Raw genomic sequence first — 56,503 nt, 5'->3', positions numbered from 1 at the left:
CCGGGCGGCGCTGGCTTCGAGGATGGCCCGTTCCCGGTCGGTGACGTCGACCATCAGGCCGCCGACGCCGCGCCGGGTGTCGCCTGCTCCGCTCAGCGGGAAGAAGCTGACCGAGCGGACCTGGTCGAGGTCCGGGCGGCCCGGGGTGCGCAGTCCGACGAGGGCGCCGACGACGGTGAGGCCGCCGCGGGCGACGGCCCGCAGCATCCGCTGGTACTCGCCGCCGTCCGACGTGAGCATGATGTCCTCGACGGGGCGCCCGAGGTGGTCGGTGAGGGGGATGCCGTCCATGTCGGCGAGGGCCTGGTTGAGGTGGACGTAGCGCAGGTCCTCGTCGAGCATGACCAGGCCGATCGGGCAGGTCTTGAAGAGGGTGTCGAGGAAGACGAGGTTGGTCTTGACCCGGTCGAGGTCCGCGCCGCGGGCCGCCAGTCCCAGGACGACGCCGTCGCCCGTCGGTCCGGTCAGCGGGAAGCCCCGGAGCCCGCAGTCGAAGACGTCGCCGTTCTCGTGCAGCGCGGGCATCCGCACCCGCCAGTACCCGAGGGTGCGGGCACGCTCGACGAACCGGGACGCACCGCCCGCCTCCCCCGGGGACGGCGGCGGGAAGAGGTCCGCGGCGGGCCGGGACAGCACGGCCCCGGCCGGGTGCCCGAAGAGGGCCTGCGCTCCCGGGCCCCAGTAGCAGACCCGCTCCTCCGCATCGATGCCGAAGACGGCCACGGCCACGTCCTCCAGCAGCGCCCCCGGTTCGGAGCGGAGCGGGCTGGGCTCCTGCTCGCCCCCCGGCCGGGACGCTGGCATCGCCTGTCCCCCTTCCGCGCGCGGCCCGCCCGGTGCACGCACGGCCCGCGCGGGTGGCTGTCCGGGCCCGCACGGCAGGTCGCGGGCCGCCTCCTCAATTCTGCGCGCCCTGCTGGCCGAGGACACCACCGGCGGCGGACCGTGGCCGCCGCACGACGGACGGTGACCACGGCAGGCCGTCGACGCTGCCGTGCTGTTTTCCGCCTCGCCGGACGCGACGCACGCCGGACGGTCCGGGCCCCGCTGTAGCCTGGGGCTGCCATCTCACGACCTGGGCGCACACTGCCATGGGGGATGCCGTGGGGGACCCGGCCCCGGACCGCGGACGGAACACCGCTGACCAGCCCGACCCGTCTGCAGCAGCGCGGACACCCGTACCGGCGGCGGCCGGCGAGGAAGGCGGCGCGGCGGCGGCGTTCCCGGCGCAGTTGCGCCGGCTGCGGGTGGAACGGGGTCTGTCGCTGGCGGGCCTGGCCCGCCAGACGCACTACAGCAAGGGCTACCTGAGCAAGATCGAGACCGGTGCCAAGCGGGTCACCGTGGACGTGGCGCTGCGCTGCGACCGGGTGCTGGAGGCCGACGGCGCCCTGCTGCGGCTGGCCCGGGAGGCGGAGGCGGCCGCGGCCCGGGCCGCCTCCCCCGCCCCCGCGCGCGCTCCTGCCCCGGGCACCCCGGCCGCCGCCGGCGGCACCGCGTCCGCGGGCGGTTCGCCGTCCGTCCCGCAGGCGGACGGGGAGTGCCCCTACCGGGGCCTGGCGGCCTTCACCGACCGGGACGCGGACCGGTTCTTCGGCCGGGAGCGTGCGACGGCCGCGCTCGTCGAGCGGGTCTTCGAGCGGATCGGCTGCGGCCCGCTGCTGCTGGTGGGCCGGTCCGGCGCGGGCAAGTCCTCGCTGCTGAGCGCCGGTCTGGTGCCGGCGCTGCGGCGCCGCGGCGGATTCCCGGCGGCGGGCGCCGAGTCGTGGCCGGTCGTGCGGTTCACCCCGACCGCGCACCCCCTGCAGGAGCTGCTGGACTGCACCGCGAAGGTCCTGGGCGGCGGTCTCGGCATCACCCCGCAGGAGCTGGCCGAGCGGCCCGAGCGGCTCCTGGAGGCGGTGGGGCAGCGGGGGTGTGCGGTACGGCCGGTACTGCTCGTCGACCAGTTCGAGGAGGTTTTCACCCTCTGCGGTGACGGGGAGGAGCGGCACGCCTTCGTCCGGGTGCTCTGTGCCCTGGCCGCGGCCGGCCCGGAACCGGAGCCCGTACCGGAGGCCGAGGCATCGGCGGCAGGGCCCGCACCGGGGGCGGGGCCCGCGTCGGGGGCGGGGGCGGCGCGGCCCGGTGCCGCCGTCGTGGTCCTCGGCCTGCGCGCCGACTTCTCCGGCAGCTGCCTCGACCTGCCCGAGCTCGCCGCGGTCTTCACCGACGGCCTGTTCGTCCTGCCGCCCATGTCCGTGGCCGAGCTCAAGGAGGCCGTCGTCGGCCCGGCGGTGCGCGCCGGGCTCGCCCTCGAACCCGGCCTGGTGCCCCTGCTGCTGCGGGACGCCGGCGTACGCGACGGTCTCGCCGGCGCGGACGGGGCCGGGCGGGCCGCGGCCCCGTCCGGCGCGCTGCCGCTGGTGTCGCACGCGCTGCTGGCGACCTGGCAGCGGCGCGAGGGGGCGGTGCTGACCGTCGCGGGGTACGAGCACACCGGCGGAATCCAGGGGGCCGTCGCGCAGACCGCCGAGAGCGTCTTCGCCCGGCTGTACCCGGCGGAGCAGCGGATGGTGCGCCGGATCCTGGTGGCCCTGGTGCACGTCGCCGAGGGCACCGGTCCGGCCCGCCGCCGGATGGGCCGGGCCGCGCTGCTGGGGCAGTTCGCGGACGGGGCGGCGCCGGCCGCGCGGGCGCTGGACGCCTTCGTCCGGGCCCGGCTCGTCACGGCGGACCGCGATACCGTGGAGATCACCCACGAGGCCCTGCTGCACGCCTGGCCGCGGCTGCACGGCTGGATCCGCGCGGACCGGGACGGGCTGCTGGTCCACCGCCGGCTGGCGGAGGCGGCCGCCGAGTGGGAGCGCGAGGGCCGCGACCCGTCGGTCCTGCACCGCGGGACCCGGCTGGAGAGCGCCCGGTCCTGGGCCGAGGAGCTCGACGGCGGGAGCCGGCTCACCCCGCCGGAGGCGGAGTTCCTGGCTGCGAGCACGGCTGCCGAGGACGCCCGGCGGACGCAGGCCGGGCGCCGGGTCCGGCGCCGGCAGCGGATGCTGGCGCTGCTGCTGGTGCTGCTGGTGCTGGCCGTGAGCGCGGGCGGGGTCGCGTACCGGCAGCGGGGGCAGGCCCTCGGGCAGGAGCGCGTCGCCCGGTCGCACGCGCTCGCCGCGGAGTCGGCCTCGCTGGCGGCCGGCCGGCCCGAGGCGTCGATGCGGCTCGCCGAGGAGGCGTACCGGACGATGGCGACCCCGCAGGCGCGCGGGGCGCTGCTGAGCACCCAGTCGCAGCCCTTCCTGGCCCGGCTCGCCGGGCACAGCGGCCCGGTCAACGCGGTGGCCTTCGCTCCGGGCGGCCGGCTGCTGGCGACGGCCGGTTCGGACGGGAAGGTGCTGCTGCGCCGGGTCTCCGACCGGCGGACGGCCGCGACGCTGACCATGCCCGGGCGGGTCCGGTCGGTCGCCTTCAGCCCTGACGGCCGTACCCTCGCGGCGACGTCCACCGAGGGCCCCGTACGGCTGTGGGACACCGCGGGGCGGGTCACGGCCGAGCTCCCGGCGGAGACGGCGGGTGCCCGGGCCGTGGCGTTCTCCCCCGACGGGCGCGCCCTCGCCGTGGCGGCCGCCGACGGCACGGTGCAGCTGCGGGTTCCGGCGGGCGGGGCGGGTCCGGCGCGGATCCTGACCGGGCACACGGGAAGGGTCGAGGCGCTGGCGTACGCGCCGGACGGCCGGACCCTGGCCTCGGCGGGCGCCGACCGGACGGTGCGGCTGTGGGACGTGGCCGGGGACCGTCCGCCGGCCGTCCTGCAGGGGCACACCGGCGGGGTGCTGGGCGTGGCGTTCGCGCCGGACGGGCGGGGCGTGGCCAGCGGCGGCAGCGACCGCACGGTCCGGCTGTGGGACGTGGCCGGGCGGCGGGCGGCCGCGACGCTGACCGGGCACAGCGACGACGTCAACGCGGTCGCCTACCTCCCGGACGGCACGACGGTCGTCGGGGCCGGCGGCGACGGGACGACCCGGCTGTGGGACGTGCCCAGCGGCCGGCCGACGGCCACGCTGTCGGGGCACACCGACTACGTGCTCGCGCTCGCCGTGGACCCGGCGGGGGCGACGCTGGCCACGGCCTCCTTCGACCAGTCCGTGGTGCTGTGGGACCTGCGGGGCCCGGTGCTGGCCTCCCGGCCGTTCGCCGAGGTCTGGCACGCCGCGCACAGCCCGGACGGGAAGCTGCTGGCCACCGCCGGCGGCGACCACGCGGTGCGACTGTGGGACGTGCCCGGGCGGCGGCCGGCCGCGGTGTTCGAGGGGCACACGGAGGCGGTGTACGGGGTGGCGTTCTCCCCGGACGGGCGGACCCTGGCGTCGGCCGGCTCCGACGGCACGGTCCGGCTGTGGGACGTGCCCGGGCGGGCGCCCCTGGCCACCCTCACCGGCCACGGCGGCATCGTGTACGCGGTCGCGTTCGCCCCGGACGGGCGGACGCTCGCCTCGGCGTCCGCCGACCGCACCGTACGCCTGTGGGACGTGCCCGGGCGGGCACCCCTGGCCACCCTCACCGGCCACACCGACTTCGCCAACGACGTCGTGTTCAGCCCCGACGGGCGCACCCTCGCGAGCGCGGGGGACGATCTGACGGTCCGCCTGTGGGACGTCGCCGGCCGGGCCCCGCTGGCCACCCTCACCGGGCACGCGGGCGCGGTGCGGGCCGTGGCCTTCGCCCCGGACGGGCGGACGCTGGCGAGCAGCGGCAACGACGGCACCGTGCGCCTGTGGGACGTGCGGCGGTACGCGGTCACGGCGGTGCTGGCCGGGCACGTCGGCGCCGCCCGGGGCATCGGCTTCTCCCCCGACGGGCGGACCCTGGCCAGCAGCGGCACCGACCGCACGGTCCGGCTGTGGGACGTGCCCGGGCGGCGGCTGTGGGCCGCCCTGACGGGTCATGTGAACGCGGTGTGGGGCGTGGTCTTCTCGCCCGACGGGCGGACGGTGGCCAGCAGCAGCACCGACGGCACGGTCCGGCTGTGGAACCCGGACCCGGCGGCCCGGCTGGCCGCCCTCTGCCGGCTCGGCACGGCCCACGGGCCGCACGGCGGGCCGTCCGGCAACCCGTCCGGCGACCTGTCCGGCGACCTGTCCGACAGCGCGCCCGACAACCTGTCCGACCATCCGTCAGGCGGATCATCCGACCATCCGTCAGGCGGGCTGTCCGGCGACCTGTCCGACAGCGCGCCCGACAACCTGTCCGACCATCCGTCAGGCGGGCTGTCCGGCAGCCCCGCGGACCCGCGGGAGACGGCGGCGCGCTGCGCCGGAAACCCCTGACCGGCAGGGGTTTCCCGGGGGTTTCCCGTTGCCCGTACGGGTGGGGTGACGTCCGGATCTCGACGCCGCGGCCGCGCGGCCAGCAGGCTCGTGCCGTACCCGCCGCCGCATCAGAAACGGGGTCCCCCATGCTTCGCCGGTCCGCTCCCCTCGCCGTGCTCATCGCGCTCCTGGCCTTCCTCCTGGGGGCTCCCGGCCCGGCCCCGGCCGCCGCCGACGCCTCGTGCCGGGTCCTCGCCCCGGGGGCCTCCCCGGAGGCCGAACGGGCGGTGGCCGCCGCCTGCGAGCAGGTCGCCGCCGGCGTCTGGTACAGCTGGGGCGGTGGCCACGGCCCGGAGCCGGGTGCCACGTACGGCCGGGTGGACCCCACCGACCCGGCCAGCGAGCACGATCCCGAACGGCTCGGCTTCGACTGCTCGGGCCTGGTCCGGTACGCGTATGCGCGGGCCACCGGCTCGGACGTCCTGAACGGCACCGCGTCCTCCCAGTACTACACGCACCGCGCGGCCGAGCGCTTCACGGCCGGCCAGGGCCTCGCGCCGCTCCTCCCCGGCGACCTGCTCGTGTGGGGGACCCCTCAGGACCTGCACCACATCGCCGTCTACCTGGGGGCGGGCAGGATGGCGGAGGCCCGGCAGTCCGGCACGAAGCTGATGGTCAGTGACGTCCGGCTGTCCGGCGACTACCACGGGGCGGTGCGCGTCAACCCCGGTCCCGTGACGGGGTCCCTCTTCCGGACGTGGGGCACCGGTGTCTGGACCAAGGCCCTCCCGTCCGTCTCGGCCGCCCGCGTGTACGCCTTCCCGGGGCCGACGACGGTCCGCGTCCAGTGCCAGAAGCACGCGGAGAAGGTGACCTCGGAGGGCTACACCAACGACGCCTGGTCCTATCTGCCCGACTACAAGGCGTGGATGACGAACATCTACATCCAGGGGCCCGCATGGCTGGACGGCGTGCCCACCTGCATCTTCTGACGCGTTGCGGTGCACGGCCCGCCCCCGGCCAGGCCGTACGATCCCCCCTTCTCCCCTCCCCCTCTTCCCTCCTCTCCCCCCTCCTGTCTCCGCACCAGCCGAGGAGCACCGTGCGCCTGCCCGCCCACCGCCGCCTGACCATCGGCGCCGCCCTGCTGGCCGCAGCGGCCGCCGTGGCACCGGCCGCCACCGCCCACGCCGCCGCCGTGACCCGGCCGGCCGCCACACCCGCCGGCATCTCCACCGCCCCGGCGCCGAGGCCCGACCTCGACGCGCTCGTACGGGCGTTGCGCAGTACGACCGCGGCCGGCGCGCCCGGGGCCATGGCCCGCTTCACCGGAGCGGGCAGGCCCGTGGCCAAGGCCGTCGGGGTACGGGACCGGGCCGGCGGAGCGGCCATGGATCCGCGGGCCCGCTTCCGGATCGGCAGCGTCACCAAGACGTTCTCCGCGGTCGTCCTGCTGCAGCTGGCGGCCGAGGGGCGGCTGGGCCTGGACGACCCGGTCGAGCGGCACCTGCCCGGGCTGCTGCCCGACGGCGACCGGATCACGGTGCGCCACCTGCTGTCCCACCACAGCGGGCTGCCCGACTACACGGACGCCATGTTCGAGCGCACCGTGCCCGGCTTCGAGGCCGTCCGGAACACGGTGTTCAGCCCGCGGGAGCTCGTCGGCCTCGCGCTGCGCGCGCCGCGCACCACGCAGCCGGGGGCGGCGTACGCGTACTCGAACACCAACTTCGTGATCGTCGGCATGCTCATCGAGAAGGCCGGCGGGCACGGTGTGGCGCAGGAGTACGAGCGGCGCATCATCAAGCCGCTGGGCCTGGACCACACGGCGTACGTGCACCCGGCGACGGCGGTCCCGGGGCGGCACGTGCGCGGCTACCTCCACCCCGACGAGGCGGGGGCGCCGCTGGTGGACTCCACCGAGCAGACGGCGTCCTGGGCGCAGGCCGCCGGGGCGATGATCTCCAGCCCGGCCGACCTGAACACCTTCGTGTCCGCGCTGCTCGGGGGCCGGCTGCTGCCGCCGCGGATGCTGGACGCGATGCTCGTGATGAGCCCGACCGATGCCGCGCGGACCCGGTTCTACGGGCTCGGGCTGCGGCGCTACGACCTGACGTGCGGGGTGCGGGTGTACGGCCACACGGGCACGGTGCAGGGCTACTACACGTACGCCTTCGCCACCCGCGACGGGCGGCGCGCGCTGGCCGCCATGGCGAACACCTCGAACCGGGGCCAGGCCAACACCGCGCTGGGCGGCACGCTGGAGGCCGTCTTCTGCGGCGGGAAGTCCGCCTCCGGGCCGGCGGGCCGCGGCCTCGCGACGACGCCGGGGCACGCTCCGGCAGACGCGGACGCGGACGCGGACCTGCCGGAGCGCGGCTGACGCGGCGGCGCTCCGGCGGACTCCCCGGCCGGCGCTCCCACGGGGGTGGGGCGCCGGCCGGGGGCGCTCAGACGAGGCGGTGGCGGCGGCGCAGCAGGACGGCCGTCAGCGCGACGAGCGCGAGGGCGAGGACCAGGTAGACGGCCGTGTCGATGGCCTGGAAGGTCCAGAAGTCGGAGCTCGGGTAGACCTTGTGGACCCGGCCGACGAAATTGTGCTCCGCCATGCAGGCGCGCAGCTCGTCACCGGAGAACAGGCAGTTCTCCAGGGGGTGCTGGGCGCCGTCGGGCGTCAGGTAGCGGTAGCCTGCGGACCAGGCGCTGCCGATGGGCTGCTTGGGCGTCATCCCCGGGGTGATCCGGTCCACGGGGGTGACGAAGTCGCGGCGGAAGTACGTCAGGGCTGCGGCCAGTCCCAGGACCGCGCTGCCGGTGATGACCATGGCCGGGATGGCACGGCGTACCAGCAGGCCGATCGCGGTGCCGGCGGCCAGCGCGCACAGGGCGCCGGCGACGGCGGAGGGGCCGGAGGCGTTGAGGACGTACGGGTCGTACCAGTAGATGCCGGCCAGGATGTTCGGGATCGGCTCCCACCACCAGGCGATCAGCGCGGCGATGACGGTGGAGAAGGCGACGGTGCAGAGCGCGGCGAGGCCGAACCGGGCGGCGAACCAGGTGCGGGCGCCGACGCCCTGGGTGAGGGCGAGCGTGACGGTGCCGCGCTCGATCTCCCGGCCGATGAGGGGGGCGCCCCAGAACATGCCGATGGCGGCGGGGACGAGCAGGCCGATGGTGCCGAGCACCCGGATCTCCGGGCTCTGTTCGAACACGGCCAGTTGGACCTGGGGCGGGCACTCGCCGTTCCAGCCCTTGCACTCGGTGAGGTCGTAGCCGGCGACGGCGTCCAGCAGGTCCGCGCGCCGCAGGGCGGCCCAGACCGTGCAGGCGGCGACGAGCAGGAGCCCGGCGAGGACGAGGAGGCGCTGCTGGCGCCAGGCGAGCCACAGGGAGCCGGTCATGCCGCGGCCTCCGTTTCCTGGTTCCCGGCGGCGGCGGACGGCGAGGCCGGCGACGCCACCGGTGCGGTCGTCCGCGGGGCCGAGCGCAGATGGGCGAGGAGGAGCTCCTCGAGGGACGGGGTCGCGGTGATCCAGCGCTCGTCGGCGCCGGCCGGGAGGGCGGCACCGGGGGCGTTGCGGACGACGGCGGTCAGGTGCCGGCCGGTGTTGGTGGCGTGGACGACGGCGTCGCGGTCGGCGTCCCGGGGCAGGCCGTCCGCGGTGGTGGGGTCGGCGAGGCCGGTGAGCCGCGTGTAGGCCTCCCGGAGGTCCTGGGTGTCGCCCGCGAGCCGGATCCGGCCCTGCTGCAGGAGGAGGACGTGGTCGCAGACGTTCTCCAGCTCGGGCAGCACGTGCGAGGAGATCACGACGGTGAGGCCGCGGTCGGCGACCTCGGCCATGAGCAGGCCCATCGCCTCGTGCCGGACCAGCGGGTCGAGGTCGGCGAGCGGCTCGTCCAGCAGGAGGAGGTCGGCCTGCTTGCCCAGGGCGACCGCGAGGGCGACCCGGGTGCGCTGGCCGCCGGAGAGGCTGCCGATCCGGGCGCTCGGGGGGATGTCGCCGGCGCGGACGATGCGTTCGGCCTTCGCCAGGTCGAAGCGGCGGCTGAGCCGGCGGCCCAGGGCCAGCGTGTCCGCGACCGTGAACTGCGGGTAGAGCGGCTTGTTCTGGGCGAGGTACGCCGTACGGTGGCGGGCCTCGCGGCTGCCGGGGGCCGCGCCGAAGACGCGTATGGATCCGGCGTCGGGGCGCATGAGGCCGGTCATCAGGTGGAACAGGGTGGTCTTGCCGGCCCCGTTGGGGCCGACCAGCGCGGCGATGCGGCCCGGCGGGAGTTCGAACTCGCAGCCGTTCAGGGCCTTCTTCCCCCGGAAGGCGTGCTCGATCGCCGTTGCCCGGAGCGCCGCGGGGGCGGTCGGGTCGTTCACGTGGTGTCCTCTCGTCACGGTGCGTCCGGGCCGGGTCGGGGCGCGGGCGCGGGATCCGTCGTCTCGGTGAGTGCCGCCTCGACGAGCGCGAGAATGTCGGCGCGCCCCAGTCCTGCTTCCTGCGCCCTCGCCATCCAGGCGATGAGGTCCGCGCGCAGGGGCGAGTCGGCGGCCGCTTCCGGGCGCGACAGCGAGCGGGTGACGAACGTGCCCCGTCCGGGGCGGGGTTCGACGAGCCCTTCGCGCTCCAGCTCGCGGTAGGCCTTCAGCACGGTGTTGGGGTTGATCGCGGTGGCCTCGACGACGGCCCTGGCGGTCGGCAGCCGGTCCCCCGGTTCCAGGACGCCCAGCCTGAGCGCCTGTTTGACCTGGTTGACGAGCTGTAGGTACGTCGCGACACCGCTGTGCCGGTCCACCTGGAACTCGATCATCTCTGCTTCACCACCATTCCACTAATGTGTTAGTGGAATGGTGCAGCGGAAGATCGCGGATCGTCAAGCCGACGGGCCGCCGGCAGCCGTGATGGCCCGGATCCGCTCACTGAAGTCCGGTGCGGGCAGGGGGAGTTCGAGATCGTCGTCGACATAGCGGACCGCGGCGGAGACGTACTCCATGACGGCGTCGACCGTCGCCGTGTGCTCGGCCTGCGGTGTCCGCAGGGCCGCGGGCAGGCCGGCGTCCCCGGCCGGGGCGGTCTGGCGGCGCCACCACACCGCCTGCCGGTTCTCGCCCAGGGCCAGGTGGTGGAGGTACAGGCAGTGGGTGGCGATCGAGTCCCCGGCACCCGCCGCGTACTGCCACCAGAAGCGGGCGGAGTCCTCGGCGTCGGTCAGCAGCAGGATGCAGCCCAGGACGCGCGCCCCGGACGGCTGGGGCAGCGCCTGGGTGAGGAAGCCGCCGCCCAGCGCGCTGACGGCGGCGCTGGTGACGGCGGTCTCGCACAGCGCCTGGAGGTCGTCCGCGGCGCCCCGCATGGCCCGCTGCGCCGCGCCGGTGCCGTCGGCGATGGGCCCGAGCCGCCGCCCCCGCTTGCCCCGCCTGTCCTGGGGCACGTCCCGGGGTGCCGAGGGAATGGTCATCCCTGCGCCTCCTCTTCCCGCTCGGGCTGCGGGGAGGGCCGCCGCTCGCGTCGGCCCTCGGCCGCTCCCGTGCCGGCCTGCACGATCTGCTGCACGCCGAGGGCGGCCGACGGGATCAGCGCGGTGACCGCGGCGACGGGCTGTCCCGCCACCACCATCACCACACTGAAGGCGAAGATCGCTAAGAGCGCCACCACCGTGACGATCATCCGGTTGTTCTTCATCGAGCCGTCCTCCGGCTGCTTGGGCCATGGGCGAATTCCGTACGGGACACGGCCCTTGGCGGTGTCGCACACCCCCCTTCAAGAGCCGAGGCAAGCATGGAGTGAACACAGATGGACAGGCGCGAAAAAAGCAGAACGGGGAACAATCAGATTCGCCCGGGGAGCCCGCCCGGCCGCGCGGATGTGCCAGGGCCGCAGGTCAGCCGCGGTCCGGGAGCCGGGGCCCGGGGACGGCGTGCCGAGTCGCGCAGTCCCCCGGCGCGCGCGATCCCCCCGGCGCGCAGGGTCCTGCGCCGTCCTACTCCGCCGTGTCCAGGGGGAGGGTGGCCACCAGGCGGGCGCCGGCCGGGGCGTCCAGGGCGGCGAGGGTGCCGCCGAGACGGGTGGCGATGTCCCGCGCTATGGCCAGGCCCAGGCCGGTGCCCCCCTCGTCGCGGCTGCGGGCGTCGTCGAGGCGGGTGAACCGCTCGAAGACCCGCTCGCGGTCGGCGGCCGGGATGCCCGGGCCGTCGTCCCGTACCTCCACGACCGCCGTGCCGCGGTCCCGGTCGACGCGCAGCGACAGCAGGACCTGCCGCTCGGCATGGCGCTGCGCGTTGTCCAGGAGGTTGGCGACCAGGCGGGAGAGCCAGAGCGTGCTGCCGCGCACGGCGGCCTCGTCGGCGATCTCCAGGTCGACGGGGATGCGGTCGCGGCGGCGCGCGCGGGCCGCCGCCCGGGCCACCTCGGCGAGGTCGACCGCGGAGTCCGGGGGCGGCTCCGAGGTGTCGAGGCGGGCCAGCAGGAGCAGGTCGGAGGCGAGGTCCTGGAGCCGTACGGTGTCCTCCAGCGCACCGCCTACCAGTTCACCCCAGAGCGCCGGGTCGGGATGGGCCTGGGCGACCTCCAGCTGGGTGCGGAGCACCGTGATGGGGCTGCGCAGTTCGTGCGAGGCGTCGGCGATGAACCGGCGCTGGCGGATCCCGGCGGCCTCCAGCCGGTCCAGGGTGGCGTTCATCGTGACGGCGAGCCGGGCCACCTCGTCCTGGCTGCGCGGTACGGGCACCCTGCGGTGCAGGTCGCGTTCGCTGATCTCGGCGACCTCGGCGCGGATCGCCTCGACGGGGCGCAGCGCCCAGCCGGTCACCCTCCACGTGACCAGGGCCACGGTGAGGACGAGCAGCGGCACGGCCACGGCCAGGGCGGCGGTGATGGCCTCGTCCGCGGCATCGGCCTGCCGGAGGGAGGTCCCCGCGTAGACGGTGACCAGCCCTTCCTCGGCGACGGTGGTGACCTGGACGACGCGGAGGCGGTGTTCGCCGCGCGCCGGGGCGGGCTTCCAGGTGTTGCGGACGGTGCCCGGCTTGCCGGGGCGGGTCGGGGTCAGTGCGGGACGGCCGGCGAGGTCGGGGCTGGCGGCGAGGACACGGCCCGCGGCGTCGACGACCTGGAGGAACTCGATGCCGCGGCCCGGCACCAGCACGCTGTCGAGCCGGCCGCGCGCCGCGAGGGCGGCGGTGGCGAGGGCCTGCCGCTCGGCATCGGCCTGGGCGCCGCGCACGAGCCTGCCGTCCAGGATGCCGAGCAGGGCGAAGGAGGCCGCACCGAGGGCCAGGGCCACCACGGCGGTGGCACCGAGCGTGGCCCGCGCGCGGACCGAGCCGGGGCGCAGCCGCCGCACCACCGCACGCAGCCGGGCGGCGAAGCGGGCGCCGCTCGCGGGGGCGCGGTCGGGGTCGCTCGCGGAGGCGCGGCCAGGGGCGCTGCCACTCGCGGGCGCAGGGCCGTTGCCGCTCGCCGGGGAGGAGCCGCTGCCGGGCGCGGGGTCAGCCACCGTCGGCCGCCAGTCGGTAGCCCGCGCCGCGGACGGTCTCCACCGCGGCCCGGCCGAAGGGGGCGTCGATCTTCCGGCGCAGGGCGCTGACGTGCACCTCGACGACGTTCAGGTCGCCGTCGTAGGCGGCATCCCAGACGTTCTCCAATATGTCCCGTTTGGGGACGACTTCCCCGGCCCTCCGGGCCAGGTACTCCAGGACCGCGAACTCCCGCGACGTCAGCCGCGCCTCGGTGCCGCCGCGGGTGCAGCGCTGCCGGGCCGGGTCGATGACCAGGTCGCCGAACTCCATGACCTGCGGGCGGCGGCGCCCGGTGCGCCGGACGAGGGCGCGCAGCCGGGCGACGAGGACGACGTACGAGAAGGGCTTCGAGAGGAAGTCGTCCGCGCCGGTGTCGAGGGCCTCGGCCTCGTCGTACTCGCCGTCCTTGGCGGTGAGCATGAGGATCCCGGACTCGCAGCCGCTCGCCCGCAGCCGGGCGCAGACCCGGTAGCCGTTGAGGCCGGGCAGCATGATGTCGAGCACGACGGCGTCGTAGTCGTGCTCGCACGCCAGCCAGAGGCCCTCCAGGCCGTCGTGGGCGACGTCCACCGAGAAGCCCTCGGCCTGCAGCCCCCGCTGCAGGGCAGCGGCGAGCCGCCGTTCGTCCTCGACCACCAGTACGCGCATGGGGTCAAGGTTCTCAGGTCGCCGCGGCGGTTTGCTGAAGAGGTCTTCAGCCGGCTTCAGCGTGGCTTCAGGATGGCCGGTGCAGGATCCGGCGAGCCGGGCACGGTGCCCGGAGAACGCGAGGAGCAGTCTCATGACTCAGTCCAGCCCCCAGCCCGCCGAGTCCCCCACGGGAGCGGACGAGACGAAGGCCGGTCCGGCGGCGGCGAGCCGCGGCCGGGTGGCCCGGCTGGTCCGCGAGGGGCGTACGCGGTGGGTGGCGCTCGGCGTGGTCGCGGCGGTCGGCGGCGGTGCGGCGGCCGTGGCCGTGGCGGCCGGGCACGACCACCACCGGGAGCACGCGCGGGCGAAGTTCGCCGCGGAGGCCCGCGCGCACCACGGCCGCGGGGCGGGGCCGGCGGACGGCCCGTTCGGGCAGAAGCGGCTCATGGGCGGCGAGCCGCCCATGGTCGACGGGGAGCGCGGCTGGCCGGTACCGGGCCTGAAGCCGGGCCGGGGCGAGGGCGGCAGCGTCAAGGCCCCGGTGCCGCTGCCCGCGCTGCCGGCGGCGCAGGCCGTGGAGAAGGCGGCGGCCGCCGTGGAGGGCGGCAAGGTCGAGGCCCTGCGGGCGGTGCCCCAGGAGGGCGGCAAGAGCGCCTGGCTGGCGGTGGTCCTCGGCCCCGACGGCGTCCGCCACGCCGTGACCCTGAACGGCGAGGACGGCACGGTCACCGGAAACACGGTCCGCGGCACCCGCCCCTGACGACCCGGCACCTGCCGGGGGCGGCCGCGCCCCCCGGCAGGTCCTCGGCCGGGGCGAAGTCGGCTGCGGTTCGGCGGCGCCCCGAAGGGGCGCGGGGAACTGCGCGACCGGCCACGACGGGCCCGCAGGCGCTCGCCGGCCCCTCACCACACCCCCCGCGGAGCGCAGGCGCAGACGTAGGCGCAGGCACGGGCACGGGCGGCGCCGCCGTCAGCCGGCGAAGACGGCCTCGGCCTCGTCGGCGTACGCGCGCAGCAGCGGCCGTACGGCGGCGGGGTCCGCGGACCCGCCGGGCAGCAGGCGGTGCAGCTCGCCGGGGGTGGCGTGGCTGAGCAGCCAGCCGCGGGCCCACGCCGGGTCCGCCGCGCGGTCCGCGGAGCGGATGCCGGCCTCGGCGGCGGCGTACGCGGCTCCGGGCACCCGGCCGGTGATCAGCGGGAAGAGGTGCTCCTCCTCGGCCGCGACGTGCCGGGCGAGCAGGTCCCGCTGCCGGGCGAGGAGGCCCGCCAGTTCCCGTGCGCAGCCGTCCGGGTCGGCGGCGAAGCGGTCCGCGGCCGTGTCGCAGGCGGCCTGGAGGGCGTCGAGCGCCTCGTGGTCGTCGGCGAAGCGGACCAGGCCGGCAACCGTGTCGGCCGCGTCCGGCACGGCGTCGAGGACCAGCGGCCACAGGACCCGGTCCTCACCGTGGTGGTGCCCCCGGACGACGGCGTGGTAGCGGTGCACGTACGCGGCGATGGCGGCGGCCCGCCCGGCGGGCACCGGCCGGCCGGCCGAGGCGAGACCGGCGAGCAGCCCGGCGAGGCGGTCGATGTCGGCGAGCATCGCCCGGTGGGCGAGCCGGATGCCGGTGAGGTCGGGGCCGGTGCCGGTGCCGCGCCGCGATGCCGCGGTGGCGCAGGTGCGTTCGCTGTCCATGCCGCGACTCTGCCCGCCGCTCCTGTGTATTCGGTCAACGTTCGATGAACGCCGCCGGGCGCCGTAGTCTCGTACGCCTGTCCCGCCGTCAAGCCTGGGGAACCGCCATGCCGTACACCGGTCCCGGTACCGGTCCGCAGTCCGTCGACCGCGCCCTGGCGATCCTCGACGCCGTCGCCGACACGGGCGGCGGGCCGGTGAGCGCGAAGGCGCTGGCGCGTCGGCTGGAGTGCTCGCTGTCCACGGCCTACCACCTGCTGGCCCCGCTCACCGAGCGCGGCTACCTGGTGCGCACCGCGCAGGGGTACGTGCTGGGGCCCCGGATCCCCGGGCTGCACCGGAGCCTGCTGCGGCAGTTGGAGCCGGCCCCGCGCATGGCGGACGTGCTGGCCCGGCTGCGCCGCGCCACCGGAGCCGAGGCGTACCACACCGCGTACCGGGGCGGTCTGATCACGGTGGTCGACACGACGGCGCCGGTCACGGACACCGGCAACCCCTTCACCCCGGGGCGGGAGACCCGGGCCCACGCCACGGCGCACGGCAAGGCGCTGCTGGCCGAGCTGCCGCGGCCGGCGCTGCGGCGGTACCTGGCCGAGCACGGGATGGCCCGGCTGACCGGGGCCACCATCACCCGCGCCGACGTCCTGGAGGCGGAGCTGTCCCGGGTGCGGGGGCAGGGCTTCGCCGTGTCCGTCGGGGAGGCCGATCCCGCATACACCTGCGTGGCCGTCGCCCTGCCGCGCGGCGCCGGCAAGCCCGGCGGTGGCGCCGGTCGCGCCGGCGGCGGCGCCGGCGGTGACGCGGTGCACGCCCTGTCGGTGTCGCTGCCGACCGCGGAGTTCCGGCGGCGGACCCGGGAGATCCACACGGCCCTCGTCCGGACCGCCGAAGAGGTGCTCGCCGCGGGCCCGGGCCCCCGCTGACGCCGGACCGCGCGGAGTTTTCCGACGGTGCCGGAAAACGGGCGCGCCCGGGTGCGCCGCCCGGGCGCCGCCTGCCAGGCTGGCCGTATGATCTTCATTGCCGTCAGGTTCGACGTCCGTCCCGAGTTCAGCGACGACTGGCTCACGATCGTCGACGACTTCACCCGGGCCACCCGCAACGAGCCGGGCAACCTCTTCTACGACTGGTCGCGCAGCGTCGACGACCCCACCAAGTACACGCTGCTGGAGGGCTTCGCCGACGCCGAGGCGGGCGCCGTGCACGTCGCGTCGGACCACTTCAAGGCCGGCATGGAGACGATGGCCCGCGCCATCGCCACCCGCCCGGAGATCATCCACGTCGAGGTGCCCGGCCAGGGCTGGAACACCATGGCCGAGCTGTCGCCGCGCGACTGAGCCCCCGTCACGTCCAGGCGCCGCCGCAGGCGCGTCACGGCGCCCCCGTCACACGGGGAGGTCCAGCAGGCGGGCGGCCGTCTCGCGCATCTCGACCTTGCGGATCTTCCCGGTGACGGTCATCGGGAACTCCTCCACCACGTGGACGTAGCGCGGGATCTTGAAGCGGGCCAGCCGTCCGTCGCAGTACGCGCGGACGGCTTCCGCGGTCAGCGGCGCGGCACCGTCGCGCATCCGCACCCACGCCATCAGCTCCTCCCCGTACCTGGCGTCGGGCACGCCGATGACCTGCACGTCCAGGATGTCCGGGTGGGCGTGGAGGAACTCCTCGATCTCCCGCGGGTACACGTTCTCCCCACCGCGGATGACCATGTCCTTGATGCGGCCGGTGATGCCGAGGTAGCCGTCGTCGTCCATGACCGCCAGGTCCCCGGTGTGCATCCAGCGCGCCGCGTCGACCGCCTCGGCGGTCCGCTCCGGTTCGCCCCAGTAGCCGAGCATCACCGAGTAGCCGCGGGTGCACAGCTCCCCCGGCTCGCCGCGCGGGACGGTCCGGCCGGTCTGCGGGTCGACGACCTTGACCTCCAGGTGCGGGCCGACCCGGCCCACGGTGGAGACCCGGCGTTCGAGGGAGTCGTCGGCGCGGGTCTGCGTCGACACCGGGGAGGTCTCCGTCATGCCGTAGCAGATCGACACCTCGGTCATGCCCATGCGGTCGATGACCTCCTTCATCACCTCGACCGGGCAGGGCGAGCCGGCCATGATGCCGGTCCGCAGGCTGGACAGGTCGTACCGGGCGAAACCCGGGTCGGCCAGCTCGGCGATGAACATGGTGGGGACGCCGTACAGCGAGGTGCACCGCTCGGCCTCGACCGCGGCCAGGGTGGCCGCCGGGTCGAAGGAGGGGGCGGGGATGACCATCGCCGCCCCGCGGCTCGTACACGCCAGATTCCCCATGACCATGCCAAAGCAGTGGTAGAACGGGACCGGGATGCAGACCCGGTCCTGCTCGGTGTAGTGGCACAACTCGCCCACGAAGAAACCGTTGTTGAGGATGTTGTGGTGCGACAGGGTCGCACCCTTGGGGAAGCCGGTGGTCCCCGACGTGTACTGGATGTTGACCGGGTCGTCCGGGCTCAGTCCGGCCCCGGCGCGGGCCAGTTCGGCCGGATCGCCGCCGCGCCCCCGCTCCAGCAGGGCCGCCCAGTCGGGCCCGTCCAGCAGGACCGTGAACTCCAACTCCGGGCAGCGCGGCCGCACTTCCTGGATCATGGCGGCGTAGTCGGAGGTCTTGAAGCGGTCCGCGGCAACCAGCATCCGCATCCCCGACTGCCGCAGCACGTACTCCAACTCGTGGGCCCGGTAAGCCGGGTTCACGGTGACGAGGATCGCGCCGAGCCTGGCGGTGGCGTACTGCACGAGCGTCCACTCGGCGCGGTTGGGGGCCCAGATGCCGACCCGGTCGCCCTTGGCGATGCCGAGGCCGAGCAGGCCGAGGGCGAGGGCGTCGACATCGGCGGCGAACTCCGCGTACGTCCAGCGGCGCCCGGTAGCGGCCTCGACGAGCGCGTCACGGCCGGGGAAGCGGCGTACGGTGCGATCCAGATTCCCCCCGATCGTGTCGCCCAGCAGCGGCACTTCACAGACCCCGGACGCATAGCTCGACGCAGCGGACACACGTTCCTCCTCGATCGGTGGCGGTGCATCCTAGCCGGTCCGGCGCCCCGGGCCCGCCGCTCTTCACACCACTCCCCGACCCGCTCCCCGGTCCGCTCCCCGGCTATTCCTCGATGGCGCCCCCGATCCGCCGCAGGTGCCGACGGAAGGTGTACGACGGGTCGGCCTCCCGCAGGACCAGGTAGTCGGCGAAGGCCGTCTGCCGGCGCAGGGTGTCGCCCGAGCGGATCCTGCGGGCCTGCTCCCGCTCGGTGTCCCGGATCCGCCGGGCCGCGTCCAGTACCTCCTCCACCCGGTCTGCGGCGACGAACAGCACCCCGTCCGCGTCGCCGAAGACGACGTCGCCGCCGGTCACCAGGTGCGTCCCGAAGCGGGCGCTGGACAGCGCCTCCGGCTCCCGGTCGTCCAGCCGCACGGGACCGGCCGGCAGGGATCCGTAGCTGAAGACGGGGAGGCCGATCTCCGCCAGCTCCGGCGTGTCGCGGTGCAGCCCCCACACCGCCAGGCCCGCCAGGCCGGCCCGGTCGGCCTCCAGCGCGGCCAGGTCGCCCACGCAGGCCTCATCGGTGCGGCCGCCGTTGTCGATGACCAGGACGTCACCGTGCCGGGCGCCGCCGAACGCCTCCAGGAACACGTCGACGCTGCCGTAGTGGCGTACCGGCAGCGCGGGCCCGGCGATCCACTGCCCGATGACGACCGCTCCGATGCCGGGCGGCGCGACGCGCAGCGGCACGCCGGTGCGCACGCACGCGTCGGCGACGAGCGGGGTGGACAGGTCGGCGAAGTCCTTCAGCATCGGCTCCCCTTCTCCTCCGGGTCCTCCGGGACCTCCGGTCGGGGCGGCGGAACGGGCCGCCCGCCCCCATGGTGCCGCCCGGTGCGCCGCGGGGCGGGCAGCCGCTCAGGGGATGTCGGTGTCCGAGGGCTCCGCCTCGTAGGTGTGCGGATCGTCGGTCATCCATTCGATCAGCGGGGAGTCGCCGAGGACCATGTCGTCGGGATCGGGTACGCCGGCCCGGCGCAGGAACTCGATGACGTCGGCGTCGCTGCGGGCCAGGCCCAGGACCGAGTCCTGGCCCTCGGCCCGCAGGGAGACCCGGCGGCCGCCCGCGGGCGCGATCCGGTGGACGACGATCGGCGCATGGTGCATGCGCCCAGCCTCCGCCGGGACGGGCGGGCCCGCATCCGGACACGGGCCCGCCGTCCGCCATCGGGCTCACGGGCGGCGCGCGGACGGGCGGACGGGCGGACGGGCGGACGGGCGCGAGGAGGTGCCGGGCTACGGGCGGCAGGTGACCGGCAGGGACCGCAGGGCGTGGAAGCGGAACGTGGCGGCCCACGGGAGCGCGTCGAGCGGGCGGGCCGGGCGGAGGTCCGGGAGCCGGTCGAGCAGGGTGCCCAGCGCGGCGCCGATCTGCAGGCGGGCCAGCGGGGCGCCCAGGCAGTAGTGCAGGCCGTGGCCGAGCGCGAGGTGGGCCTTGTCCCGGCGGGTGATGTCGAAGCGGTCCGGGTCCGGGTAGCGGGCCGGGTCCCGGTGTGCGGAGGCCAGGCCGAACAGCACCGTGTCGCCGGCCGGGATCCGGACGCCGCCGATGTCCACGGGTTCGGTGGGGAAGCGGCGGATCGCCGTCTGGTGGGGGGAGGTGTGGCGCAGCAGTTCCTCGACGGCGCCGGGGAGCAGCCCGGGGTCCGCGCGGAGGGCGGCCAGCTGGTCGGGGTGGGTCATCAGGGTGAGGGTGCCGGCGCTGATGACGTGCTGGACGGTCTCGCTGGCGGCCATCAGGATCAGGAAGGCGAGGGAGACGAGTTCGTCCTCGGTGAGGCGGTCGTCCTCGTCGCGGGCGGCGATCAGGTCGGAGAGCAGGTCCTCGCCGGGGTGCGTGCGCCGCTCGGCCACGAGGTCGACGAGGAACCGGTGGACGGCGCCGACCGCGGCCACGAGGTCCTCGCGCGAGCGCGGGGCGAGCATCGTGGCGATCCAGCCGACGAACCGCTCCTGGTCGGGGCCGGGTACGCGGAGCAGCGCGCCGATGACCCGCAGCGGCAGGGGGTGGGCGAGCTCCGCGACCAGGTCGGCCTCGCCGTCGGCGGCAATCCGGTCCGCGAGCCGCGTCACCAGGTCGTCGGCGCAGGCCTGGATGCCGGCGCGCAGGCGTTCGGCGTGGCGCGGGGTGAAGGCCTGGGACACCAGGCGGCGCAGGCGCTGGTGGTCCTCGGGGTCGATGTTCAGCAGGTTGCGGTCGAGGGCGGGCGGCAGTGAGAAGCCGCTGAAACCGGTGGTGGAATGCCGCTTGTTGACCGAAAGCCGCGGGTCGGAGAGCCCGCTGCGCACATCCGCCTCGCGGGTGACGAGCCATACGGGCGAGCCGTCGGGCAGCGCGATGCGGTGCACCGGTCCGGCGGCGCGCAGCCGCGCGTAGAGCGCGTGCGGGTCGGCGGCGAAGGATGCGTCGAAGGGGCACGGGAGGTGGCCGGCGGCCGCCTGCTGGGTCATGCGGTGTCCTTACGCGTTTCGACTGAATTCCCCCATGGCGCACCGGGCTTGTGGCCGTACCGGACGGCGGGGGCGGCCGGGTGACGGAGGCGATCCGGCCAAAATCTTGGCATGCTCCTGACATTTCAAGGTCTTCGTGGGACCTTCCGTCGCGTACGCCGCACCAGCTCTCTCCCCCGGCCGGTCCGCGGACACCGCCTCCGCCCGCCGGGTGCACGCCGGCGTGGCCCACCCAGGCCCCGCTTCACACCCCACAGGACGTGGCGAAGAGGAGCGACAGCATGAAGACCTCCACCTGGCCGGGCGTGACCGCCCTGGCGGCCGCGCTGCTCGTCGGCAGCGCCGTACCGGCAAGCGCCTTCGGCCCCTCGGCCGAGCAGCGGCTCGACGGCACCATCGTGGTCGCGGGCAACACCTGCACCTGGACCAACGGGCGCACCAGCGCCAACCCCCCGAGCACCCTGACCGTCGACCGCACGACCATCAACACGCCGGGCGGCAACCTGAGCTGCGGCGGCGGGATCACCGCAGCCCTCAACAACAACCCCGTCTTCACCTTCGACGACGCCGCCGACACCGCGAAGACGGACGCCATCGACATCACCGGCAGGCAGAGCTTCATCTCCTGCCGCTACAAGGCCTCGAACATCGCCTGGAACCGCGACGGGGCCACCCGCAAGTACGTCAACCAGGCCTTCACCGCCGCCAAGGTCTCGGGCAGCTTCCTGTGCCCCGGATCGGTCACCACCGCGGCCGGCGACGCCTCCATGCTCTTCCGCTGACCCCGGCCCAGCGCCGCGCCCGGCAGTACGAACCCGTCCCCCGGCCCGGACAAGGCCGGGGGGCGGGCCCGTTCGGGCATGGGTCAGGCCTGGCAGATGCCGCGCTCGTGGTCGACCGTGGCGGTCGCGCGGGAGTACTGCCACTGCGGGGCCAGCAGCTGCTCGTTCAGCTGCCCGGCCGCGGCCGGGCTCTCCACGATGTAGCCGAAGTCCTGGAGCCACGCCGGGTAGAGGTTCTTCGAGCCGATGTAGAAGGCCGCGTTGTCCACCGAGACCAGCTTGTGGTGCTGCGCGTACGGGCGGCCGTCCGCCCACTTCGGGCTCTGCGCGCTGCGGAACGTGGCCAGCTGGAGGTTCGAGCACATCGCGGCGCGGGCCGTGCCCTGGTCGCCGGTGAGCAGGGCGAGTCGGTCGCGGAGGGTGTCGCTGATCTCGGACAGCGACTTGATCTGCGAGTAGCCGCCACTGCCCACGGCACCGCGGTTCTCGGGGTCGCTGACGACGATGCGGACCTTCACGCCGGCGGCCATCTTCGCCGCGAGGGCGTCGTAGACGCGGATGTCGTAGCGGGGCAGCGGCGGGCAGGTCGCGTTCATGTCCTGCTGGGAGATCTCGATGTTCCGGTTCGCGCTGGAGATCAGCGTCCGCAGCGCGCTCTCCTCCGGGTTGACGGTGTCGTAGTCGCGATCGGCGTTGGTGTTGTCGTGCAGGCCGACGACGCACTTGGTGTCGGGGGCGCCGGTCAGGGTGGGCCGGAAGGTGGACACCGGGTCGTTGCGCTTGATGCCGACGCCGAGGCCGCCGACGGCGATGGCGGGCACGCCGCCGCCCTGGCCCGGCGCGGGCGCGGGCGCCGGTGCCGGGTTGCCCTTGGCCAGGGCGGGCATGCAGGCGGCGCCGTTGGAAGAGGCGAACCAGACGTTGGCGATGTTGCTCTTGTTCCGGCAGGTCCAGGACCACAGTTCGTCCAGGTACCGGCTCGCCGAGGCGGCCGCCGGACCGCGCAGCGCGAGGTCGACGTCGGCGACCGGGTGGGTGGTCTCCGTGTAGTCGTCCTTCCAGCTGTTGATGCCGCCGGTGATGACGGACTGGCCGTCCACCACCAGGATCTTGGAGTGGTTCCAGGAGAACGCCGTCTTCGAGGTGGTCATCGAGGCGACGTTGAGGTCCACGCGCGCGGCGTCCGGGCCGAGCTTGGCGACCAGTTCGTCCCGGTACTTCGACGGCACCACGTTCAGGTGGTAGACGGGGGCGGCGCCGACGAGGATGCGCACCTTGAGCTGGTTCCCGCGCCCGGCCGCGGACTTCAGGCCCGCGACGATGGCGTCCTGGAACGCGCCGTTGGGGAAGGGCGCGAGGGTCGATATGTCGACGGTCTGTGTCGCCTGGGAGATGTTCTCCGTCATCTTCGCCAGCAGGCGCTCCGTGCCGGGGCGCGTCGCACACGTGTTGTCGCCCCAGCAGCCGGGGGTCTGCAGCAGCCAGTCGGCACCGCCCGCCGAGGACGCGTCCAGGACGTTGCCGCCCGTCCGCTCCCACACCGACCCCTCAAGGCCGGGGGACACCTGGCGGAGCATCTGCTCGACGGCGTCGAGGTGGGGCGCAGGGGTGGCGCCGGCGGCGGGCGCGGCGGCCGCGGGCACCGCCGGGAACAGGGCCAGGACGGCCGCGGAGACGGCTGCTCCGGCGGCAAGGGCGGAGGAGCGCAGAAGGGAATGGCGGTGCAATGTGACTTCCTTGGACGAGGGATCGCCGTCGCCGCAGACCGGGCCGCCGGCAAGATCAACTCGCGGAAGTTACCACCGGGTCGGATATCCCGGGAATCGTGCACATCGGATTCGGCCACCCGCTTTGCCCGACCGCGCACCCATCGAGAAAAATTGACCGAGAATCGCCGATTGGACAAGTGGTCGATTCAATGACAACGATGTTGGTCGCAACATCGCGGCTGCCTACGGGGGGCAAACCGGTCAAATGGCGTCGTTCCTCGGCTCGGTCCGCAACGTCCCCATTTCCGACACCGGAGAGATTTCGCCATGAGCTTCGGCGATCCGAACAACCCGTACGGCCAGCAGCCCCCGCAGGGTCAGCCCGGTTACCCGCAGCAGGCTCCCCAGGGCGTCCCCCCGCAGTACGGCTACCCGCAGCAGCCCGCGCAGGGCGTCCCGCCGCAGTACGGCTACCCGCAGCAGCCCGCGCAGGCCGCCCCGTACCCGGGCCACCCCGCCCCCGGCATGCCGGGGATGCCGGGGATGCCGGGCACCGGGATGCCCCCGCTCGCCCACTGGGGCCTGCGGGTCGGCGCGCACCTGCTCGACGTCCTGATCATCGCCGGTCCGATGTACGGCCTGGGGTTCATCGACCTCGCCATGGCCTCGGACCCGGCGACCGCCGAGCCCGGCGTGTTCTTCGCGATCGGCGTGCTGTACGCGATCGGCATGGCCGTCTTCCAGCTGTACCGCGAGGGCTCCACCGGCCAGAGCATCGGCAAGAAGATCGTCGGCATCAGCGTGCGCCGTGAGGCCGACGGCAACGTCCTCGGCTTCGGCATGGCGTTCGTCCGCAAGCTGGCCCACGCCCTCGACAGCCTGGCCTGCTACCTCGGCTGGCTGTGGCCGCTCTGGGACGACAAGTCGCAGACCTTCGCCGACAAGGTGTGCAGCACCGTCGTCATCCGCGTCCCCAAGGGCTGAGGCCGCTCCCTCCTCTTCCCCCCTCTCCGCCCGGCAGCGATCGTTCGCTGCCGGGCGGAGTCCGTTCCGGGGCCCCGTCCGGCGCGGCGTCAGACGCCCGCAGCGGCCGTGCCCGCCGCGGCGAGCGCCGTCCGCAGCCTCCTGGCCTGGGCGACCAGCTGCGACGAGCCGCTCCGCCCGGCGACTTCGGCCAGTCCCGCGGGCTCCGGTCCCGCGGCGCCGCAGGCCTCCGCGCACTCGGCGGCCACGGCCAGCACCTCCCCCGCCCCGCGCAGGCCGCCGTCGGCCAGCAGGGCCGGCAGCGCCCCGGCGAGCACCGCCCAGGTGGTCGCGTACGCGCCCGTTCCGGCGGCCGTGCGCACCGCGTCGGCGAGCCGGTTGGGCTTGACCGTGCCCAGGGCGAGCAGTTCGGCGAGGTCCTGCCCGAGCGTCGCGGTGTCCAGTTCACCCCGCGCGGCGAGCACCAGCAGCGCGTCCACGGCCGCCAGCCGGTCCTCGGCGTGCCGGGCGCCGAGGCCGGTGGCCACCGCCAGGTGCAGTACGGGGCCCGCGGGGCCTCCCGTCTCGGCCAGCCGGGACAGCCGCTGTCCCGCGCCGCGCTCCTCGACGGCGGCGCAGGCGGTCAGCTCGGGCAGCAGCATGACCGCCTGCGTCTCGCGGTCCTCGGGAAGGACGGCGAGCTGCACGAGTTCCCAGCCCTCCCAGTGGTAGCAGGGGTTGGCGCTGCCGCCGTCGAACGCGCGGCCGAGCCGGTGGAACGGGGCGGGGAACTCCCGGTTCAGCACCGGACGTTCCCCGGTGTCGACGACGATCCGCCGCACCGACTCCCGCATCCGGCCGCCCCACCAGCCGGGCCGCGGCGGTGCCGGCTCCGCGACACGGCGGACCGTGCGCGGCGGCTCGCCGGCCCCGGTCAGCCAGGCCGCGAGGCGTGCGCCCTCGGGCGTGCCGAGCGCGGCCGCCGCCGGGGCGGCCTCCGGGTCGCGCCGTACGCGCAGCAGCGCCTGGCCGAAGTCGGCGGGTTCGGGGGCGACGCCCAGGCGGGCGTAGGCGGCGAGGCGTTCGACGAGGTCCGACGGTTCCAGGGATCCGGTGTCCCAGGTCGGCGTGGCGAGCAGGAAGGGCAGCGGGTCCGCCAGGATCCGGGCGGCCGCCTCGTACAGCCGGGCACCGGTCACCGCGGCCATGGCGGTGTGGGCGCAGTCCTGTCCCGACCGGTCGTCCCGCAGGCCCCGGCCCGCGCGCAGGTCGTACACGCGGATGTGCCCCATGACGGTGGCGGCGACCAGCTCCAGGCCCTGGAGCCATTCGGGGTCCGCGTGGTATCCGCCGTCGCCGATCCACGGCCGGTCGGCCAGGGCCGGGCGCAGGGCGGTGGCGAGTCCGGCCCGGTCGCGGTGGGCGTGGCGGACGAGGGCGTCGAAGGCCGTCTCGGTCTCCTCGGCGGTCGGCCGCCGGGACTTGACCAGGGCGGCGACCAGCTCGACGGTCTCGGCGACCGACAGCTGCGCGGCGGAGTCCAGGCGGCGGCGCACCGGTGCCGGGGGCAGGGTCTCCGTGTACGGCGTCCTGCCGTCGGCGGCGTCGGCGACGGCGCCGAGCAGATCGGCGGCGGCACGCCGGTGGGCGGGGCCGATCAGTTCGGCCTGGAAGGCGAGTTCGGTGCGCAGGTCGTCGTCCTCCGGCCGCAGGTGGGCGGCGACGAGCTTCAGGGCGCGCTCCTGGAGGGCGGTGTCGGCGTGCCCGAAGGCGGCGGCGACGGCGGGCAGCAGGACGAAGCGGTCGTCCCGTTCCCGCCTCAGCGCCTTGCCGAGGAGCACCAACTGGGCGCGGACGAGCTTCTTCTCCGGGCGGAAGAGGACGGCGGCCGACATCTCGGCGAGCCGCTCCGCGGGCAGCCGGCCGGCTTCGAACAGGCCGGTGAGGACCTGCTGGGCACGGCCGGCGAGCGGGGAGTGCGCGTCGGCGGCCAGGGCGATCCAGTCCGCGGTCCGCTCCTCCTGCTCGCCCTCGGTGGGTTCGAGGACGCCCAGGAGGTCGGTGAAGAAGGTGAGTCCGGCGGGGCGGCCGCCGCGCAGCAGGCGGGCCAGGCAGCCGTCGAGCAGCATCCGCCGCTCCACGGTCCCCTGCGCGGCGAGTGCGGCGAGCTCCGCGGGCCAGCCGCCGGGGGCCCCGGGGGTGCTGTACCAGCCGAGGGCCACGGCGGTCTCGGCCGTCTCGAACAGCCGGGGCACCAGCTCGCGTACGTACGGATCCTCGCGCAGTGCGAGGCGCAGCGTGCCGGTGGACCCCCAGTGGCCTCGGTGGGTCGTCTGGCTGGCCCACGCGTGCACGAACGCGTCGCCGGTGGGGGCGGGGCAGTCGGCCGGCGCCCGCAGCAGCAGCTCCCGGATCAGCCGGTACTGGCCGTCCACGGTGGAGGTACGGGCGGCGAGGCGGTGGGCGAGGTCGCCGAGCCAGGCCGGGTCGCGGTCGGCGAGCACGTCGATCAGGATGCCGTTGACCGACTCCCTCGTCTCCCACAGGTCGCGGGCGGCGATCCAGGAGGCGGCGGCCGCCGCGCCGGTGTGGCAGCCGGCGCCGGCGACGAGCAGGCCCAGGCGTATCCGCTCGCGCTCGGACCGGCGGGTCCAGTCCCAGCCGCGGATCTCGCGGCGCAGGGCGGTGAGTTCGGGGACCAGGGCGCGGCGTTCGGCAGCCGTCAGCGGCTTGACCAGGCCGGGGAGCAGGTGGGTGCGGCCTTCGCGGACGGCGTCGAGGACGGCGGCGGCGGTGGCGGTGGCGGACGTGGCGGCAGCGGCGGACGTGGTGGTGGCGGTGGCGGTGCTCATCGGGCTTCTCCGGCAGCAGGGACGGCGGCGGTGGCAGGGGCGGGGGCGGCGGATGCCGGTTCGGCGCGCCGGGCCATGCGGACGGCGAGCGCGTGCTTGCACGGGCCGCGGCGGCCGCGGTAGTCCGCCCACCACTGGCAGGTGCAGCTCAGCACCCCGGTGGCGGCCTCGCGGACCTGGTAGCGGCGCTCCCCGGAGAGGACGGTGGCGGTGGCGTCGGCGTGCAGGAGAACCGAGCCCTCGGCGAGCAGGGTGCGGGCTGCGACCAGCCGGGGGTTGTGGCGCTCGGCGCGGCGGGCGTCGTAGGGCAGCTCCCGGTGGAAGTAGGCGGCTTCGGCGACGTCGTACCCGACCCGGCCGGCGGTGCCGAGGCGGGCGAGGGCGGCGCGGACGCGCTCCGTGCTCAGTCCGCACTGTGCGGCGAGGTCGGCGGTGTCGATGCGCGGTTCCCAGGCGAGCAGGACGGAGACGAGGTCGGCGTCGGCGGCCGCGTCGTCGGTGGCGAGCGCCTCCAGGACACCGCCCTCGCCGGAGAAGCCGCGGGCGGGCTCCGGGGAGAGGGTGAGGGTGAGGCGCATGCCGGGCAGGGCGACCTCCCAGGCGCTGGCGACGGCCGCGCCGCCGTGGGCCGCGGGCCCGTACACGCGCAGCCCGGTCGCGTACCGCAGCACGCGCTGGAGGGCGGCGAGCCGTTCCGGGCCGGGCAGGCACACGGCGCCGGGGACCGGCCGGGTGGTGGGCCGCAGCGTGGCGCCGGCGGGGACGACCCACAGGGGTCCGCGGGCGGCGCCGGCGGCCCCCGCGGCGCCGCGCGGGAGGCTGCGCAGGAACCGTACGGCCTCGGCGGCGGTCAGCTCGGCGCGCAGGTCGAAGCCGGCGGACATCACCTGGGACTCGGCGAACCCGCGCAGCCAGCGGTCGGGCAGCGGCACCTTCTTCTCCACGACCGGGCCGTCCAGGGTGGTGACGGCCAGCTCGTCGGGGCCGACGCGCAGGTGCAGCGGCTCGTCGCCGGTCAGCCGCGAGAGGGCGTCGCGCAGCGGGTTGTTGACGTCGACGTTGGTGGTTCCGTGGCCGGTGTCGGCGCCGTCGAGGCCCTCGGGGAGCACGTCGAGCCGGGCGTACACCCCGCAGCAGCCGGAGAACGACTCGAACCGCAGCCGGTCGCCGTTCGCGGTGACGACCGGGTCCAGCGAGGCCCGCAGGGTGCGCTGGTAGTAGCGCGCGGCGGCGACGTCGGCCACGGCGAGCAGCCCGCGCGCGGCCGCCTGAGGGGAGCTCAGGAACCCGGCGAAGAACTGCGGGTGCGCCTCGTGGCCGACGGGTGTCTGCCCTCCGGAGGTCTCCAGTCCGAGGAGGCGCCCTCCCCGGTCGGAGGTGAGGGCGGACGGGCGCGCGTAGGCGAGTGCCTGCATGGATCGGCTCATGGGCGCAAAGCTAGGTCCCGGCACTGACAACGCCGACGGGCCGTCACACCGCCGCCCCGGCCGGCGCCCTGCCCCTGCCCCTGCGCCTGCCCCCTGCCCTTGTCTTGTCTCACTCCTCCGGCCGACGGGGCGTGAGCCGTTCGACCACCTCCGCGAGTTCCTCGCAGACCTGCTCGATCTTGAGGCGGATGTTGTTCTGCTCGGTGACCAGCGCGGACAGCAGGAGCACGGTCAGGGCCGCGGAGCCGTTGAGCCCCTGGAGGTTGACCATGATCTCGAAGAGGGTGTGGTCGGCGAAGGGCCCGGTCTGCTCGGTCGCCGCGTGGATGGCGATGACGGACGCCAGCAGGGCGCAGGGCGCTCCCCCGGCGTGCTGGAGGCGTACGGATGCCCAGATCAGCACCGGGAAGATGAGGAAGAGCAGGGAGAGGTCGCTTTGGACGGCGACGAGGGTGGCGGCCCCGCAGACGGCGAGCAGCAGTACGGCCTCGCCCGCCCGGTAGGGGTCGGGCATCGTCAGCCGCGGCAGGACGAGCAGCAGCGGGGTCACGAGGAGGACGCCCATCGCGTCGCCGGCCCACCATGCGGACCACACCGACCAGAACTCGCCGGCCGGCAGGTCGCCGGTGAAGATGACCGTGGAGGTGCCGACGGTCGCGCTGATCAGCATGGGCAGCAGGCCGCCGAGGAACACCAGGGCCAGTCCGTCCCGCAGCCGGTCCATCTCCAGGCGGAAGCCGACCTGGCGGAGCATCAGGTAGGCGCAGACGGGGGCGAGGGTGTTGCCCAGGAGGATGGCGGTGTCGGCGGGATCGAAACGGCTGAGGTGCTGGATGGTCAGGTATGCGCCGAGCATGATCCCCGGCGCCGCCCGCAGCCCCATCCAGAGCAGCGCGGCGACGGCGATGCCGGTGGGCGGCCACAGCGGGGTGACCGTCGCGCCCTCGACGGTCACGCTGAGCAGGAGGCCGATCCGCCCGGTGGCCCAGTAGGCGACCGCGACGGCGAGGATCCGGAGAATGTCGGCGAGCAGACGTCGCCGTTCCACGGTGGGCATCACAGCATCAGACAACAGGCCCCGCCGCCGTGCGGGGCGTGACACGCCCTTGCGGGGTCGGCGGGATCAGCGGGGCGCGGGTCCGCCCGCGTTGTGGCTGATGACGAGGACCGCCGCGTCGTCCGCGTGGCCGGTGGAGTCGGCGACCTTCATCACCTCGGCGGCGAGTTCGCCGGGGTCGGCGCCCGCGCCCTCCCGGACGACCCGGAGCACGCGTTCGAGGCCCACGTCGATGGGGAAGGAGGGGCCTTCGACGACCCCGTCCGTGACCAGGACGATGGATCCGGCCCGGTCCAGCTTGCGGCGTGTGACGGCGTATCCGGCGCCGGGGAGCATGCCGAGCGGCAGGCCGCCCTCGTCCTCGGCCATCCCGTACCCGCCGTCGACGGTGGCCCACAGGGCGGGTACGTGGCCGGCCCGGGCGCTGTGCAGCTCCCACGTCTCGGGGTCGAAGCGGAGCAGGGTGCAGGTGGCGAAGAGCTCGCGCCCCATCGACAGCAGGACGTCGTTGGTGCGGGCGAGGACCTCGCCGGGGTCGTCGACGACGGCGGCGACGGCGCGCAGGCCGATGCGCACCTGCCCCATGAAGGCGGCCGCCTCCACGTCGTGGCCCTGGACGTCGCCGATGGAGAAGGCGAGGGCGCCCTGGGGCAGCCCGAACCCGTCGTACCAGTCGCCGCCGATGTCCAGGCCGTGGCGGGCGGGCGAGTAGCGGGCGGCGGTGCGCAGTCCGGGCAGGGCGGGCAGGACGGCGGGCAGCATCTCGCGCTGGAGCGCCTCGGCGAGCTCCACGCGGGGCTGCTGGTGCTCGGCGCCGGCCCGTGCGCGGGCGGTGAGCCGGCCGAGGGTGCTCAGCAGGTCGTCGGCGCTCTGTACCCGGGGGGTGCGGCGCGGCGCACGGCGCGGGTTCACGGACTGCTCCCGGGTGCATCCATACGTCGCTCGTCCCTGCTCTCGGCTCTCGCGGCGTCCTGCGCCGAAGCCCCGTGCCGCGTTCATCATATTTCCAGAGGTCGGCGGGGAGCGACAGCGGCCGCATCTCACCGGTCGGACGGGGCGTCCGCGGCCTGTCGGCCGACCACAGGGCGTGAGCTATGTTGGAGAAAGAGTGACATGAGAGGGAGGCCCACCGGTGTCATCGGGGCAGCAGGCGCGCGCACAGGCAGCTGCGATCACGCCGAGCGGGCAGGCGACCGACCGTGAGCGGGCTCCGGGCGCCCAGGTCCGCGGGCTGTTCGACGGCCATCGTCTTTCGCCTGGTCAGCGGCGCATCGCCCAGTACCTCATCGACCATCTGACCGAGGCCGCGTTCCTGTCGATCACGGAGCTGGCGGAGCGGGTGGGGGTCAGCCAGCCGTCGGTGACGCGCTTCGCCACCGCCCTCGGGTTCAGCGGCTACCCGGCCCTGCGCGACGTCCTGCAGCCGATGGCGCTGAGCGCGGTCGCGGGCTCGCCGGAGAGCCGTGAGGAGTACCGGCGCAACGAGCTGCAGGCGGCCGTGGACGCCGAGATCGAGAACCTGGAGAACGTGCGGCGGCTCCTCGCCGACACCGACCAGGTGCTGGACATCGGCCGCGAGCTGGCCCGCTCGGTGCCGCTGACCGTGCTGGGCCTGCGGATCTCGGTGTCGCTGGCGGAGTACTTCGCGTACGCGGCGCGCCGTATCCACCCCGACGTCCGGCTGGTCACGCGGGGCGGCAGCGTGGCGTACGACGCCCTGCTGCAGTCCCGGGAGGCGGGCGGGACCTGGGCGCTGGCGTTCGCCATGCCGCGGCATGCGAAGGAGACCCTGTCGGCGCTGCGGGCGGCCCGGACGGCCGGGCTGAAGATCGCGCTGATCACGGACACCACGCTGGGGCCGCTGGTCGACGAGGCGGACGTGGCGCTGACCGCCGGTACGGGGGCACGGCTGGTGTTCGACTCGTACGCGGCGCCGGGCGTGCTGTCCGCGGCGCTGCTGCAGGCGATGGCGGATGCGGATCCGGAGCGGACGCAGGCGCGGCTGGAGGGTTACGAGCAGGTGGCCGACCAGCACGGCTTCTTCCTTTAGACCTGGTTTGGCCCGTTTCGTCCGTTCATTTTCATGCCGTCGAGGCGTATGTAATTTTTCATTCTCTTGTCTACTCGACGGTATATATGTTTACTGAGCAGCGCGCCGGATCTGTCAGACGCGCCAAGGAGAGCGACCCCTAACGCTCTTCCGGAACGGATACCCGGGCGGGACGACTCCTCCTCACGCCCCGCCCGGGTGCCGGTCCCGGCAGCGGATCCACCAGAGCGCTTGTGGCGGCCCCCGGTCAACCCCTGGGCCGGGGCCGCCGCCCACTTACGTCTCGATCAGTTCGACCATTCGGAAGCGACGTATGCGCCAGACGCTCTCCCCCGCTCTCAGCCCGGACTGGCCCTGCCAGGTCAACGCCCCCGGGACGCACGACTGGGAACGCACGGCCATGCGCTGGCTGCGGGACCTGCTCCCGGCCCGCTACGGCGCCTACTCCACGCTGACCCGCAGCCCCGTCCTGCTGTGCCGGCACGCACAGCTCCAGCTGCAGCACGAGATGCGCGCCGTCCGCGTCGCCCTGGAGACCAGCCGCGCCGAACTGCCCTCGATGGGCGTCCCCGAGGTCGCCATCGAGAGCTCCATCCGCATGTACGCCGTCGAACTGCAGCAGCTGGGCCGGCTGTCCCGGGCCGTCCGCCTGGTCGGCGACGCCCTGCGCGTCACACCCAGTTGACCTGCGCGCGGCTCAGCAGCGGGTCGTCCACCATCTCCCACAGCGGGACCGCCCAGTTCCCGAAGCCGTAGCGGCCGCCGTAGTGCAGGCCCAGGACGCGGTGGTCGGCCAGGTCGAAGACCGGGGAGCCGCTGTTCCCGCCCAGGGTGGAGCAGTCGTGGCTCACGGTGAGCCGCTCCCGGACCAGCTTGGTCGTGGTGCCGGGCTGCAGCCGCTTCACGTTGTAGACGTCCATGAAGATCCGGCGCATGGCCTCCGGCTCGTTGCGCCGGCTGTCCTCCGCCGGGTAGCCGACGACGTACACCGGCCGGCCGGGGATGTCGGCGGGCGGATCGGCCGCCACGGCCAGCGGGCTGGCGGGCGCCCGGCCGCCGCCGTCGGTCTCCACGCGCAGCAGGGCCAGGTCGACATCGGGGTGGATGCCGATGACCTCGGTGACCTCGAACTCCAGCGAGGCGTCCCCGGGTGCGGCGGCCAGCTCCTCGGCCAGGTCCAGGCGGGCCGTCATCCCCGGCCGGAAGGCCCACGCGGCGCCCTCCTCGCGGGCGAACTCGTCGGCCACGTGCCGGTTCGTCATCACCACGTCGGGGCCGACGAGGAAGGCGGTCCCCACCCAGTCCAGGCGCGGGTGCCCGGCGACGTCCACCCGGCCCACCCGGGCGATCGAGTTGCGGATGCCCTCCCGGTGGCCGTCGAGCACGGCCCAGTCGCCCGGCTGCGACGGGAAGTCCTGCCCCTGGACGAGGATGGCGGGCCGGCCCTCCAGGAGGACGATCGCCTCCACCCCGAAGTACTCGTCCTCGTCCACCTCGTCGGCACGCCCGGCGGCGAGCTTCTCCAGCCCCCGGGCACCGGCCTCCAGCACCCTCGCCCGCTCCCGCAGGGCGAAGCCGCCGATCTCGGCGGCCGCCGCCCGCCCCGCGGGGAGGTCGGCGGCGGACTCCCGGATCTCCGCCTCCGCGTCCCGGGCCGCCGCCAGGCCCTGGCGGACCCGCTCGGCGACCGCGCGCAGGTCGCCGAAGACCTGCTCGGCACCGGTCGCCACCGGTGACCGTCCGCTCATCTCACACCTCCGGTCCGCTCTGCCCGCCGAGCGCCGCCTGCGCCGCCGCGATCTCGGCGTGGACCGCAGGACTGTGCTCCGCAAGGTGGCGCATGACACTGCTCAGCTGGGTTCCGGCGTTGACGAACGCCTCGTTCTTGCCCTGGTAGACGACGTTCTCGACGCGCCGCGCCCCGCGGTGCAGCGCGACGACCTTCCAGTCGTCGGTCAGGACCGGGGAGCCGGAGGAGCCGCCGCGGGTGTCGGTGAAGTAGCGCACGTCCTTGTCGTCCGTCTCGAAGACCAGGTTGTTGCGCAGGGCGACCCGCTTCGGCTGGCCCCCGGGGTGCTGGATGATGTTGACCGCGACGGGCTCCCCCGGTACGACCTCCAGCGGCTCGGTGGCCACCCGCAGGGGGGGCCGCTCCTGCTGGCCGGCGAGCCTCAGGACCGCGTAGTCCAGGTCCGGGTCCGAGGCCAGCAGGGCTTCCGCGGCCACCTCCTCGGTCTCCGTCTCGTCGGCGCCGTAGTCGAAGCGGGAGCGGGAGTTCTTCGCCTGCAGCTCCAGGTCCGCCGGGGCCACCACGCCCCGGTCGGCGGCCGTGCGGGTCCGGGCGGTCACCACGTGGTGGTTGGTGACCAGCAGGCCGGGGGCGATCAGCCAGCCCGTCCCCGCGTGCGGGAAGCCGTTCGGCTGGAGCGGGGCACCGCCCTGGAACGGGGGCACCTTGATCCGGGCCACCGAGGCGCCCGCGACGATGCCGCCCTGGAGGAACTCGTAGGGCAGGGTGTCGTCGGTGGAGACGATCTCCTCCTTGGTCTCCGCGGCCGACGGGGGCGCCGGCACGTCGGGCTCACCCGCCGAATCGCGCACCAGCTTGTCCAAGGCGCGCTGGAACACGGCCCGCGGGGCCGCCTCGGTCGTCTGGGCGACGGCGTTGCGGAGCCATGCCTCCAGCGGGACCGTGCCGTCGACCAGCCGCTCCACCTGGTTCATCTCGTCCAGGTCCGACTGCACCTGGACGCCGGGGGCTTCCCTGTTCGGCAGCAGCGCCTTGTAGCGGGGCATGATGCCTCTGAGGAGCAGAGGCCGGACCTCGTCATCGGCGAGGCCTGCGTCGAGGGCGGCCTGGTACAGCTCGAAGATCTCGTCCGAGGAGAAGTAGTCGTCGCTCATGCCGGGTCAGGCCGCTCGGGGGCCGTTCCTTTCCGGTGTGGTCGGCGGGGTGGCGGGCGGCCACGGGGCCGGTCGCACGACGGCCGCCGGACCGGGGTCCTCGCCTTCCCCGGGGCCGTCGCCGGTGGTGCCGGAGCCCATCGCGGCCGCCACGCCGGAGACGAGTTCACCGCTGGGGTCCCGCAGCACGAGCAGGCGACGGGAGAGCTCGTCGAGGTAGTCGCGCCTGCGGACCTCGCGCAGGGCCCCGGCCGTGCTCGGGTGCGCGGCGACCGCGGGGCCGGTCGCCTCCCGCAGGAGCCCCCTCAGCGCCGGGCCCAGATCGGGCTGCAGCGCGAGGGCCCTGCCGATCCCTTCCGCAAGGGCGTCCACGACCCCCTCCTCGGTCTCCGGCAGGCCCACGACGCGCAGGACACGGTCCAGGGCCGCCGGGTCCCGCCCGCCCACCCTGGCCGCGACGGCCCGGGCCAGGACCGGCTGTTCGGCCAGGGCCTCGTCGGACAGCTCCCACAGCCGCTGCGCGAGTCCGTCGCAGATCTTCGCCGTACGCTCGGCGGACGGTGCGACCCTGGCCCGGGCCAGCATCGCGCCCATCGCCTCGTCGTGCCGGCCGAGTGCGGTCGCGAGGGCCTCCGCCTCACCGAAGTCCTGTTCGGCCTCCTGCCGGTCGCCGTACGTCTCGGCCAGACGTCCGGACAGCTGCAGCAGTTCGAGCTGGGCGTCGGCGGCGCGGGCTTCCTCCGCGATGTCCGCGGCCTCCTCGGCCGCGGCCCTGGCGTCCTTGAGCTGCCCGCGGCGCTCCAGGGTGGTGACGAGGAGCGGGTACAGGGGGCTGCCCGGGGTCCAGGGGCGGCGCTCCGCGAGCCTGGCCGCGGCCTGCTCGGTCAAGTCCTGCCTGAGCAGGTCTTCGACTTCCTTGGCGGTGATCTGCTCCCAGTCCTCCTGGTCGGCGTCGAGCAGCGCCCGTTCGGGCGTGTGGCCGCCGAGGTGCCCGCTCAGGAACGCGGCCGACCGCGGGGGCATGTCATCGATCGCGGTGCCGAGGTGCCGTTCGACACCGGGCTCCCAGCGCTGGTCCACGGCGCGCGGGTTCTCGCCCAGGCGCAGCCGGTGGTAGATCTCCTCGGCCCGCGCCGCCGGCCCCTCGCGGGCCGCGTAGTAGGCCACGGCGCGCCGCCCGACCCTGCGCATGAGGCCGGTGCGTGCGGTGTCCGTCTGCCGCAGCATGATGGAGCGCAGGTCGGGTCGGTGCCGCAGGGCGCCGGGTCCGGCCGGCTCCATCAGGTCGAGCCGGGCCAGCCCGCCGAACAGGCGGCGCGCCTCCTCGCCGGAGTCCACCGTCAGCCCGCAGGGCTCGGCGAGGACCTCCCGGATCAGCTCGGGGGTGATCGTCCGCAGGGCCAGGCCCGCCTGGGCGAGGGCGCGTACGTCCGGCTTCGGGATGTGCTTGAGGATGCGGTCGTACAGGGCGCCCTGGACGACCGTCCGGTCGACGCTGTGGTAGAAGCCCCGGCGCTGGGCGGGCAGGCTGTCCAGGGTGTCCATCAGCTCGCCCAGCGAGCCGGCCCACCGCTCCGCCGCCGCCGCGTGCGCCGCCAGTTTCAGGCTGAGCGGATGTCCGCCGACCCGCTCGGCCAGCATGCCGGCCACGGCCCGGTCGTGGATGCCGCAGGACGTCAGCAGTTCCACCGCCGCGTCCGGTTCGAGCTCCCCGAGGGCGATGACGCGCGGTTCGGCGGCCTGCGCCGGGTGGTTGACCGGAGCCCGGCCCGCGACGATCCAGCGCAGCCGCGGATACGCCTCCTGCAGGGCCACCCACATGGCCCACAGCCGGCCGAGGACCGGGTTCGCCCGGTACTGGGCCGCCTCGAAGGAGTCGACGACGATCACCAGGGGCGGGCCGGCCGTGCCGGGCGCCGTGCCCACGGCCTGCCGGACCAGCTCCGCGCACCTGCGGATCAGGGTGGTCTCGCGTTCCCTCGCCAGCGTGTTGAACCGCTCGGCCGACGCGCGCCCGGCTCCCGCCCGGGTGGTGGAGAGCCGGTACAGCTCGTCGACGGTGTTCTGCTCCTCCCGCTGGGTGCGGGCCGTCTCCTCGCACTCCCCGGCCAGCGCGTCGAACGCGGCCTGGTGGTCGGGGTACTGGATGCCGAGCTGACGGGCCGCCTCCGCGATCAGGGTGGCCGGCTCGTGGACCGAGAGGGTGGGCCGCTCGAAGTCGATGTAGGCGAACGGGAAGCCGCCCGGCACGTCGTCGCGGATGTCCAGGAGGAACGTGGCGAGCAGGGTGCTCTTGCCGACGCCGGCCAGCCCGTGGATCAGGAGCGGGGGCTGCCGGACGGGGCCGCCCGTGTCGTCGAGCGCGTACGCCCGCAGTTCCTCGATCTCGGCGGCCCGGCCGCAGAAGGGGTTCCGCACCAGGTGTCGGAGGGGCTGGAGCAGGCGGGCCCTTTCCAGCCGCCGCTGCACCTGTTCGGGGTCCGGGACGCCGGTCGTGCCCGGGATCTGCGACAGCCACAGCACGGCCTGGAGGGTGTCGGCGAGCACGTCGGCGTCCTCGGCGGCAGCGGTGTGGGCGTCGGCATCCGCCGCGTCCCGGGACGGCGGGCCGTCGGAGAGGAGGGCGAGGGCGATCCGTTCCGGACCGGCCCCCTCGGGCACCAGCTCCAGATTGGTCTCCAGGGCCCGGCGGGCCGCCTCGGGCCCGGCCAGACCCTGCAGCGCAGCCTGGCGGACCTCCTCCTTCAGGGCCCATCGGGGAGCGGGGTGCGGCGCGATGACCGTGCAGTCCTGAACGAGCACCGGTCCCGCCCCGCCGGTGGCCTCCGCCTCGCCGGGCAGCCGCAGCTTCGCCGGGTCGAAGCCGGTGAGCAGGCAGGCGGCCTCCCGGTAGGCGCGGACGGTGTCCGGAACGGGCGCGGACGGCAGCGGGCCGGTCGCGGCGAGCAGTTCCTGGCGGAGGCGGGCCTCGAAGCTCTCTCCGGGGCGCAGGGAGCGGTGGGTGCGGACGGTGGTCTCGGCCGCCTCGCACAGCCTGCGCATGTAGCTGCCTTCCCCCGGCGCCCGTGCGGCGTCCAGGACCGCCGTGGCGGCCAGACCGACCAGGGCGGAGAGTTCGTCATCGTCATCCGCTGCCGGCGGGTCGGTGAAGAACTGCCGGAAGAACGCCTCGACATCGTCCGGGCCGGCGGTGCGCGCCGTGTCCTGGCACACGTTCTTGCGGACGTCGTACGGCAGCTGGGGCATGGTCGGCCCGTAGCCGAGCAGGACGAGGCGGGGCACGGCCTCGTCCGGCCCGGGGGCGGAGTCGAAGACGGCCTGGGCCAGTCGGCCGATGCAGTCCCAGACGTCGGAGTGGGCGTCGAGGCGGTCGCAGTCGTCGAGGACGAACCAGAGCCGCTCCGGCACCCTCGTGGCGCGGACGACGACCTCGTGGACGGCGTCGTCCATCCAGGACTGTGGATCGTTCAACTGTGCACCGCTCAACGGCGGTACCGGATCGCGCCGGTCCATGACGTACCCCGCCAGCCGCCGGATGACCTGGGCGGCGGTCGTGGTCTGCGTCAGGGTGATGCGCACCGGGCGGAAGCCGCAGTGCTGGCCGAGATACCGGATGAGGTTGTACGTGTACGAGCGGCCGCTGTCGGGCTCCCCGTCGACGGCCAGTACGGTCATGTCGGGGTCGGCGAGGAACTCCCTCAGCCGCTCGCGCAGGTCCTGGCGGTCGACGAACACCTCGGCGCCGCTCCTGAGCAGGCCCGCGAGGAAGGGGTCCCGGTCCGAGACGTGGACCCGCCGGTCCTCCTCCAGCCGGGCCAGGAACTCCTTGGCCTTCGCCACGTCCGGGAGGGGGGCGAGTGTGGCCCGGGTCGCCAGGACACCGAGCAGGAACACCTGCGCGTCGATGGTGGCCCGCACTGCGCGGACGAGGTTCTCCGCGTTCACCTGGGCCATCGCGGTCAGCTCCAGGGAGCCGACGAACTTCTCGGAGAACCCGCACCCGGTCAGCCGGTTGTGGGGGTCCGGGGTGTCGAGGAGGTGGTCCCGCACCCAGTCGATGACCAGGATCCATTCCGTGTCCCTGAGCGGCATACCGCACCTACCAGGCTGCCCGCACGGGGCAGCAGAGGGATCGACTGGTGATACCTGTCATGGTTTCACCCCGTCTGCTGTGCGGCAAGGCCGCCGAACAGCGCCCGGACGGGCTCCCGGACCGGGCCGGTCGCGAGGTACTCGCGGGCCCCGTGGTGGTTGCCGCTGGTGTTGAGGACCAGGTGGTCCGTGACGAGGTGCACGGGGGCGTACTCGGGGCGCAGGGTGTGGTCCAGCGCCACCAGGTCCCGCAGGTCCGAGGCGTTGCGCCACACGGCGACCCCGGCGGGGACCGCGGGCGGCCCGGCCAGCACGTCCTGGATCTCGGTGATCGCGAGCGGCGAGCCGATGGTCACGAACAGGTCGACGTCGCGCGGTTCCTCGGCCAGCACCTCGTACGCGGCGATGCTGCCGAGGCTGTGGCCGACGACGACCAGCGGGCCGCCGGCGCCGGCACCCTCCCGCGCCTGGTCGAGGGCCTGGCGGACCACGTCGCGGATGGCCGCTCCGGCGCCGCCGAAGAAGTAGGCGTGGACGTCCTTGAAGGTGTGCTTGACCAGCAGCCGGAACAGCCGGGTGCGGGCGAACGCGGGCAGCGGGAGCGCCTCCGGCCCGCCGGGGCCGCCGGAGCCGCCGATGGGCGGGCCGCCGTCCTGGGCGAGCGCCTCGGCCAGGTAGCCCATGTCCCGCAGCCAGTCGGCGAGGGGCTGGTCCGACCCGGCTGCGGTCCCGGCTCCGGTCCCGGACGCGCCCTCGTCGGTGCTCCCGGCGCCCTCGGCGCGGACCGCCGTGTCGGCGCGCGCCTCGGCGAGGGTCCGCGCCACGAACTCCTCGGTCGCCTCCACGGACACAGGCGCCGACTCCCGGGTCTCCTCGGCCGGCACCGCACCCCCGTCGAGGGGGTCGGCCTGCCCGTCGGGCAGCGGCTCCGGATGGAGCAGCGGCGCCCAGTAGGCCATGCGCGAGGCAGTGCCCATGTCGACGCCGAAGAGGGCCGTGTCCCACTGGGACGTGAGCAGCTCCTCGCGCGGCTTGTTGCCGTTGCCGTGGACGTAGACGATCCGGGGTTCCATTGCGCCTCCCGCGCGGGAGCACGGATGCCGGTCACCGCCAGTATTGGCCGGTCAACGGGAAGCCGCCAGTTGGCCGCAGGCGTTGCTCCGCTTGAATATTGACCGGTCAACTCACACGGCGGCAGGCCCGGATGCCATCGCGCGCGGTCGCGGCCCCGGCGGGTCACGCATTCGGGCGCCCGGCCGCCGCCGGCCCCCGCGGGGCCCGATCGGGGGTCGCTGCCCGCCGCGGGGTTCGGCCGCCCTCTGCCGCGGAACCCATCCCCGAGGTATCCCCATCCCCGCCCCGAGGAGGACCTCATGACCACCGGCCTGTCCATTCACGTCGGACTCAACCAGGTCGACCCCGCCAAGTACAACGGCTGGGACGGACAGCTCATGGCCTGCGAGAACGACGCCCGCGACATGGCGGAGCTGGCCCGCGCCGCCGGATTCCGGGAGACGGTGCTGCTCACCGAGCAGGGCACCGTCGACAACATCACCGGCGCGCTGCGCAAGGCCGCCAAGCAGCTCAAGGACGGCGACATCCTGCTGTTCACGTACTCCGGCCACGGCGGCCAGATGCCCGACACCGAGGGCAACGAAGCGGACGAGCTCGACGAGACCCTGGTGTTCTACGACCGCGAGTTCCTCGACGACGAGCTGAACCGCGAGTTCCACCGCTTCTCCCCCGGGGTCCGCATCTTCTCCCTCCTCGACTGCTGCCACAGCGGCACCGCGACGGAAGCCCCGGACGCCGGCAACGGGAACGGCGAGGCGCGGCCCCGGGTCATGCCCGTGCTGCGCCAGCAGCAGGTGTTCGAGCAGAACAAGGAGTTCTACCAGCGGCTCCAGCGCGAGCTGAGGCAGGAGGGCAACGGCGCGGGTCCGGGCGCCGTGCTCATCTCCGCCTGCCAGGACGACCAGTTCGCGATGGACGGCAGCGCCAACGGCGCGTTCACCGGGGCCCTGCTGCGGGTATGGGGCCAGGGCTCGTTCTCCGGCGGCTACCAGGACTTCCACCGCAGCATCAAGGAGCGGCTGCCGCGTTCGCAGGTGCCGAACTTCTACACGACGGGCAGCCCGTCGACCGAGTTCCTCGGCCAGAAGCCCTTCACCGTCTGAGCCGGGGCAGCGACACCCGAGGCGGGCGTCCTCGACCGGGTGCCCGCCGACGGCCGGCGCCCGGTGAACGTCCTGCGTGCGGCGTACGCCCTGACCCCGCAGGGCGTCGGCCGCTCACGAAACGCTCACGTGTTTCCTTCGGGATCCGTGGTGATGTGTCATTCGTCGGTTCCCTGCCGTGTGTCGGGTGCCGGTGTCGTTCGTGGGTTCGTGGATCGCATGCGTGACCCTTTCGTGGCGGTGTCGTTGATCCACGCCCATGCCGCCCCACCCAGGTGGTCAGAACCCACACCGAACCCAACGGTTCGCACGGGATCGCTTAACTGATGAGAGACACTCTCCCGTATGAGAATCCTGACCGTCGGCGCCGGCGCCGTGGGCGGCTGGTTCGGCTCCCGCCTCCACCGGGCCGGACACGACGTCACGTTCCTGGTGCGGCCCCGGCGGGCCGCGGCCCTGCGCGCCCGCGGCCTGCGCGTGTCCGGGCTCGGCGAGCAGACGGTCCTCGCACCGCAGTTGGTGACCGCCGACGAGCCGGCGCAGACGTACGACCTCGTCCTGCTGTCGGTGAAGTCCACGGCCCTCGACCGGGCGGCCAAGGACCTCGCCCCGGCGGTCGGCCCGCGGACCGCGATCCTCCCCCTGCTCAACGGCATGGCCCATCTCGACCGGCTCGCGGAGCCCTTCGGCCGCAGGGCGGTCCTCGGCGGCGTCGCCAAGGTGGTCACCACGCTCGACGAACACGGCGACATCGTGCGCCTGGCGCCGCCGTCCGCGATCCTCACCGGCGAGCTCGACGGCGCGCCCTCGGCGCGGGTGGACACCGTACGCGCCCTGCTGGCCGGGGCCGGCATCGACAGCCCCGACACCCCGGACATCACCGCCGCGATGTGGCACAAGTGGGTCTTCATCACCGCCCTCGGCGCCTCCACCTGCCTGATGCGCGGCTCCGTCGGCGAGTTCAACGCCGTCCCCGGCGGCGCCGGACTGGCCCGGGCCCTGCTCGCCGAGGCGGCGGCCGTCTCTGCGGCCGCCGGGTACCCCGTACCGGACGCCGAGCTCGACTTCACGACGCAGACGGTGACCACCGCCGGGTCGCGGCTCACCCCGTCCATGTACCGGGACGTGCTGGCCGGCCGCCCCACCGAGGTCGAGCACGTCCTCGGCGACCTGGTCGCCCGCGCCCGGGCCCTTGCGGTCCCCACCCCGCTGCTGGACCTCGCCACCCTCCACCTGCGGGTGCACCAGCACCGCACCGCGGCGCAGCCCGGGCGGGAGGACGCCGGGTGACCTTTCGCGCGGCCCGTCGTTGAACACGGCGGTCAAGCGAAGTGCACCCGTGAAGTCCCGGGCTCCCGCGGGGGTCCGGGACTTCGTGCTGTCCGGCCTGCGGGGGTGGGAGGGGGTGAGGCCGCCCGGGCCGCACGCTCGGCCACTCGGGTGACAGGGGATAACCCCGGGCCGGGTCGGCAGTTGATCAGCTCGTCCCGCCGGGGGCACCCACCATGTGACAGTGCGACAGAAGGATCCTCCCCATGCTCAAGAAGCTCATGGCCACCACCGCGGTCACCGCCTCCGTGCTGGCCGCCGGCGCCGCGGTAGCCTCCCCGGCGATGGCGATCGGCAACGACAACGGCATCAACACCGTCAACGGCAACGACTCGGCCCAGATCTACGGCAACCAGAAGACCGAGGGCGCGCAGAGCCCGCAGCTCAGCCTGGTCCAGGGCACTCTGAACAAGCCCTGCGTCGGCCTGCCGGTCAAGGTGAACGCCCAGTCGCTGCTCGCGCTCCTCGCCAACGTCGGCGTCCAGGACATCAACGTCGCGTCCAACCCGATGAACCAGCAGTGCGCCGAGAACTCCACCCAGGCCAAGGGTGACGAGACCCTCTCGCACGTCCTCAGCAACATCCCGGTCCTCTCCGGCAACCTCTCCGCCGGCAGCTGACCGGCCGGCGCGGCCGGCGGAGCCGCGCCGGATCGCACCACGGGCAGGGCCCGTACGCCGCTTCGCGTACGGGCCCTGCCCGCCGTCCGGCGTCCGGCCGTCCGGCTGTCCCCTGCCCGGCAAAGCTTCTGGTCTAGACCTTGACAGGTTCAGACCATTTTCGCTTGAGTGGCGGAACGTGCCGCCCCACCGGCAATTCCCCCCGCTCAAGGAGTAGTTGCGTGATACGTCGACTCCGCCGCCGCACCCTCGCCCTGGCCTCCGCGGCCGCGGCCGCCCTGGGCCTCGCGGCCGCCCTCCCCGCCGCCCCGGCCACCGCCTCCCCCGCCGCTGCCGCCGCGGCCTGCGCCGCACCGTGGTCCTCCTCGGCCGTCTACACCGGCGGCACGAACGCCTCCCACGCCGGGCACAACTGGCAGGCCAAGTGGTGGACCCGGGGCGAGACCCCCGGCACCACCGGCCAGTGGGGCGTCTGGTCCGACCTCGGGGCCTGCGGCACCGGCGGCGGCCAGGACCCGGACCCGGGGAACGGGAACCCGTCCGGCTTCGTGGTCTCCGAGGCGCAGTTCCGGCAGATGTTCCCGAACCGGAATCCCTTCTACACGTACGACGGGCTGGTCGCGGCGCTGTCCGCGTACCCCGGCTTCGCCGGCACCGGCGACGACACCACCCGCAGGCGCGAGGCGGCCGCCTTCCTCGCGAACGTCTCGCACGAGACGGGCGGACTCGTCCACATCGTCGAGCAGAACACCGCCAACTACCCCCACTACTGCGACGCGGGCCGGCCGTACGGCTGCCCGGCCGGGCAGGCCGCCTACTACGGCCGCGGCCCCATCCAGCTGAGCTGGAACTTCAACTACAAGGCCGCCGGCGACGCCCTCGGCATCAACCTGCTCGCCAACCCGTACCTCGTGGAGCAGGATCCGGCGGTCGCCATGAAGACGGCCCTGTGGTACTGGAACACCCAGAACGGCCCCGGCACGATGACCGCCCACGCGGCGATGGTGAACGGCGCCGGCTTCGGCGAGACGATCCGCTCCATCAACGGCGCCCTGGAGTGCAACGGCGGCAACCCCGCCCAGGTCCGGAGCCGGGTGGACGCGTACCGGAACTTCACCGCCCTGCTGGGCGTGACCCCGGGCGACCGTCTGACCTGCTGACCTGCTGACCTGCCGACCGGCTGATCTGCACGACCGGCTGATCTGCCGAGCCGCCGAGCCGCCGGGTTCAGCGGCTCCGCAGGGCGGTCGCCAGCTGGGCCCGGGAGCGGACCTCCAGCTTCTGGTAGATCCGCGTCAGCCGGGCCTCGACGGTCTTGACGCTGACGAACAGCTTGGCGGCCGCCTCCTGGTTGCTGGCGCCCTCGGCCACCAGCAGCGCCAGCCGGGCCTCGGCCTCCGTCAGCGCGGCCAGTGCCACGGCCGGGGCCGCCTCCGCGGGCACCGGCTCCCGCCGTTCACCGGCGAGCTCCGCCCACGGCTTCGCACCGGCCTGCGCGAACACCTCGGCCGCCGCGCGGAGCGCGGTGCGGGCGGGGGCCCGGCGCCGGCGCCGCCGCTCCGCCCGGGCCAGGGCGAGCAGCGTACGGCCGCGTTCCACGGGCAGCCCGAGGGCGTCGAAGCGGGCGGCGGTGTCCCGCAGCAGGTCGACCGCCGCGTCGGCGTCGCCGCGGGCGGACAGGACGAGCCCGCGGGCCCGGTCGAGGGCGGCGAGCACCGGGGTACGGCCGAGGGCGGCGGCGACCGCCCCCACCTCGTCGATGAGCTCCGCGGCCTCGTCGGGCGCGTCGGCGGCGACGAGGGCCTCGGCCAGGTCGCCGTGCCAGCGCAGGATGGAGGGGTCGACGACCTGCTGGGCGGCCTCCAGTCCGGCGACCCGGCGCAGGGTGGCGACGGCCTTCGCGGCCTCGCCCGTCGCCAGCTCGACCAGGCCGAGCGCGTACAGGCTGCGCGAGAGGAACACCTGGTCGCGTTCCTCCTGCGAGGCCTGGATGCCGCGGCGGGCGTATCCGGCGGCGCGGGCGAAGCTGCCGCCCAGGGCCTCGGCCATCGCGGCGACGTACCAGGCGGGGCCGGGCGAGAGGCCCGCCTCGATGGTGAGTTCCAGGGCGCGGCGGGCGTGTGCGGAGGCGACCCGGCAGCGGCCGCCGCGCTGTTCGGCCTCGGTGAGACTGCGCAGCACCTCGAAGACGTCCTCGGCGGAGCCGGTGCGCTGGACGGCGGGCAGCAGGACGAGGAGCTGGCGGCGGGCGTCGGCGACCCGGTCGTCGAAGAGGGCGTGCCGGACGGCCAGGTACTGCGGCGCGTTGCGCATGCCGAGCGGTACCTCGGGCGCCGGCAGGACGAGGGCCTCGGCGAGGATGTCCTCGGCGTCGGGGTCTCCGAGGATGCGGCCCATGCGGGCCCGGACGGTGAGGGCCATGGCCTCGGCGGTGGTGTCGCCGCCCAGGGCGGCGAGCCGGCCGGCCTCGGCTGCGGCGTCGCGGGAGCGTACGGGGTCGCCGTCGCCGATGTTGTGCTTCCAGGCGGTCCGGAGCCGGACGGCGGCCTGCAGGGCGGGGTCCCCGGCGGCGTCGTCCATGGCGTGGGCGAAGGTCTCGTCGAGGGTGCCCAGCGCCTGGCCGGCGGCGTCGATGACGGCCAGGCGGGAGCGGACCCGGTCGGAGGGGGAGGCGTCCCGGGCGAGCACGGCCCGGGTGGCGCGGCGGGCGAGGTCGGCGCGGCCGGCCCAGCCGGCGTCCTCGGCGGCGGTGACCAGGCGGGCCAGTTCGTCCCCGGGCCGGTCGGAGGGCGTCCGCTCGGCGGCGAGCAGGCCGAGCTCGGCGGCGAGGGCGCGCTGGCCGCGGCGGCGGCAGGCGGCGGCGGCCCGGGTGATCTCGGCGGCGAGCCACTCGTCGGGGGCGTCGACGGCGAGCGCCCGGTGGCGTACGGCCTGGACGGGGTCGTCGACGGCGGCAGCGAGCGCGGCGTGTCCGGCGGCGCGCTCGGGCCAGCCGGCGTCGGCGGCGAGGGCCATGGGCAGGGCGCCGGCGGTGAAGGCGACGGCGCCGTCCTCCCCCACGGTGACGAGTGCGGCCCGTTCGGCCTCGGCGAGCTCGGCCTCGGCGTCGGGCCGGCCGGCGCGGCGCAGCAGGGCGGTGGTGGGGCGGGCGGCGAGGGCGGCGAGGAGCAGGGTGCGGCGGGCTTCGGCGGGTGCCTCGGCGAGGAGCCGGCGGGTGACTTCGCGGGCCTGGCCGGACAGGGGCAGGGTGTCGGCGTGGTGGGCGCTGCCGTCGCGGTTCCCGGCGGCTTCGGCGAGGGAGCGGCCGAGGGCGAGGGCGAGGCGGGGGTTGCCGCCGCTGGCCTGGTGGACGCGGCCGGCGGTGCGGGCGGGCAGGCCGTGGCGGACGAGGAGTTCGGCGACCTCGTCGGCGCCGAGCGGGGGGATGCGTATCGCGGGGGTGCCGGGGCCGCACAGGGGCTCGGCGACCGGGGTGCCGCCCTGGACGCACTCGGCGACCAGGACCCGGACCCCGGGCGGGGTCAGGCGCAGGGCGAAGCGGAGCAGGTCGGTGGTCTCCGTGTCGAGCCACTGGGCGTTGTCGAGGACGAGGAGGACGGGGCTGCGCTCGGCGAGGGTGCGCAGCACCTCGACGACGGCGAGGCGGAGGGCGACGTGGTCGCGGCCGGCGCGCGGGGTGTCGGTCTCGCGTCGCAGGAGGGCGATGGCGGTGCGCCGGGGTCCGGAGAGCCGTTCCAGGGCGGCACACGGGACGGAGGCGAGGAGGGCGGCGGCGGAGGCTTCGGGGATCCACCGGTCGGCGGCTTCGGGGGCGAGGGTGAGCACGGTCTCGCGGCGGGCCTCGGCGGCGGCCGCGACGGCGCCGGCCAGCTCGGTCTTGCCCGCGCCGGCGGGTCCGGTGATCAGGGCGCGCCCGTGCCCGGTCAGGGCGTGTTCGACCGCCTTGACCAGTTCGGCGTGTCCGACCGTCGTGTCGGACCGCCCCGTCGGCGCGACCACCCACTGCCACCCGCCTTCCGCTCCCTGTGGCTTCCCTGTGAGAGGCGAGAATACGAGGTCGCGTTCCGTGTGGACACGGATTGTGACGCAGAATTCAGTCGGGTGGCACGAAAGCCCTGCGGAGCCGCCGGACCGGGGGTCGGGCTGCTCCGCAGGGTTTCACAATCCGGGCTTAACGGTCAGGACTGGCGGGCTCTCAGAACGTGAGGTTCCAGGAGTCGATGTAGCCGGTGTCGCCGCCGGCGTTGTCGTTGACGCGCAGCTTCCAGGTGCCGTTCGCGACCTCGGAGGAGGCGTTGACGGTGTACTGCTGGTTGATGTTGGCGGTGCTGCCGCCGGCGCGGTTGTGCAGGGTGTAGACGGAGCCGTCCGGGGCGATCAGGTCGACCTTCAGGTCACCGATGTAGCTGTGCTTGATGTCGACGCCCACCTTGAGGGTGGCCGGCGCGTTGCCGGTCACGCCGCTGACGGTGAGCGGGCTCTCCACGGTCGCGTTGTCGCTGATCGTGTAGTTGGCGGTGTTCTCGAGGGCCGGGGTGGTCGACGTCGAGGTCACGGCGTTGACGGTGGCGGTGGTGTCGGCGAGGCCGCTGCCGCAGCCGCCGGTGCAGGTGCCGGCCAGCGGGCGGGCGTTGGTCTTGATGGCCGTCTCGACCTGCGCCGGGGTCAGCGAGGGCTTGGCGGAGACCATGAGCGCGGCGAGGCCCGCGATGTGCGGGGCGGCCATGCTGGTGCCCTGGTAGGGCTCGTAGTTCTCGCCGCCCGGGGTGGTGGCGCCCGCGTTCAGCGTCGAGAGGATGCCGTTCTCGGGGGTGGTGATGGTGCCCGGCGTGTCGGTGGCGCGGCGGGTCTCACCGCCCGGGGCGGCGATGTCGACCTTCGCTCCGTAGTTGGAGTAGAAGGAGCGGTCGCCGGTGCGGTTGCTGGCGGCCACGGTGATGACGTTGTTGCAGCTGGCGGGCGAGAAGCCGGCCGCGTCCGCGTTGCTGTTGCCGGCGGCCACGACGACGGTGGTGCCGCGGGCGACGGCCGCGTTGATCGCGTTCTGGTAGCTGGTGGTGCAGGCGCCGGAGCCGCCGAGGCTCATGTTGATGACCTTGGCCGGGGTGGCGTTGGCCGGGACGCCCGCGACGTTGCCGCCGGAGGCCCAGGTGATGGCGTCGACGATGTCCGAGGTGGCGCCGCCGCACTTGCCGAGGACGCGGACGGGCTGGATCTTCGCGTTGTACGCGATGCCCGCGACGCCCTTGGAGTTGTTCGCGGCCGCGCCGATGGTGCCCGCGACGTGGGTGCCGTGCCAGGAGGAGTCGCTGGCCTTGGAGCCGACGCCGCACTCGCCGGCGCCGCTCCAGTCGCCCTGGTCGGCCGGGTTGTTGTCGCGGCCGTTGCCGTCGCGGGCGGCGGCGGAGTCGCTGATGAAGTCGTAGCCGGAGACGACGTTCGGGGCGACGTCGGAGTGCGCCACGTAGCCGGTGTCGATCACGGCGACGGTGACGCCGGAGCCGGTGGTCTTGCCCCAGGCCGCAGGAACGTTCATGCCGGCGGTGGGCTCGAAGAGGTCCCACTGCTTGGCGTAGTCGGTGTCGTTCGGCAGGGCCATCGCGTAGGCGCGGCTGTCCGGCTCGACGTAGGCGACGTCCGGGTCGCTGCGGAACTGGGCCATCAGGTCGGCCGCGTCCTTCGGGGCGGTGGCGCCGCCGAGGTTGACGAGCGCGGCACCGGTGCCGAGGCGGCGGTCGAACGTGGCCTTCTTGCCGGCCTTCTTGCTCTTGGCGGCGGCGTCGTCCGCGGCGGCCTCGTTGGAGCTGGCCTCGGAGGCGGTGGACTTGTAGCCGACGATCAGGTTCTCGACCGGCGCGGAAGCCGGGGCGGCGGGCGCGCCGGGGGCCGGGAGAGCGGCGGCGGACGGGGCCGGGGCGGGCTCCGCGCCGGGCAGGGCCACGGAGGCGGTGGCGGAGCCGGCCAGCAGGGTGACGGATATCGCCGCCACGGATATCAGCCTGCGTCGCGTTGAGTGCACGGTGTTCCCTTTCGCGGGCCGTTTCCGGGCAGGCCGGAGCGGCCGGGGTCGGGCTGTGTGGGAGGTTGTCCGGCGACTACGGGGCCGGGGCGGGCTGGTCAGTTCCGCTCCGGCCACCGCTGCTCGCCGCGTTGCCCCGGCCGCATCGGCGGGGCGGGGGCAACGGCGGTGCGGGCGATCGACCCTGCCGCACGGCTTCGCACCATGTGGGGTTGGGGCGGGGACCTTTCGGGGGAAGATCGCCGGTGGGCAGACAGTAGGCAACGCGGGGATGAACGCGATACGGGGAAAACCCTTGTCCACCCCCTGCCGACCCGCGCGTTCCCTAGTGTCCGGGGTGCAGCCTGCGGAAATAGGTCCAGCTGGTCTCGTTGGGCGCGGTCCATTCCTCCGGCGCGCGACCGTACTCGGGGTGGCGGTCGGCGATGTACGCCCGGGTCCGCTCGGGGACTTCGGCGTAGCCGCCGAGCTTGCGCCCGCGGCAGTGGAAGGTGAGCCCGCCCGGCCGCTGCCCCTGTTCCATCCAGGGCAGCCAGGGGGACATGCGCGTCCAGGACATGGCGCACGGGACGCTGGGGGCGTCGGTGGTGAGCACCGCCTCCGGGGCGAAGAACTGGAAGAGCTCCAGGGCGCGGTAGGTGTCGCCGGAGGAGTGGAGCGGGTAGTCGGCGACGGGCAGCGGCGAGGGGTAGGAGAGCGGGATCTCCAGGCTGAAGCAGACCTGGTCGCCGAGCCGGGTGAGCGGGATCGGGAACGGGCGCAGCTGCAGGTTCGCCGGGTCGTTCCAGACGTGGACGACCTGCTTCCCCTCCCATGTGTCGAGGATGTCCCGGGTGCCGGGGTCGAGGTAGAACGCGGCTTCCCTGGCGAGGAGCCGGTATCCGCCCGTCTCCTCGTCCGGCACCAGCCGCGTGACGTTGAGGCCCTCGAAGCCGAACAGGCGCCGGTAGGGCTCGTCCGGGGCCCAGGAGTGGACGTCCCCGGTCCAGTGGAAGACCACCTCGGCGCCGTCGAGGGAGGCGCGGGTGCGGGCGAAGGCGCGCAGAAGCTCAGCCGGTGTCATCCGCGTACTCTGCGCAGCCGTCCGCTGACCGGGCAAGAGGGCGCGGCGCCGAGGAGTGGCCGGTATGCGGATGGCAGGTTGACGCTGCGGCGGGCAGCGGCAACGGTGACCCGCATGAGTAAGAGGAACGAGCGCGGCCTGCTCACCCTGCTGGTCTGCCTGGTGCTGGGCCTCGGGCTGCTCGCCGCCGTGCTGGGGACGTCACACCTCGGCGGCCCCCGGCGCACGGCCGCGGAGGGCGCGCAGGGCGCGGGAGGCCCCGTGGACCTGCGGGAGGTGCCGCCCGGCCCCGCGGAGCCGCCGGCCGGGCCGGACGCCTCGACGGGCACGGTGACGGCGGACTGCGGGCGCAACGAGGAACGCCACTTCAACGAGGACAACCTCGTGGTCTCCCCCGGGCTGCACGGGGGCGCGCACCACACCCACTCCTACGTGGGAAACCTGTCCGCGGACGCGCGGTCGACGGACGCCTCGCTGGCCGCCGCCGCGACCAGCTGCCGCGGCGGCGACCGGTCCACCTACTACTGGCCGGTCCTGCGCCGCACGGACCGGCCGGGCACGCGCCCGTACGAGCGGACCGCGGGCCACGGCAACACGGGCGAGATCCTGGCGGAGGCCTCGGTGTCCGTGGAGTTCCACGGGAACCCGGCGAGCAAGGTCGTGCCGATGCCGCGCTTCCTGCGCGCGGTGACCGGCGACGCCGTGGCCGGCACCGCGCGCAGCGACGCCGACGTCCGGGCCCGGTGGGGGTGTTCCGGCCTCCCCGACCGGTCCACCACCCACTACCCGCGCTGCCCCGAGGGCGACCGCGTCACCCGTACGCTCGCCTTCCCCAGCTGCTGGAACGGGCTCGACGAGGACAGCCCGAACCACCGCTCGCACCTGGTCTTCCCCGCCGCCAACGGCGTGTGCCCGCAGAACACCTTCCCCGTGCCGCAGTTGCGCGTCCGGCTGGCGTACGACGTGGTGCCGGGGGCACCCCTCGCCATCGACTCCTTCCCCGAGCAGCGGCACAGCCCGCGGACGGACCACGCCATGTTCGTGAACGCGATGACGGACGCACAGATGGCCGCGGTCGTGGACTGCCTCAACGAGGGCCTCGCCTGCCGCACATGAGGGACCGTCGACTGTGGCGCAGCTCACATGAACCGCGTCCCGCCGTACCGCGTGTTCTGACCGCACGACTCGGCACGGAAGACGGAGAGAGGGTGCGATGGCCGGACCACTGTGGCCCCGTACGCGGCGGGGCTCGACCGACGAGGCCTTGATCAGGTCGGTCTACGAGGAGCACGGCCATGCGCTGCTGGCGTACGCCACCCGGCTGACCGGGGACCGGGCGACCGCCGAGGACGTCGTCCAGGAGACCCTCATCCGGGCCTGGCGGCACTCGGAGGCGCTGGTCAACGGAAAAGGCTCGGTGCGGGGCTGGCTGCTGACGGTCGCCCGCAACATCGTCACCGACCGCTACCGGGCCAAGGCGGCCCGACCGCAGGAGGTCTCCGGAGAGGCGGCCGCGCCGCCGGTCGAGGTGGACCACGCCGACTCGGTCGTGGACACCATGACCGTCCTCGGGGCGCTCGACCAGCTGTCCCCGGAACACCGGGACGTGCTGAAGGAGTTGTACTACCGGCAGCTGAGTGTGGCCGAGGCGGCCGACAGCCTCGGCATCCCAGCCGGTACGGTCAAATCACGCTCGCACTACGCACTCAAGGCATTGCGCGAGGTGTTCAGGCAAAACGGCGCCAAGGAGGGCAATCGAATGGGCAGGCCGCCCCAGCAGCCCGCCGGACTGCGGGAGGTGGTGGCATGAACCGGCAGCAATACGAGCACGAGGTGGAACTCCTCGGCCCGTACGTTCTCGGAGTCCTGGACGGGGAAGACGTCCGCCGGGTCGAGGCGCACGTGCGCGGCTGCGTGCGCTGCCGGGAGGAGGTGGCCGCATTGCGTGAGATGGAAGCGGCGCTCGGCGAGGTGCCCCCCGAGGCGTTCCTCGACGGCCCGCCGCAGGGCGGCGACCTGATGCTGCAGCGGACGCTGCGGCAGGTCCGCGGGGAGGCCTCCGCCGACCGGCGCCGCCGGCTCGGCCTCGCCGGCCTGGCCGCGGCGGCCTCACTGGCCGCGGTGTTCTGGGCCGGGGCCCAGCTGGGCGGTGGTGACGGCCGAGCCGTCGCCCAGCCGCCCGGGCCGGGCACGGGAATCACGGCGGCGCCGTCCCCGCCGCCGGCCGGGACCAGGGTGGCCTCCGCGACCGACGCGGGCACCGGGGCGCGGATGACCGTACAGGTCACCCCGGCCGCGAAGTGGGTGCGCGTACACGCGGCCGTGACGGGGGTGCCGCCCGGCGAGCGGTGCCGGCTGGTCGTGGTGTCGCGTGACGGCAAGAAGAGCACCGCCGGCAGCTGGGTCGTGGGCAGCCAGGCGGGCGGCGAGGCGAAGGGGGCCGCGCTGGACGGCTCGGCGTGGGTGGATCCCGCGGACGTCCGCGAGGTGCTGGTCGAGAACGAGGCGGGCAAGACGTTCGTCTCCGTGCCGGTGCCTGCGGCCGTCTGACCCGACGTCGCCCTTCTTCGGGGGAGCCCGGCCCGCCAGTGATGGCGGGCCGGGCTCCCCCGTCTTTGGGGGGGTGTGCGGGGTGTGCGGGTCGTGCGGGTGCGGGTCCGCCGTGGCTGGTCGCGCAGTTCCCCGCGCCCCTGGCGGGGTATCCCCCGGACCGCGCTGGGTTCGGGAGCCGGAGCCCCGACGGCGTGCGGGTCCGCTGTGGTCGGGCGCGCAGTTCCCCGCGCCGCTGGCGGGGTATCCGCTGGATTCGGGAGCCGGAGCCCCGACGGCGTGCAGGTCCCGGTCCCCCGCGAGCCTGGGGGCCGAAATGTGCACATACCGCGGACCGGACCGATCATCACATTGCGGTCCATGACATCCTGTGACGTCACAGCTCGCCGGACGTAATCGGCGGACGTCCGGCGACAACAGGGTGGGGAAGGTCCATGAGGCTCTGCTTCCTGGTGGAGGAGCACTACCGCCACGACGGCATGCCCAACGAGGTGATCCGGCAGCTCACCGCCTGGGGACACCGGGTGGACGTACTGCGGCCCGGCGGCTCGCTGCTGCGCATGACCGAGCTGATGGACGCCGGCACGCACGACGCGTGGGTGCTCAAGACCGTGTCCGGCGGACCCGGCCTCACCCTGCTGGAGGCCGCCGCCGCGGCCGGGGCCACCACCGTCAACGACGCCCGGTCGATCCGCGGCGTACGGGACAAGGCGCTGGCCGCCGCCATCGGCCGCACCGGGGGCCTGCCGATGCCGCAGACGTACGCGGTGGCCCGGCCGGACCTGCTGCGGGAGATACCCGCGGCGCAGTACCCGCTGGTCGTCAAGCCCGCGGACGGCAGCTCCGGCCGCGGAGTGCACCTGGTGCCCTCGCCGGATCGGCTGGAGGCGCTGCTGCCCGCGCTCGCGGCCGAGGGCATGCTGATCGCCCAGCCGTACGTGCCCAATGCGGGCACCGACGTGAAGGTGTACGCGGTCGGCGGCGAGCTGTTCGCGACGGAGCGCTGCTCCCCGCTGCACCCGGACCCGGCCGTCCGGGAGCGGCGGATCCCGCTGTCCGCGGAGGTGGCGGCGATCGCCGCGCAGGTCGGCGCGGTCTACGGGCTGGACCTGTACGGGGTGGACGTGCTGCTCGGCCCCGACGGGCCGGTGGTGGTCGACGTGAACGACTTCCCGAGCTTCCGCCAGGTCCCCGACGCGGCGGCCCGGGTGGCCCGGGCGGTGCTCGGCCTGGCATCGCGGACGGGCGGTGCGGCAGCCGACCCCGCCCCGTCGGTGTGCCGTCCGCGGCCGCGGGCGGTGCCCGTGCCGATTCCCGTGCAGGCCGTGCGGGCGGGCGAGGCCGCGCTGTGAGGATCTGCCTGATCACGCCGGACCCGGACCATCCGCTGCTGGCCGCCGCGGCCGGGCTGCTCCGCGCCGCCGGACACCGGGTGGAACCGCTGGATCCGGGGACGGCGGCCGGGCCCCCGGCCCCGCCCCTGGCCCCGCCCCTGGCCCCGCCCCTGGCCGACGTGTACCTGCTGAAGGCGCGGACGCCGCAGGCCCTCGCCCTGGCGCGGGAGCTGGAGCGGCAGGGCGCGCCGGTGGTCAACACGGCGGCGGCGACGACGCTCTGCCAGGACCGTACGGCGATGGCGGAGCTGGCCGTACGGGCCGGGCTGCCGTTCGCGGCGACCCGTACCCATGACTCCCTCGGGGCCTGGGCGGCCTCGGGCGACCCGGTGCCGGACGGGCCCGTGGTGGTCAAGAGCCGGCACAGCCGCCGCCACGACCTGGTGGCCCGGGCCGACGACGCGGCCCGGCTGCGGGAGCTGGCCGCGCAGTGGCCGCAGGAGCCGGTCGTGGTCCAGGACTTCGCGCCGAACAACGGCTGGGACCACAAGCTGTGGGCCGTCGGCGGGCGGGTCTTCGCCGCCCTGCGCCGCTCGGAGCTCGCACCGGAGGGCCGCGGCCCGACGCTGCCGCTCGCCCTCGGCGAACTGCCCGCCGGGTGGGAGCAGCTGGTGCTGCGGGTGGGCGAGGTGTTCGCGCTCGACGTGTACGGCGTGGACGTCATCGACACCGGGGGCGGTGTGCCGCTGGTCGTGGACGTGAACGCCTTCCCCGGCATCCGCGGCCAGGCCGGCGCCCCCGAGGCCCTCGCCCGCCTGGCCCTCGCCCGCGCCACGACCCGCCACGGCTGAGCCCCACGGGCCGTCTCGGCCGCAGCCGCCGATTCGGTGGCGGCGGGGCGTGTCGGTGGGGTGGGGCGGGGCGGGGAGCCGAGGATCGGCGGATGGGCGTCGTACTGCCGGTCCTCTTCGCGCTGTTCGCGGCGCTCAGCAACGCGCTGGCCACCGTGCTGCAGCGGCGGGCGGCGCTGACGGTGCCGCAGAGCCAGGGGTTCCGGCCGGGGCTGATCCTCGACCTGCTGCGGCGGCCGGTGTGGGTCGCCGGGATCCTGGCCGTGATCGCGGCCGGGGCCGGGCAGGCCGCGGCGCTCGCCACGGGCGCGCTGGCGCTCGTACAGCCGCTGTTCGTGCTGGAGCTGCCGTTCGCGCTGCTGATCGCCTCGCTGGTGGTGCGGGGGCGCCTGCCGGGGGCGCTGTGGGCGGCCGTGGCCGCCGTGGTGGCCGGGCTCGGGCTGGCGCTGGCCGCGGCCGCGCCGACGGGGAACCTCACGCACGTCCCGCTCGACCGGTGGCTGCCCGCCCTCGCCGTGTGCGCGGGGGCCGCGCCGGCCCTGGCGCTCGCCGGGCTGCGCCGACCGGCGGGGCGGGCCCGGGCGGGCTGCCTGGGCGCGGCCACGGCCGTCTGCTACGCGCTCACCGCCGCCCTGATGAAGGACTCGGTCCCGCTCCTCGCGGAGGGCGGGATCGGCGCGTTCCTGACCGCCTGGCAGACGTACGCCTTCGCGGTGAGCGGCATCTGCGCGCTGCTGCTGCTCGAACACGCCATGCAGGGCGGGCCGCTGGTCGCCTCGCAGCCCGCGCTGACGCTGGGCGACGCCACGTTCAGCATCGCGCTGGGGGTTGTCCTGTACGACGAGCACCTGCGGTCCGGGTGGTGGCTCCTCCCCCAGCTGCTGGGCATCGCCCTGATCTGCGCGGGCGTCCTCGCGCTGGCCCGGGCCGGCGCGGGCGGGCCCTGACCGGTGCGCTCCCCCGCGGGCCGAAACCGGTAGCGTGCGCGGGAGTCGAGCAGTGGGCGGGTGCGATGCGCGCGGTGGTGTTCGAGCGGTACGGGCGGCCGGCCGAGGTCCGGGAGGTGCCGGATCCGAGTCCGTCCCCGGGCGGGGTGGTGGTGCGCGTCGAGGCGACCGGGCTGTGCCGCAGCGACTGGCACGGGGGGATGGGGCACGATCCGGACACCGTGCTGCCGCACGTGCCGGGGCACGGACTCGCCGGCGTGGTCGAGGCCGTGGGCTCCGGGGTCACCGGCTGGCGGGCCGGGGACCGGGTGACGGTGCCGTTCGTGTGCGCCTGCGGGAGCTGCGCCGACTGCGCGGCGGGCGATCAGCAGGTGTGCACCCTACAGACGCAGCCGGGGTTCAAGCACTGGGGATCGTTCGCCGCCGCCGGCGGCGCTCGCGGCGATGGGGTCGGCGCCGGGGCGCGGGGTGACGATCATCCGGCCGGGGGCGTCCGCCGCGTCCTGAGCTACGATCTGGCCCGCGATCCGATCGCATCGATCGGACGAACGACCGTTTCCCTGGGGGTGGGTGGTGGGTGTGACGTCCCGCAGTACTGCCGCGGCGCGCGCCGTGACCGGCGTACTGGTGGCCGGGCTGCTGGTCGGCGGCTGCTCCGGCGGTCCGGGCAAGGATCCGGCCGCGCCGTCCGCCCCCGCCTCGCCGACGGCGACCGCACCGGGCCCGGCGTCGTCGCCCACCCCGTCGGCGGCGCCGACACCGGCCGGCGTACCCGACCCGACGGAAACCCCCGGTGCGCGGCCCAGGACGAGCACCCGTCCGGTGACCCCGGAGATCCCGCAGAACCCCGACCGGGGCACCGACCCGCCGCCGGCGCCGAAGCACACGCCGGTCCCGGACCGGACGCCGCCCCCGTTCGACCCGGGCGGCACGTATACGGTCCCGCCGCTCCCGAGGTAGCCCGGCCCGCTCCCCCGCTCCCCCGGTCAGGCGCCGGCGGCCGGCGGCCCGGCAGGAGCGTCGGATGCGCCGGGAGCGGCAGGTGTGCCGGATGCGGCCGGAGCCTCAGCCCGGCGGCGCCGGAGCCAGACGAAGGCCCCGGCGCCCACCGCCACGAGCACCGCGCCCAGGGCCAGCATCCAGGCCGGGAATCCGCCGACCACGAGCAGCTC

Annotated in this window: 47 protein-coding genes and 1 pseudogene (2 of these 48 running past the window's edge); 22 read left to right on the top strand and 26 right to left on the bottom strand. The window is 74.9% G+C overall.

Going from position 1 to position 56,503, the window contains the following annotated elements:
- Positions 1-804 carry the beginning of a SpoIIE family protein phosphatase gene (locus tag ACIQUT_RS10735; protein WP_403561602.1) on the bottom strand. Its footprint begins 1,305 nt before the window's first position, so only the first 804 of its 2,109 coding nucleotides appear in the window; the start codon lies at positions 802-804; its stop codon lies off the left edge, out of view.
- A gap of 287 nt (positions 805-1,091) precedes the next feature.
- Between ACIQUT_RS10735 and ACIQUT_RS10730 the strand changes: the two genes are divergently transcribed.
- The 3 genes from ACIQUT_RS10730 to ACIQUT_RS10720 all read left to right on the top strand — a co-directional run bounded on the left by ACIQUT_RS10730 (position 1,092) and on the right by ACIQUT_RS10720 (position 7,668).
- On the top strand, positions 1,092-5,303 hold the full coding sequence (locus ACIQUT_RS10730) for a helix-turn-helix domain-containing protein (RefSeq protein WP_403561600.1): 4,212 nt from the start codon (positions 1,092-1,094) through the stop codon (positions 5,301-5,303).
- Between the two features lie 128 nt (positions 5,304-5,431).
- Positions 5,432-6,277 carry a C40 family peptidase gene (locus ACIQUT_RS10725; RefSeq protein ID WP_403561598.1) on the top strand — a complete coding sequence of 282 codons (846 nt, stop codon included), beginning with the start codon at positions 5,432-5,434 and terminating at the stop codon, positions 6,275-6,277.
- Positions 6,278-6,387: 110 nt separating this feature from the next.
- Positions 6,388-7,668, top strand: coding sequence for a serine hydrolase domain-containing protein (locus tag ACIQUT_RS10720; protein ID WP_403561596.1), 1,281 nt, complete (start codon positions 6,388-6,390; stop codon positions 7,666-7,668).
- 67 nt (positions 7,669-7,735) lie between these two features.
- Here ACIQUT_RS10720 and ACIQUT_RS10715 read toward each other — a convergent pair whose 3' ends face one another.
- The 7 genes from ACIQUT_RS10715 to ACIQUT_RS10685 all read right to left on the bottom strand — a co-directional run bounded on the left by ACIQUT_RS10715 (position 7,736) and on the right by ACIQUT_RS10685 (position 13,440).
- Positions 7,736-8,686: an ABC transporter permease subunit gene (locus tag ACIQUT_RS10715; protein ID WP_403561594.1), complete on the bottom strand. Its 951-nt coding sequence runs from the start codon at positions 8,684-8,686 to the stop codon at positions 7,736-7,738.
- Entirely contained in the window at positions 8,683-9,654 is a 972-nt protein-coding gene (locus tag ACIQUT_RS10710; RefSeq protein ID WP_403561592.1) for an ABC transporter ATP-binding protein, read from the bottom strand. Before ACIQUT_RS10710 ends, ACIQUT_RS10715 begins: the two co-directional genes overlap by 4 nt.
- A 14-nt stretch (positions 9,655-9,668) precedes the next feature.
- Complete coding sequence (locus ACIQUT_RS10705) at positions 9,669-10,085, bottom strand: GntR family transcriptional regulator (protein WP_403561590.1); 417 nt, start codon at positions 10,083-10,085, stop codon at positions 9,669-9,671.
- Positions 10,086-10,148: 63 nt separating this feature from the next.
- Positions 10,149-10,733 (bottom strand): hypothetical protein, encoded by a 585-nt coding sequence (locus ACIQUT_RS10700; RefSeq protein WP_403561588.1) that lies wholly within the window; start codon positions 10,731-10,733, stop codon positions 10,149-10,151.
- Complete coding sequence (locus ACIQUT_RS10695) at positions 10,730-10,957, bottom strand: hypothetical protein (RefSeq protein WP_403561586.1); 228 nt, start codon at positions 10,955-10,957, stop codon at positions 10,730-10,732. The genes ACIQUT_RS10700 and ACIQUT_RS10695 overlap by 4 nt, the downstream gene beginning before the upstream one ends.
- A gap of 298 nt (positions 10,958-11,255) precedes the next feature.
- Positions 11,256-12,770, bottom strand: coding sequence for a sensor histidine kinase (locus ACIQUT_RS10690; RefSeq protein ID WP_403561584.1), 1,515 nt, complete (start codon positions 12,768-12,770; stop codon positions 11,256-11,258).
- Complete coding sequence (locus ACIQUT_RS10685) at positions 12,763-13,440, bottom strand: response regulator transcription factor (protein ID WP_403561582.1); 678 nt, start codon at positions 13,438-13,440, stop codon at positions 12,763-12,765. The genes ACIQUT_RS10690 and ACIQUT_RS10685 overlap by 8 nt, the downstream gene beginning before the upstream one ends.
- Positions 13,441-13,573: 133 nt before the next feature.
- On the opposite strand from ACIQUT_RS10685, the gene ACIQUT_RS10680 reads away from it, so the two are divergent.
- The gene (locus ACIQUT_RS10680; protein ID WP_403561580.1) at positions 13,574-14,182 is read left to right on the top strand and encodes a hypothetical protein; all 609 of its coding nucleotides are present in this window, start codon (positions 13,574-13,576) and stop codon (positions 14,180-14,182) included.
- Positions 14,183-14,392: 210 nt separating this feature from the next.
- On the opposite strand, the gene ACIQUT_RS10675 is transcribed toward ACIQUT_RS10680, so the two are convergent.
- Positions 14,393-15,097, bottom strand: a complete 705-nt coding sequence (locus ACIQUT_RS10675) for a hemerythrin domain-containing protein (RefSeq protein WP_403561578.1) — start codon at positions 15,095-15,097, stop codon at positions 14,393-14,395.
- A gap of 107 nt (positions 15,098-15,204) precedes the next feature.
- On the opposite strand from ACIQUT_RS10675, the gene ACIQUT_RS10670 reads away from it, so the two are divergent.
- Together ACIQUT_RS10670 and ACIQUT_RS10665 are read left to right on the top strand one after the other, a co-directional pair.
- Complete coding sequence (locus ACIQUT_RS10670) at positions 15,205-16,020, top strand: IclR family transcriptional regulator (protein WP_403561576.1); 816 nt, start codon at positions 15,205-15,207, stop codon at positions 16,018-16,020.
- A gap of 87 nt (positions 16,021-16,107) precedes the next feature.
- Positions 16,108-16,434, top strand: a complete 327-nt coding sequence (locus ACIQUT_RS10665) for a putative quinol monooxygenase (RefSeq protein ID WP_403561574.1) — start codon at positions 16,108-16,110, stop codon at positions 16,432-16,434.
- Between the two features lie 48 nt (positions 16,435-16,482).
- Here ACIQUT_RS10665 and ACIQUT_RS10660 read toward each other — a convergent pair whose 3' ends face one another.
- The 4 genes from ACIQUT_RS10660 to ACIQUT_RS10645 all read right to left on the bottom strand — a co-directional run bounded on the left by ACIQUT_RS10660 (position 16,483) and on the right by ACIQUT_RS10645 (position 20,605).
- Positions 16,483-18,111, bottom strand: a complete 1,629-nt coding sequence (locus ACIQUT_RS10660; protein ID WP_403561572.1) for an AMP-binding protein — start codon at positions 18,109-18,111, stop codon at positions 16,483-16,485.
- Between the two features lie 103 nt (positions 18,112-18,214).
- The gene (locus ACIQUT_RS10655; protein WP_403561570.1) at positions 18,215-18,907 is read right to left on the bottom strand and encodes an RraA family protein; all 693 of its coding nucleotides are present in this window, start codon (positions 18,905-18,907) and stop codon (positions 18,215-18,217) included.
- A gap of 105 nt (positions 18,908-19,012) precedes the next feature.
- Positions 19,013-19,261, bottom strand: coding sequence for a hypothetical protein (locus tag ACIQUT_RS10650; RefSeq protein WP_403561568.1), 249 nt, complete (start codon positions 19,259-19,261; stop codon positions 19,013-19,015).
- A gap of 129 nt (positions 19,262-19,390) precedes the next feature.
- Complete coding sequence (locus tag ACIQUT_RS10645; RefSeq protein WP_403561566.1) at positions 19,391-20,605, bottom strand: cytochrome P450; 1,215 nt, start codon at positions 20,603-20,605, stop codon at positions 19,391-19,393.
- 281 nt (positions 20,606-20,886) lie between these two features.
- Between ACIQUT_RS10645 and ACIQUT_RS10640 the strand changes: the two genes are divergently transcribed.
- Complete coding sequence (locus tag ACIQUT_RS10640; protein WP_403561564.1) at positions 20,887-21,387, top strand: hypothetical protein; 501 nt, start codon at positions 20,887-20,889, stop codon at positions 21,385-21,387.
- An 83-nt stretch (positions 21,388-21,470) separates the two neighbouring features.
- Here the strand turns inward: ACIQUT_RS10640 and ACIQUT_RS10635 are convergent, their stop codons facing one another.
- Positions 21,471-23,114 (bottom strand): phospholipase D-like domain-containing protein, encoded by a 1,644-nt coding sequence (locus tag ACIQUT_RS10635; protein WP_403561562.1) that lies wholly within the window; start codon positions 23,112-23,114, stop codon positions 21,471-21,473.
- Positions 23,115-23,423: 309 nt separating this feature from the next.
- Between ACIQUT_RS10635 and ACIQUT_RS10630 the strand changes: the two genes are divergently transcribed.
- Positions 23,424-24,080: an RDD family protein gene (locus ACIQUT_RS10630; RefSeq protein ID WP_403561560.1), complete on the top strand. Its 657-nt coding sequence runs from the start codon at positions 23,424-23,426 to the stop codon at positions 24,078-24,080.
- Positions 24,081-24,169: 89 nt separating this feature from the next.
- On the opposite strand, the gene ACIQUT_RS10625 is transcribed toward ACIQUT_RS10630, so the two are convergent.
- The 4 genes from ACIQUT_RS10625 to ACIQUT_RS10610 all read right to left on the bottom strand — a co-directional run bounded on the left by ACIQUT_RS10625 (position 24,170) and on the right by ACIQUT_RS10610 (position 30,307).
- Positions 24,170-26,911: a DUF6493 family protein gene (locus ACIQUT_RS10625; RefSeq protein WP_403561558.1), complete on the bottom strand. Its 2,742-nt coding sequence runs from the start codon at positions 26,909-26,911 to the stop codon at positions 24,170-24,172.
- Positions 26,908-28,338, bottom strand: a complete 1,431-nt coding sequence (locus ACIQUT_RS10620) for an SWIM zinc finger family protein (protein WP_403561556.1) — start codon at positions 28,336-28,338, stop codon at positions 26,908-26,910. The genes ACIQUT_RS10625 and ACIQUT_RS10620 overlap by 4 nt, the downstream gene beginning before the upstream one ends.
- A 109-nt stretch (positions 28,339-28,447) precedes the next feature.
- A complete protein-coding gene (locus ACIQUT_RS10615; protein ID WP_403561554.1) occupies positions 28,448-29,395 on the bottom strand; it encodes an MASE1 domain-containing protein in 948 nt (315 codons plus the stop codon).
- A gap of 66 nt (positions 29,396-29,461) precedes the next feature.
- Complete coding sequence (locus tag ACIQUT_RS10610; protein ID WP_403561553.1) at positions 29,462-30,307, bottom strand: PP2C family protein-serine/threonine phosphatase; 846 nt, start codon at positions 30,305-30,307, stop codon at positions 29,462-29,464.
- A gap of 220 nt (positions 30,308-30,527) precedes the next feature.
- Here ACIQUT_RS10610 and ACIQUT_RS10605 point away from each other — a divergent pair, with 220 nt between their 5' ends.
- On the top strand, positions 30,528-31,445 hold the full coding sequence (locus tag ACIQUT_RS10605) for a MurR/RpiR family transcriptional regulator (RefSeq protein WP_403561551.1): 918 nt from the start codon (positions 30,528-30,530) through the stop codon (positions 31,443-31,445).
- 313 nt (positions 31,446-31,758) lie between these two features.
- Entirely contained in the window at positions 31,759-32,130 is a 372-nt protein-coding gene (locus ACIQUT_RS10600; RefSeq protein WP_403561549.1) for a hypothetical protein, read from the top strand.
- Here the strand turns inward: ACIQUT_RS10600 and ACIQUT_RS10595 are convergent.
- From ACIQUT_RS10595 to ACIQUT_RS10580, 4 genes are all read right to left on the bottom strand, one after another.
- Complete coding sequence (locus ACIQUT_RS10595) at positions 32,117-33,193, bottom strand: trypsin-like serine peptidase (protein ID WP_403561548.1); 1,077 nt, start codon at positions 33,191-33,193, stop codon at positions 32,117-32,119. The genes ACIQUT_RS10600 and ACIQUT_RS10595 overlap by 14 nt on opposite strands.
- A 1-nt stretch (position 33,194) precedes the next feature.
- Entirely contained in the window at positions 33,195-34,349 is a 1,155-nt protein-coding gene (locus tag ACIQUT_RS10590; protein WP_403561545.1) for a trypsin-like peptidase domain-containing protein, read from the bottom strand.
- 6 nt (positions 34,350-34,355) lie between these two features.
- On the bottom strand, positions 34,356-38,441 hold the full coding sequence (locus ACIQUT_RS10585) for an AAA family ATPase (RefSeq protein ID WP_403561543.1): 4,086 nt from the start codon (positions 38,439-38,441) through the stop codon (positions 34,356-34,358).
- Between the two features lie 65 nt (positions 38,442-38,506).
- The gene (locus ACIQUT_RS10580; RefSeq protein ID WP_403561541.1) at positions 38,507-39,514 is read right to left on the bottom strand and encodes a hypothetical protein; all 1,008 of its coding nucleotides are present in this window, start codon (positions 39,512-39,514) and stop codon (positions 38,507-38,509) included.
- A gap of 300 nt (positions 39,515-39,814) precedes the next feature.
- On the opposite strand from ACIQUT_RS10580, the gene ACIQUT_RS10575 reads away from it, so the two are divergent.
- The 4 genes from ACIQUT_RS10575 to ACIQUT_RS10560 all read left to right on the top strand — a co-directional run bounded on the left by ACIQUT_RS10575 (position 39,815) and on the right by ACIQUT_RS10560 (position 43,727).
- Complete coding sequence (locus ACIQUT_RS10575) at positions 39,815-40,618, top strand: caspase domain-containing protein (RefSeq protein ID WP_403561539.1); 804 nt, start codon at positions 39,815-39,817, stop codon at positions 40,616-40,618.
- 345 nt (positions 40,619-40,963) lie between these two features.
- Positions 40,964-41,908 (top strand): ketopantoate reductase family protein, encoded by a 945-nt coding sequence (locus tag ACIQUT_RS10570; protein WP_403561537.1) that lies wholly within the window; start codon positions 40,964-40,966, stop codon positions 41,906-41,908.
- Positions 41,909-42,153: 245 nt separating this feature from the next.
- Complete coding sequence (locus ACIQUT_RS10565) at positions 42,154-42,567, top strand: rodlin (protein ID WP_403561535.1); 414 nt, start codon at positions 42,154-42,156, stop codon at positions 42,565-42,567.
- Positions 42,568-42,788: 221 nt separating this feature from the next.
- Positions 42,789-43,727 (top strand): glycoside hydrolase family 19 protein, encoded by a 939-nt coding sequence (locus ACIQUT_RS10560; RefSeq protein WP_403561533.1) that lies wholly within the window; start codon positions 42,789-42,791, stop codon positions 43,725-43,727.
- 67 nt (positions 43,728-43,794) lie between these two features.
- On the opposite strand, the gene ACIQUT_RS10555 is transcribed toward ACIQUT_RS10560, so the two are convergent.
- The 3 genes from ACIQUT_RS10555 to ACIQUT_RS10545 form a co-directional block, all read right to left on the bottom strand.
- Positions 43,795-46,566 (bottom strand): AAA family ATPase, encoded by a 2,772-nt coding sequence (locus ACIQUT_RS10555; RefSeq protein WP_403561531.1) that lies wholly within the window; start codon positions 46,564-46,566, stop codon positions 43,795-43,797.
- 196 nt (positions 46,567-46,762) lie between these two features.
- Positions 46,763-48,556, bottom strand: coding sequence for a S8 family peptidase (locus tag ACIQUT_RS10550; protein WP_403561529.1), 1,794 nt, complete (start codon positions 48,554-48,556; stop codon positions 46,763-46,765).
- 355 nt (positions 48,557-48,911) lie between these two features.
- On the bottom strand, positions 48,912-49,649 hold the full coding sequence (locus tag ACIQUT_RS10545) for a DUF1838 family protein (RefSeq protein WP_403561528.1): 738 nt from the start codon (positions 49,647-49,649) through the stop codon (positions 48,912-48,914).
- A 114-nt stretch (positions 49,650-49,763) separates the two neighbouring features.
- Between ACIQUT_RS10545 and ACIQUT_RS10540 the strand changes: the two genes are divergently transcribed.
- From ACIQUT_RS10540 to ACIQUT_RS10505, 8 genes and pseudogenes are all read left to right on the top strand, one after another.
- The gene (locus ACIQUT_RS10540) at positions 49,764-50,765 is read left to right on the top strand and encodes a DUF1996 domain-containing protein (RefSeq protein WP_403561526.1); all 1,002 of its coding nucleotides are present in this window, start codon (positions 49,764-49,766) and stop codon (positions 50,763-50,765) included.
- Positions 50,766-50,862: 97 nt separating this feature from the next.
- Positions 50,863-51,459, top strand: a complete 597-nt coding sequence (locus tag ACIQUT_RS10535) for a sigma-70 family RNA polymerase sigma factor (RefSeq protein ID WP_403561524.1) — start codon at positions 50,863-50,865, stop codon at positions 51,457-51,459.
- Positions 51,456-52,199 (top strand): zf-HC2 domain-containing protein, encoded by a 744-nt coding sequence (locus ACIQUT_RS10530; protein WP_403561522.1) that lies wholly within the window; start codon positions 51,456-51,458, stop codon positions 52,197-52,199. The genes ACIQUT_RS10535 and ACIQUT_RS10530 overlap by 4 nt, the downstream gene beginning before the upstream one ends.
- Positions 52,200-52,633: 434 nt before the next feature.
- Positions 52,634-53,551 (top strand): RimK family alpha-L-glutamate ligase, encoded by a 918-nt coding sequence (locus ACIQUT_RS10525; protein ID WP_403561520.1) that lies wholly within the window; start codon positions 52,634-52,636, stop codon positions 53,549-53,551.
- Positions 53,548-54,384: a RimK family alpha-L-glutamate ligase gene (locus tag ACIQUT_RS10520; protein ID WP_403561518.1), complete on the top strand. Its 837-nt coding sequence runs from the start codon at positions 53,548-53,550 to the stop codon at positions 54,382-54,384. The genes ACIQUT_RS10525 and ACIQUT_RS10520 overlap by 4 nt, the downstream gene beginning before the upstream one ends.
- 92 nt (positions 54,385-54,476) lie before the next feature.
- The gene (locus ACIQUT_RS10515; protein WP_403561516.1) at positions 54,477-55,331 is read left to right on the top strand and encodes a DMT family transporter; all 855 of its coding nucleotides are present in this window, start codon (positions 54,477-54,479) and stop codon (positions 55,329-55,331) included.
- Between the two features lie 65 nt (positions 55,332-55,396).
- Positions 55,397-55,753, top strand: a pseudogene (locus ACIQUT_RS10510) (alcohol dehydrogenase catalytic domain-containing protein); the annotation flags it as partial.
- 157 nt (positions 55,754-55,910) lie between these two features.
- A complete protein-coding gene (locus ACIQUT_RS10505) occupies positions 55,911-56,291 on the top strand; it encodes a hypothetical protein (protein ID WP_403561514.1) in 381 nt (126 codons plus the stop codon).
- Positions 56,292-56,317: 26 nt separating this feature from the next.
- Here the strand turns inward: ACIQUT_RS10505 and ACIQUT_RS10500 are convergent, their stop codons facing one another.
- Positions 56,318-56,503, bottom strand: the 3' portion of a protein-coding gene (locus tag ACIQUT_RS10500) for a DUF2330 domain-containing protein (RefSeq protein ID WP_403561512.1). It continues 951 nt past the right edge of the window; the window shows 186 of its 1,137 coding nt (coding positions 952-1,137); its start codon lies beyond the right edge, outside the window — the gene reads right to left on this strand; its stop codon occupies positions 56,318-56,320.

Source organism: Streptomyces sp. NPDC090445, assembly GCF_044769385.1.
In the GTDB taxonomy this organism is placed as follows: Bacteria; Actinomycetota; Actinomycetes; order Streptomycetales; family Streptomycetaceae; genus Streptomyces.
This window is presented reverse-complemented; position numbering and strand designations above follow the sequence as displayed.

What these genes read in the sequence shown, in the direction of transcription:
- ACIQUT_RS10730 (WP_403561600.1), top strand. Translation starts at nt 1,092, where the DNA reads ATGGGGGATGCCGTGGGGGACCCGGCCCCGGACCGCGGACGGAACACC.
- ACIQUT_RS10725 (WP_403561598.1), top strand. Translation starts at nt 5,432, where the DNA reads ATGCTTCGCCGGTCCGCTCCCCTCGCCGTGCTCATCGCGCTCCTGGCC.
- ACIQUT_RS10715 (WP_403561594.1), bottom strand. Translation starts at nt 8,686, where the DNA reads ATGACCGGCTCCCTGTGGCTCGCCTGGCGCCAGCAGCGCCTCCTCGTC.
- ACIQUT_RS10705 (WP_403561590.1), bottom strand. Translation starts at nt 10,085, where the DNA reads ATGATCGAGTTCCAGGTGGACCGGCACAGCGGTGTCGCGACGTACCTA.
- ACIQUT_RS10700 (WP_403561588.1), bottom strand. Translation starts at nt 10,733, where the DNA reads ATGACCATTCCCTCGGCACCCCGGGACGTGCCCCAGGACAGGCGGGGC.
- ACIQUT_RS10695 (WP_403561586.1), bottom strand. Translation starts at nt 10,957, where the DNA reads ATGAAGAACAACCGGATGATCGTCACGGTGGTGGCGCTCTTAGCGATC.
- ACIQUT_RS10685 (WP_403561582.1), bottom strand. Translation starts at nt 13,440, where the DNA reads ATGCGCGTACTGGTGGTCGAGGACGAACGGCGGCTCGCCGCTGCCCTG.
- ACIQUT_RS10680 (WP_403561580.1), top strand. Translation starts at nt 13,574, where the DNA reads ATGACTCAGTCCAGCCCCCAGCCCGCCGAGTCCCCCACGGGAGCGGAC.
- ACIQUT_RS10675 (WP_403561578.1), bottom strand. Translation starts at nt 15,097, where the DNA reads ATGGACAGCGAACGCACCTGCGCCACCGCGGCATCGCGGCGCGGCACC.
- ACIQUT_RS10670 (WP_403561576.1), top strand. Translation starts at nt 15,205, where the DNA reads ATGCCGTACACCGGTCCCGGTACCGGTCCGCAGTCCGTCGACCGCGCC.
- ACIQUT_RS10665 (WP_403561574.1), top strand. Translation starts at nt 16,108, where the DNA reads ATGATCTTCATTGCCGTCAGGTTCGACGTCCGTCCCGAGTTCAGCGAC.
- ACIQUT_RS10655 (WP_403561570.1), bottom strand. Translation starts at nt 18,907, where the DNA reads ATGCTGAAGGACTTCGCCGACCTGTCCACCCCGCTCGTCGCCGACGCG.
- ACIQUT_RS10650 (WP_403561568.1), bottom strand. Translation starts at nt 19,261, where the DNA reads ATGCACCATGCGCCGATCGTCGTCCACCGGATCGCGCCCGCGGGCGGC.
- ACIQUT_RS10645 (WP_403561566.1), bottom strand. Translation starts at nt 20,605, where the DNA reads ATGACCCAGCAGGCGGCCGCCGGCCACCTCCCGTGCCCCTTCGACGCA.
- ACIQUT_RS10640 (WP_403561564.1), top strand. Translation starts at nt 20,887, where the DNA reads ATGAAGACCTCCACCTGGCCGGGCGTGACCGCCCTGGCGGCCGCGCTG.
- ACIQUT_RS10630 (WP_403561560.1), top strand. Translation starts at nt 23,424, where the DNA reads ATGAGCTTCGGCGATCCGAACAACCCGTACGGCCAGCAGCCCCCGCAG.
- ACIQUT_RS10625 (WP_403561558.1), bottom strand. Translation starts at nt 26,911, where the DNA reads ATGAGCACCGCCACCGCCACCACCACGTCCGCCGCTGCCGCCACGTCC.
- ACIQUT_RS10620 (WP_403561556.1), bottom strand. Translation starts at nt 28,338, where the DNA reads ATGAGCCGATCCATGCAGGCACTCGCCTACGCGCGCCCGTCCGCCCTC.
- ACIQUT_RS10615 (WP_403561554.1), bottom strand. Translation starts at nt 29,395, where the DNA reads ATGCCCACCGTGGAACGGCGACGTCTGCTCGCCGACATTCTCCGGATC.
- ACIQUT_RS10600 (WP_403561549.1), top strand. Translation starts at nt 31,759, where the DNA reads ATGCGCCAGACGCTCTCCCCCGCTCTCAGCCCGGACTGGCCCTGCCAG.
- ACIQUT_RS10595 (WP_403561548.1), bottom strand. Translation starts at nt 33,193, where the DNA reads ATGAGCGGACGGTCACCGGTGGCGACCGGTGCCGAGCAGGTCTTCGGC.
- ACIQUT_RS10590 (WP_403561545.1), bottom strand. Translation starts at nt 34,349, where the DNA reads ATGAGCGACGACTACTTCTCCTCGGACGAGATCTTCGAGCTGTACCAG.
- ACIQUT_RS10585 (WP_403561543.1), bottom strand. Translation starts at nt 38,441, where the DNA reads ATGCCGCTCAGGGACACGGAATGGATCCTGGTCATCGACTGGGTGCGG.
- ACIQUT_RS10580 (WP_403561541.1), bottom strand. Translation starts at nt 39,514, where the DNA reads ATGGAACCCCGGATCGTCTACGTCCACGGCAACGGCAACAAGCCGCGC.
- ACIQUT_RS10575 (WP_403561539.1), top strand. Translation starts at nt 39,815, where the DNA reads ATGACCACCGGCCTGTCCATTCACGTCGGACTCAACCAGGTCGACCCC.
- ACIQUT_RS10570 (WP_403561537.1), top strand. Translation starts at nt 40,964, where the DNA reads ATGAGAATCCTGACCGTCGGCGCCGGCGCCGTGGGCGGCTGGTTCGGC.
- ACIQUT_RS10565 (WP_403561535.1), top strand. Translation starts at nt 42,154, where the DNA reads ATGCTCAAGAAGCTCATGGCCACCACCGCGGTCACCGCCTCCGTGCTG.
- ACIQUT_RS10545 (WP_403561528.1), bottom strand. Translation starts at nt 49,649, where the DNA reads ATGACACCGGCTGAGCTTCTGCGCGCCTTCGCCCGCACCCGCGCCTCC.
- ACIQUT_RS10540 (WP_403561526.1), top strand. Translation starts at nt 49,764, where the DNA reads ATGAGTAAGAGGAACGAGCGCGGCCTGCTCACCCTGCTGGTCTGCCTG.
- ACIQUT_RS10535 (WP_403561524.1), top strand. Translation starts at nt 50,863, where the DNA reads ATGGCCGGACCACTGTGGCCCCGTACGCGGCGGGGCTCGACCGACGAG.
- ACIQUT_RS10530 (WP_403561522.1), top strand. Translation starts at nt 51,456, where the DNA reads ATGAACCGGCAGCAATACGAGCACGAGGTGGAACTCCTCGGCCCGTAC.
- ACIQUT_RS10525 (WP_403561520.1), top strand. Translation starts at nt 52,634, where the DNA reads ATGAGGCTCTGCTTCCTGGTGGAGGAGCACTACCGCCACGACGGCATG.
- ACIQUT_RS10515 (WP_403561516.1), top strand. Translation starts at nt 54,477, where the DNA reads ATGGGCGTCGTACTGCCGGTCCTCTTCGCGCTGTTCGCGGCGCTCAGC.